The organism is Aporhodopirellula aestuarii (assembly GCF_023701485.1).
GTDB classification, from domain to species: domain Bacteria; phylum Planctomycetota; class Planctomycetia; order Pirellulales; family Pirellulaceae; genus Rhodopirellula; species Rhodopirellula aestuarii.
In genome coordinates, this window is sequence record NZ_JAMQBK010000017.1 from 1 (window position 1) to 57,671 (window position 57,671).

At 54.6% G+C, this 57,671-nt stretch carries 38 protein-coding genes, 1 tRNA gene and 1 pseudogene; 19 read left to right on the forward strand and 21 right to left on the reverse strand.

The features are described 5' to 3' along the window. Positions 1-190: 190 nt before the first annotated feature. The 10 genes from NB063_RS05700 to NB063_RS05745 form a co-directional block, all read right to left on the reverse strand. Positions 191-3,010: a right-handed parallel beta-helix repeat-containing protein gene (locus tag NB063_RS05700; RefSeq protein ID WP_250927791.1), complete on the reverse strand. Its 2,820-nt coding sequence runs from the start codon at positions 3,008-3,010 to the stop codon at positions 191-193. Between the two features lie 231 nt (positions 3,011-3,241). Beyond that, entirely contained in the window at positions 3,242-4,699 is a 1,458-nt protein-coding gene (locus NB063_RS05705) for a sulfatase family protein (protein ID WP_250927792.1), read from the reverse strand. Between the two features lie 63 nt (positions 4,700-4,762). Continuing rightward, positions 4,763-6,304, reverse strand: a complete 1,542-nt coding sequence (locus tag NB063_RS05710; RefSeq protein WP_250927793.1) for a right-handed parallel beta-helix repeat-containing protein — start codon at positions 6,302-6,304, stop codon at positions 4,763-4,765. Positions 6,305-6,413: 109 nt separating this feature from the next. Next, positions 6,414-7,268, reverse strand: coding sequence for a sialate O-acetylesterase (locus tag NB063_RS05715; RefSeq protein ID WP_250927794.1), 855 nt, complete (start codon positions 7,266-7,268; stop codon positions 6,414-6,416). Between the two features lie 46 nt (positions 7,269-7,314). Further along, positions 7,315-7,509 (reverse strand): hypothetical protein, encoded by a 195-nt coding sequence (locus tag NB063_RS05720; protein ID WP_250927795.1) that lies wholly within the window; start codon positions 7,507-7,509, stop codon positions 7,315-7,317. A gap of 83 nt (positions 7,510-7,592) precedes the next feature. After that, complete coding sequence (locus tag NB063_RS05725; protein WP_250927796.1) at positions 7,593-8,840, reverse strand: DUF1559 domain-containing protein; 1,248 nt, start codon at positions 8,838-8,840, stop codon at positions 7,593-7,595. Positions 8,841-9,446: 606 nt separating this feature from the next. Next, positions 9,447-11,519 carry a Sip1-related alpha-galactosidase gene (locus NB063_RS05730; RefSeq protein ID WP_250927797.1) on the reverse strand — a complete coding sequence of 691 codons (2,073 nt, stop codon included), beginning with the start codon at positions 11,517-11,519 and terminating at the stop codon, positions 9,447-9,449. A 334-nt stretch (positions 11,520-11,853) separates the two neighbouring features. Beyond that, positions 11,854-12,708, reverse strand: a complete 855-nt coding sequence (locus NB063_RS05735) for an SGNH/GDSL hydrolase family protein (RefSeq protein WP_250927798.1) — start codon at positions 12,706-12,708, stop codon at positions 11,854-11,856. Between the two features lie 63 nt (positions 12,709-12,771). Continuing rightward, positions 12,772-14,133 (reverse strand): alpha-L-fucosidase, encoded by a 1,362-nt coding sequence (locus NB063_RS05740; protein WP_250927799.1) that lies wholly within the window; start codon positions 14,131-14,133, stop codon positions 12,772-12,774. Positions 14,134-14,305: 172 nt separating this feature from the next. Continuing rightward, the gene (locus tag NB063_RS05745; RefSeq protein WP_250927800.1) at positions 14,306-14,521 is read right to left on the reverse strand and encodes a hypothetical protein; all 216 of its coding nucleotides are present in this window, start codon (positions 14,519-14,521) and stop codon (positions 14,306-14,308) included. A 295-nt stretch (positions 14,522-14,816) separates the two neighbouring features. On the opposite strand from NB063_RS05745, the gene NB063_RS05750 reads away from it, so the two are divergent. The 4 genes from NB063_RS05750 (at position 14,817) to NB063_RS05765 (ending at position 19,768) form a co-directional block, all read left to right on the forward strand. Then, positions 14,817-15,497 (forward strand): 3-keto-disaccharide hydrolase, encoded by a 681-nt coding sequence (locus tag NB063_RS05750; protein WP_250927801.1) that lies wholly within the window; start codon positions 14,817-14,819, stop codon positions 15,495-15,497. A 592-nt stretch (positions 15,498-16,089) separates the two neighbouring features. After that, entirely contained in the window at positions 16,090-17,850 is a 1,761-nt protein-coding gene (locus NB063_RS05755; protein ID WP_250927802.1) for a DUF1592 domain-containing protein, read from the forward strand. Then, positions 17,736-18,161 carry a DUF1585 domain-containing protein gene (locus tag NB063_RS32535; RefSeq protein WP_407652551.1) on the forward strand — a complete coding sequence of 142 codons (426 nt, stop codon included), beginning with the start codon at positions 17,736-17,738 and terminating at the stop codon, positions 18,159-18,161. The genes NB063_RS05755 and NB063_RS32535 overlap by 115 nt, the downstream gene beginning before the upstream one ends. A gap of 335 nt (positions 18,162-18,496) precedes the next feature. Further along, positions 18,497-19,768, forward strand: a complete 1,272-nt coding sequence (locus NB063_RS05765; protein ID WP_250927804.1) for a DUF1552 domain-containing protein — start codon at positions 18,497-18,499, stop codon at positions 19,766-19,768. A 505-nt stretch (positions 19,769-20,273) separates the two neighbouring features. On the opposite strand, the gene NB063_RS05770 is transcribed toward NB063_RS05765, so the two are convergent. Together NB063_RS05770 and NB063_RS05775 are read right to left on the reverse strand one after the other, a co-directional pair. Continuing rightward, positions 20,274-20,459 carry a hypothetical protein gene (locus tag NB063_RS05770; RefSeq protein WP_250927805.1) on the reverse strand — a complete coding sequence of 62 codons (186 nt, stop codon included), beginning with the start codon at positions 20,457-20,459 and terminating at the stop codon, positions 20,274-20,276. 318 nt (positions 20,460-20,777) lie between these two features. Next, entirely contained in the window at positions 20,778-21,998 is a 1,221-nt protein-coding gene (locus tag NB063_RS05775; protein WP_250927806.1) for a DUF1559 domain-containing protein, read from the reverse strand. 754 nt (positions 21,999-22,752) lie between these two features. On the opposite strand from NB063_RS05775, the gene NB063_RS05780 reads away from it, so the two are divergent. From NB063_RS05780 to NB063_RS05795, 4 genes are all read left to right on the forward strand, one after another. Further along, on the forward strand, positions 22,753-24,600 hold the full coding sequence (locus tag NB063_RS05780; protein ID WP_250927807.1) for an ATP-binding protein: 1,848 nt from the start codon (positions 22,753-22,755) through the stop codon (positions 24,598-24,600). Then, a complete protein-coding gene (locus NB063_RS05785) occupies positions 24,597-27,203 on the forward strand; it encodes a tetratricopeptide repeat protein (RefSeq protein ID WP_250927808.1) in 2,607 nt (868 codons plus the stop codon). The genes NB063_RS05780 and NB063_RS05785 overlap by 4 nt, the downstream gene beginning before the upstream one ends. A gap of 422 nt (positions 27,204-27,625) precedes the next feature. Then, complete coding sequence (locus tag NB063_RS05790) at positions 27,626-28,915, forward strand: DUF1559 domain-containing protein (RefSeq protein ID WP_250927809.1); 1,290 nt, start codon at positions 27,626-27,628, stop codon at positions 28,913-28,915. Positions 28,916-29,002: 87 nt separating this feature from the next. Then, on the forward strand, positions 29,003-29,182 hold the full coding sequence (locus NB063_RS05795) for a hypothetical protein (protein ID WP_250927810.1): 180 nt from the start codon (positions 29,003-29,005) through the stop codon (positions 29,180-29,182). Positions 29,183-29,380: 198 nt separating this feature from the next. On the opposite strand, the gene NB063_RS05800 is transcribed toward NB063_RS05795, so the two are convergent. After that, positions 29,381-32,890: a Calx-beta domain-containing protein gene (locus NB063_RS05800; RefSeq protein ID WP_250927811.1), complete on the reverse strand. Its 3,510-nt coding sequence runs from the start codon at positions 32,888-32,890 to the stop codon at positions 29,381-29,383. Positions 32,891-33,374: 484 nt separating this feature from the next. Here NB063_RS05800 and NB063_RS05805 point away from each other — a divergent pair, with 484 nt between their 5' ends. The 3 genes from NB063_RS05805 (at position 33,375) to NB063_RS05815 (ending at position 36,369) form a co-directional block, all read left to right on the forward strand. Then, the gene (locus NB063_RS05805) at positions 33,375-33,530 is read left to right on the forward strand and encodes a hypothetical protein (RefSeq protein ID WP_250927812.1); all 156 of its coding nucleotides are present in this window, start codon (positions 33,375-33,377) and stop codon (positions 33,528-33,530) included. 56 nt (positions 33,531-33,586) lie between these two features. After that, the gene (locus tag NB063_RS05810; protein WP_250927813.1) at positions 33,587-34,255 is read left to right on the forward strand and encodes a hypothetical protein; all 669 of its coding nucleotides are present in this window, start codon (positions 33,587-33,589) and stop codon (positions 34,253-34,255) included. A gap of 428 nt (positions 34,256-34,683) precedes the next feature. Beyond that, entirely contained in the window at positions 34,684-36,369 is a 1,686-nt protein-coding gene (locus tag NB063_RS05815) for a Na/Pi cotransporter family protein (protein WP_250927814.1), read from the forward strand. Positions 36,370-36,842: 473 nt separating this feature from the next. On the opposite strand, the gene NB063_RS05820 is transcribed toward NB063_RS05815, so the two are convergent. The 3 genes from NB063_RS05820 to NB063_RS05830 all read right to left on the reverse strand — a co-directional run bounded on the left by NB063_RS05820 (position 36,843) and on the right by NB063_RS05830 (position 40,698). Then, entirely contained in the window at positions 36,843-38,489 is a 1,647-nt protein-coding gene (locus NB063_RS05820) for an alkaline phosphatase (protein WP_250927815.1), read from the reverse strand. A gap of 242 nt (positions 38,490-38,731) precedes the next feature. Further along, complete coding sequence (locus NB063_RS05825; protein ID WP_250927816.1) at positions 38,732-39,046, reverse strand: hypothetical protein; 315 nt, start codon at positions 39,044-39,046, stop codon at positions 38,732-38,734. Between the two features lie 518 nt (positions 39,047-39,564). Then, positions 39,565-40,698, reverse strand: a complete 1,134-nt coding sequence (locus NB063_RS05830) for an aspartyl/asparaginyl beta-hydroxylase domain-containing protein (protein WP_250927817.1) — start codon at positions 40,696-40,698, stop codon at positions 39,565-39,567. Between the two features lie 1,303 nt (positions 40,699-42,001). Here NB063_RS05830 and NB063_RS05835 point away from each other — a divergent pair. After that, complete coding sequence (locus NB063_RS05835) at positions 42,002-43,534, forward strand: methyltransferase regulatory domain-containing protein (RefSeq protein WP_250927818.1); 1,533 nt, start codon at positions 42,002-42,004, stop codon at positions 43,532-43,534. Between the two features lie 126 nt (positions 43,535-43,660). On the opposite strand, the gene NB063_RS05840 is transcribed toward NB063_RS05835, so the two are convergent. Together NB063_RS05840 and NB063_RS32420 are read right to left on the reverse strand one after the other, a co-directional pair. Further along, the gene (locus NB063_RS05840) at positions 43,661-45,094 is read right to left on the reverse strand and encodes a hypothetical protein (protein ID WP_250927819.1); all 1,434 of its coding nucleotides are present in this window, start codon (positions 45,092-45,094) and stop codon (positions 43,661-43,663) included. A 1,358-nt stretch (positions 45,095-46,452) separates the two neighbouring features. After that, positions 46,453-49,707, reverse strand: a complete 3,255-nt coding sequence (locus NB063_RS32420) for a calcium-binding protein (RefSeq protein ID WP_322975072.1) — start codon at positions 49,705-49,707, stop codon at positions 46,453-46,455. A gap of 113 nt (positions 49,708-49,820) precedes the next feature. Here NB063_RS32420 and NB063_RS05850 point away from each other — a divergent pair, with 113 nt between their 5' ends. The 3 genes and pseudogenes from NB063_RS05850 to NB063_RS32545 all read left to right on the forward strand — a co-directional run bounded on the left by NB063_RS05850 (position 49,821) and on the right by NB063_RS32545 (position 51,189). Continuing rightward, the gene (locus NB063_RS05850; RefSeq protein WP_250927820.1) at positions 49,821-50,822 is read left to right on the forward strand and encodes a DUF1593 domain-containing protein; all 1,002 of its coding nucleotides are present in this window, start codon (positions 49,821-49,823) and stop codon (positions 50,820-50,822) included. 12 nt (positions 50,823-50,834) lie between these two features. After that, positions 50,835-51,059: pseudogene (locus tag NB063_RS32540) on the forward strand (hypothetical protein); the annotation flags it as partial. 16 nt (positions 51,060-51,075) lie between these two features. Beyond that, positions 51,076-51,189 (forward strand): hypothetical protein, encoded by a 114-nt coding sequence (locus NB063_RS32545; protein WP_407652553.1) that lies wholly within the window; start codon positions 51,076-51,078, stop codon positions 51,187-51,189. Between the two features lie 58 nt (positions 51,190-51,247). Here NB063_RS32545 and NB063_RS05855 read toward each other — a convergent pair whose 3' ends face one another. Continuing rightward, positions 51,248-51,907, reverse strand: a complete 660-nt coding sequence (locus tag NB063_RS05855) for an ArsR/SmtB family transcription factor (protein WP_250927821.1) — start codon at positions 51,905-51,907, stop codon at positions 51,248-51,250. 289 nt (positions 51,908-52,196) lie between these two features. Between NB063_RS05855 and NB063_RS05860 the strand changes: the two genes are divergently transcribed. The 4 genes from NB063_RS05860 (at position 52,197) to NB063_RS05875 (ending at position 56,783) form a co-directional block, all read left to right on the forward strand. Then, positions 52,197-53,756: an MBL fold metallo-hydrolase gene (locus tag NB063_RS05860; RefSeq protein WP_250927822.1), complete on the forward strand. Its 1,560-nt coding sequence runs from the start codon at positions 52,197-52,199 to the stop codon at positions 53,754-53,756. A gap of 52 nt (positions 53,757-53,808) precedes the next feature. Continuing rightward, on the forward strand, positions 53,809-55,491 hold the full coding sequence (locus NB063_RS05865; protein ID WP_250927823.1) for a bifunctional metallophosphatase/5'-nucleotidase: 1,683 nt from the start codon (positions 53,809-53,811) through the stop codon (positions 55,489-55,491). A gap of 144 nt (positions 55,492-55,635) precedes the next feature. Beyond that, positions 55,636-56,178: a DsrE family protein gene (locus NB063_RS05870; protein WP_250927824.1), complete on the forward strand. Its 543-nt coding sequence runs from the start codon at positions 55,636-55,638 to the stop codon at positions 56,176-56,178. Between the two features lie 53 nt (positions 56,179-56,231). Continuing rightward, positions 56,232-56,783 (forward strand): thioredoxin family protein, encoded by a 552-nt coding sequence (locus tag NB063_RS05875; protein ID WP_250927825.1) that lies wholly within the window; start codon positions 56,232-56,234, stop codon positions 56,781-56,783. 200 nt (positions 56,784-56,983) lie between these two features. Here NB063_RS05875 and NB063_RS05880 read toward each other — a convergent pair whose 3' ends face one another. Continuing rightward, positions 56,984-57,121: a hypothetical protein gene (locus NB063_RS05880; protein WP_250927826.1), complete on the reverse strand. Its 138-nt coding sequence runs from the start codon at positions 57,119-57,121 to the stop codon at positions 56,984-56,986. A 170-nt stretch (positions 57,122-57,291) separates the two neighbouring features. Further along, positions 57,292-57,375 (reverse strand) — tRNA-Leu (locus NB063_RS05885). Positions 57,376-57,671 lie beyond the last annotated feature (296 nt).

A 57,671-nucleotide genomic window follows, 5' to 3' on the forward strand; every position in this document is an offset into this window, starting at 1 on the left:
AATGCGACTAAACCTAAGGGCTAGCGCCGTCGGCTCACTAAAACAACAGCCCGCTTGCGCCGTTCAGCTAAAAAAGGAACAAAAACAATCAACGTCGCATACCAACGGTCGCGGGTTCGCTTATGAGCACCGCGTGTGGAAACCAAACCAGTAAGTTTCCAAGGGTTCAAAGAACCGTTAACGGATTGAGTTAATGGTTCGGTGCAGTTACAGCCACTGATTCAATCCGCGCGGTGTCGCCGGCAATCAATTTTATCTCGATGGGCGTGTGCGCTGAAATGGTTTGGCTCAACGTAAACACGCCGTTCTTCATTTTGTTGAGAGACACATCGATCTCGATATCCTCAGCGCCTTCACGTATCGCAAGTTTGAAGGCATCGTCCTTGTCCATTCCCGCAAGTTTCAGCTCGATAGAGGCAATATTCTTGTCGAAAGTAAAACCCCATGCCTCGCCGACATCGAAATGATTATGATCTCCCTTTCCACTGGCGGATCGGATGCTTACTGCGTGATACGCGGCGTGGATATTGAGTTTACTTCCCTTGGTGACCCCATCGATATCGACGATTTCGATGGTATTCATGGTCAACGCATCAACGGTCATTGACGCGCCTACCGATGCGCCGTCAAAGGGAGTTTTGTTGTTAAAATCAAAAAGAACCCTCTCTGCCGCTGCGCCGCTTGTTTCGTCCAGCCCTTTAAAGTTCGGCTTCGTAAGCGAAGAACCCACGCCACGCAAGTCAATTGGCTGAATGCCGAGCTTTTCGGCCGGCGAGCCGTTTTTGAAGCGGTAGATACCTTGTTTAGCGGCATGGGTGTCGAACATCGGATCTGCATAGATGAGTTTTACAGCATCTTGTCCCAGCGTGACCTGTTCGCCGGTGAACAAGTCGCTGCCCAGTTCGCTCTTAGGAACGTAAGAATCGCTCGTATTCTCCGTGAAATAGATGGAATTCTCCATCTTTGGTAGATTCATAAAGAAGGGCCGGTCCGTTGCACGACTGTCCGTCAAATAAAGCCCATTGCTCGACTTTGAAGAGGCTGGCGGCATAAAGATATTGCCAACCGGCTCGACTTGCTTGGTGCCACCGAGCCATCCCGGTAAGGTTCGCCCACGAAGAAAGGTCTCCGTGAAAACAAAGTTATTTGAGAGATCGGCAGGCCCCTTGAGCCCGAACCCTTGCTCCGATTCTCGGACCACATTGTTTCTGATGATGGTGAAGCTCGGATTATCGTCTAATCGCACCGTACCGGCCGTACCATAATTTTGATGGAGGTAGTTGTTTTCCACCACGTTGTTTTCGCCCATGGCGGAGAAATAAATCGCATTGCCGTCATGCAGCTGCAGGAGCACACGCGAGATATCATTCATGCTGATTCTGTTTTCACGGGCGTGCAGAAGTGGCAGGAAATGTTCGAGGTTGTTGTGATATTGTGCCGCTAACCCCTTCTGAATATACGGTTCGCACTCCTCGAAACGAATGGAAGAAACCCAGGCACGCCGGAACGGGATCCGGTTTACAAGATAAAACTCATGAGGCCGGCAACCGCTCACCACAATCCCATTGTAGGGAACGTCCCGGATCGTGTTGTGGGTGATTTCATTGTGCCCGCTTTGCGCAACAAAGATGGCTGCCGAATGCAGCAAAAGTTCACCGATATCGTGAATGTAATTATCATGCACCACGTTGTTTTTATTGACATCTTTTGTTCCGGGGCCATAGCCGCTGAGCACAACACCTCCGCCGCCGAGATGATGTAGGTGGTTGCGTGTAATGTTTATTCTCTGGCAGTGTAGGTCCAAACGAATGCCTGTCCCGCTGCTTGATCGGATGACACACGATGCAACATCGCAGTCTTCCGCAAAACGGAAACGAACCACGGCATTGCCCTTGTCATACATTTCCCAGTCGTGCTGCAGGCCTTGATCCCCCTCAAGCAAGCTGTCACGCACACCATGGCTAAAGGTTAAACCTTCGAAGTGAAGGTGCTTCACGAAAGGTCCGTCTTCCGTACCTTCAACCCGGATGAATTCTTGAAGGTACGGCGCAACGATGTGCATGTCTTTGATGTCGCCCTCTGGCCAGAAATAGAGCCGACCCTCGGCACTGCTGAACACCCATTCTCCCGGCTCATCCAAGTAGTCAATCGCGTTTTCCACCCAGTAGCGATTGTTCGGATTCATCGCCTGATAAGTCGGATCCACGGCCAAATGAGCAATTCTGTTTTGGGTATCAATGCGCTCAAGAGGAATGATGTTGGCCAACCACGGACGATCCTTCAAAATGAGTTCGATATCAGAGGGGTTAGGCCAATCCTTAATGTCTTCATCCCTGAAGTGGACCGTACGATCAAACGGTGCAACCGGCTCCCCTTCGTACTCCAGCACACTCGTTAGTTTTTTACCCTGCCGGTTAAAGTCGTTTTCCTTTTCGACATCTGCATAGTGAAAGCCATTTGATCTTGCGCGTTTCAGCAATGTTTCGCTGTCGTAAAGGGACTTGATATTCCACTGTTCGTTTAGCGCTCGGGGAATTTCAGCAGCCCACAACTGGCCTTTTGCTTCCGGAGCAACACCTGCAGGATCCTTGGCACACTTTTTCCAGTTGCTGATTTCGATACCGCCCGTAAACACCGGCGTTTCACCAGGAAACGCTTTGTAAATCACCGGAGCGTCTTGGCTCCCCGAATCTTGCGGCCCGAAGACAACCGTTTCTCGTAGTTGATAGGTTCCTCCGCGAATCTGCACTTCAATGGTGTCTGCGGGGTTCGTCGTTTTCAATTGACGCACTTTAAGCCGGGCGGCATCCAATGTGGCCAACGGACCGTCATTCTTTTGGGGCTCAGCCAATCGCCCTGACCATTGGTCGTTCCCAGCTGGAGCTACAAAAAGCGTGGTTGTTCCTGCTTGGACTGGACCTTGGAACAGAACCATGAATGCAAGAAGCGTCAGGAGTATTTGGGTATTGCCCCGCACGTTTTTCATGGTTGAAAACAAGATTACTAACATTGGCTTACTGTGCTCATGGTTCATGCTTCCTGGTCCTTATCTCGTAATGGTTCAGCGGAGCGACTAGCAGGACAGCGCCACTTCAATCGTTCAATAGGCATCTAAAGTGTTGTGGGCGCGTTGTTTGCGAACAATGCATTGGTAACCCGAAGCGTAAGCGAGGGATTCTTCGTAACTCCTTCCCTCGCTTACGCTTCGGGTTACCTTTTGCTCGAAAGTGGCGCTGTCCAGCTAATTTCCGTATGCTCGGACAACCGCTTCCGAATCCGTATAGGTGTCATCCGTACGCTCGATCCAGTCTGCTAGCATCTTGCGATGGGCTTCCAGCACATCAGCGAATTCGGGCTCTTGAGCCAAATTGTTCGTCTCACCACGGTCATTGACCATGTCGAAGAGTTGTTCTCGATTCGATCCGTCACTCCAGCGATGGTACTTGAAATTGGGAGTGCGAACTGACCGACCTTTATACGAAACGTCGTCGTCGACTTCAGCTTCGGTGACGACGTAGCGGTGAGTCGGTGCGGGCGAATGTTCATCGAGTGCAAATGGAAGTGCGCTGAGGCCGAAATAGGGTCCGTCGGGCATGGGCGTGCCGACGATTTCAGAAATCGTTGGCATCAGGTCGATGCCCACTGAAACGAGACGATCGTCGATTTCGTTGACTCTTGACTGACCGGGCCAACGAATGATGAACGGGACGCGGCAAGACTCTTCGTACAGGATTGATTTCTGGTGCCAACGATGGGCACCGCATCCGTCACCGTGGTCACTCGTAAAAATGACGACAGTGTTTTCATCGAGGCCGTTTTCTTTTAGCGCTGCGAGAACCTGGCCGATTTCGTTGTCGACTAATTCGACCAGCCGGTTGTACGCCCAACGATATTGTCGCCATTGATCGCGATCGAATGACATTGCCATTTTCTGAGCGTTGGGACCTTTTTTGTCGACGATATTTCGTCGCCGCATCACCGCTTCGGCTTCGTCCGCATTGATTTCGTAGTTGTCAGGCAACGGTGGGCAATCTTCGAGCGGTGGCGAAATCGAGACATCACCGTTTCGCATGGTGGTCGCCTTCTTTTCTTTGACGCCCGCCTTCTTGCGTCCCCATTCACAAATGTCGTGGGGATTGTAGTACGAGGTGACAAGCAAGAACGGAGTGTCATTGGGTTGGCTAAGGTAGCCAACCGCGTTCTCGGTGATCGTTGCATCGCGACCTGATGTATAAACGTCAAACCCGTGGTGCTTTCGATCCTTCGTCGAGAATGTCTGGTCCTGAATGTGCCATTTGCCAAAGTAAGCGGTTCGATATCCAGCTAGCTTGGCCTGATTGCCCAGCGAAACGATCGGCTTGTTTTTGGCATCCGCCAGTCGTCGGGTGCAAGGCAATCTTCCGGTGTACATCGAATAGCGTTCAGGAAGACAAACAGGATAGTTCACATAGGCGTTGGTAAAACGCACTCCTCTCTTCGCAATTTCGTCCATGGCGGGAGTATTCAGTCCTTCCGATCCGGCACATCCCATTGCATCCGCAAATTGTTGATCTGTTGTGATCAACAAAATATTTGGGCGAGAATCGCCAGGCTCGGCAGCGTCCACGGTATCGGACTGCATGGCCAGCAGAACCAAAGGGATCACCAGGAGTGCAACCCGCAAACGTGGGCCGGTGAAGGGTTCGGTAATGTTTTTCATGATTGATGGGGCAGAAAGAAAGGTTCTATCCAGTTAATGTAATTGTACGTGATGCCCGGCGTCTTACTCCGCTGCGCCTATATTGACAGAGTAACGGGGGATGGGACTGCCGAAGAAGTTAGTGGCCTGTAAGCCAGACTCAACTGGGACACCGCGGTCAATCGCTGGCGAACCCGCAATCAGACGATATCCCAACAACGATTTCCTCGTCCGCAGATCGATCCCCGTTCCGGTTATCCCGGGTTTGAGAAATCGTGGATCACGCAAGATCGCACTGGCATCCGTTTCTCGCGGCGGGACGTGAAAGTAAAGATTGTTGTGGAAGGTGGTGTTGATGGCTTTTCCACTATTTCCCCACCGCCCCTTGCCTTCAAAGTAGAAAATGTTGTTCGAAAAGTGCGTGTTCAGAGGCGTTCGGTTTTCGGGGAAAACAACCGCTTGCAAGCCTTTTCGTGTGTAGTGGGTGTTGTTGTAGATTTGAATGTTTTCTGCATCCAGACTGCTGTCAAAACCATAGAAATACAACCCGCTTTGCTCATTCTGGCTGATGTTGTATCGGATCGTTACGTTCCGATTTGGCTTTTTCATGATGCCGCAGAACCACATGTTGTCGTGGCTGTAGTTGTATTGAATGAACGTATTGACGCAGTTGTAGTCGGCGTCGAAGCCGCCACGATCATGGTGGTCGTCACCAATGTTTCCATAGGCTTCGTTGTGTTGGATTCGGATCCCGTCGGTGTTGAAGCAAAAGATGCTGTGTCCGGTATCGAATCGACTGCTGTTTGCCAACGTATTGAATTCGTAAACCGCATCTTTGCTGCACCGGGCGATCACATTGTTTCGTCCTGTTTGATCGACGTGGTTGCCGGCCACATAAACGTTGGTCCACAAGTTCTCAGTGACCTCTCGACCAGGGCGGAGCACCACCCGCCCGCACGAGGAATCGTTGCCGATTCCAACGCCGCCCACGCGACGAATGCGATTGTTGGTGATTCGCAAATCATCGAACCGTGTCGCTCTGCAATTCATTATGTGAACATGAATTCCACCTCGTTTCTTTCCCGCGACTAGGCCATTGACATCGTGGATGTCGCAGTCATCGATGTAGATATGCCGAACAATGCCGTCGTTGGTTGCTTTCGAGTCGCCGGTGACCACAACGTAAATCCCAAACAGCGTGCCTTGATCTTGGTCGGTGCCATCGATGTTGGTGATTTCCAGACCGTTGACTTCCCAAAAGGTTGAGTCCTGCAGGAGGAAGCCCGCAGGGTGTTTGCCTCCGGCGTCGATTCGTGGCCGTTTCCCATGTCCGTAAGACTTCACGACGATCGGGTTACCGTCCGTGCCGGAACCGGCGGGCGCGAACATGCCTTTGAACCGTGAACCACGATGAAACAGAATCACATCACCAGGCCGGAAAGTAGACGTCCGAAGATGGTCGAACGTTTCCTGAGAGTCGATGCGGAATTCTGCCGCCCAGCAAGGACACAGCCCGACGGTCAGCAATGCAACGACTGCCCAAATATGGGAAATCCGAAACCTTGTCGAAAACGATCGCAGTGGATCACGCGAGACCCGTGCGAAGATGCCCAAACGCTGAATCATTTTGGTGCCTTTTTTGAAAGGTGAATCATCGGTGTGCGATTGAGACGCGGGAGTTTGGCGAAGAACGTCGTCGAATTTGCAAGCCCGTTTTGAATTTGCTAGCCGCCGACTAGTCAACAAGACGCAGCATTGCTTGCGCAAAACGTTGGCCCAACAACCACTGGCTCTTGGCGTCGAAATGTGTTCCGTCATCCCAGGTTGTCGTCCCGTTGCTGGAAACTAAGCCCAGGTTGGGGCCGCTAGTACCGACGGTTTTGATGGCCGCACGCACGCTATCTCGTTTGCCGTTATCAAAGACTTCACCAACCACAACAGGAAGATCGGCAACGCCAGTGTCTTCACGAATCCGCGAGATCAGAGACTCGAGTCGCTCGCGATACGTTTTTTCGCTCGACTTGCTGTCTGATTCACCTTGATGCCAAAGCATTCCTCGCAGTTGATAGGTGTGTCCCTCATCGGTCAGTTGGGATGTTGCCTGTTGGATCGTCTCTAAAAAATCGCGATAGCGCGGTCCCTGTGTTTCGGGTTTTCCTTTCTCGCCAGGCGCCCAGTCTTTCCGCAGGCTGGTCCCACCCTTGGAACCTTTGATCAATGCGATTTGGCGATCTGGATGTGCCTCGGACATCGCTGATGCGAAACCAATTTCAGGCCCGAACTTGGATGATGGAAGTTCGCCCTTGAATTTTGGTGGCACACTGTAACCAGGTTCCAATCGTTTCCAGCCATCCGAAGAGTATGGCGGGTTGCGGTAGAAGATGATTGCTGTATCTGAAGTTGCACTCTGCTGGGCAGTCAATTCTGAAGCCGCTCCGCGTCCGTCCATGTTGGATTGGCCAGCCAGCAGGTAAACATCGTACTGATCAGCGTGGACCGAGCAGGATGCAAGGCAAAGTACAAGAAACAACGCGGGCCGAATCAAAAAGCAGCGTGACGACAGAACACTTGGCGGTGAAATGTTCTTCACCTGAGATGTCCTTGAGCGATGCAGCAAAGTATGCGTCATCACCACCCTACTTTGCCTCTTCCGCGTTTGCTTTCGCTTGCGCTTCTGCAAGCTTCTTCTCATAATCAGCGATTTCGTCCATCGTTACTTCAGGAACGTCATTCGCTGAATTACCACAACCAGTGCTCATTCCGAGAGAGAACAGCGAACAACCGAGCAGAATGGACAACAGACTAGAGCGACTAACGAGATTCACGATCATGGAATTTGTTTTCAGAAAATGAGGCAAATGAACTGGCGTCCAGGGTGATTGAATTCACCGCGGACGATGAAACTACTGAAGACTTAAATCTGCTCTTTAATGACTTCCTTAGACGCACGCGTGCCCAAGGCTCCCCAAAGTCCGTAGGGACTTATTGAACCAGACGCGTAAGTACCGCTACCACCTTCGGTCACCATTCGAGCTCGTCGATCACCCGCTTCGATCGAGTCAGTAATAAACTTAACGGCACCATCGCCCATCAAAACATGAGCACCACCTTGGTGCCTACTGGACGTTGAGCCTAAGGTAGTGGACGTGGCACTGCGTCCACAGGTTTCCGAATTAGGTGGCAGCATTGTGTAGAAGCAACCGAAGTTTGGCAGATAGTCTGCCCATCGGTAACCGCGTCCCTCAATCTCTGCAAAAAGCTGGGTGCCGTAGGTAGATCCAGTCACCCAGAATTGCGGACGCGCCGGATCGATAAAGCTCTGGTCCAAGCAATGCGATGGGTTGTTTCGGAGTGAGTTTTCGGTTCCGGGGTGAGCATACCCGATCGTCCGAATGTCCCTGTCCCCCAAGTCCGTCGCGATTTCACCTGCCGCGATCGTGTTGGAAAGGCCGTCGAGCACATCTCGAAACCGCGTCACATTATGTGGTTGAAACATTCCGCGGTTTTTGGCGCGGGACGCTGTCGCGAAAGCCTGCGTTTCGCTGTACGGATACGTTCCACCCGACGACGCCTTGCGAACGAAAAGGGCTCCGTCGCGACCGTCGTAACATGAGTCGCCAAAGCAGGCCACATAATTCGTGCGTCCCAACGCGGGCAAACCCACGCCAGGATCGCTCGGGCAACGCAAGGCAACAATATTGGTGAACCAGGGAATGTAATTGATTTCTTCGGGGGTTGGCCCCATCGCAGGCCATGGGTTCCCTACGACACCTCGAACCGCAGACAGATTTCCATCGGTGCGACCGATGCTGGGATTGGAAATCTGCTCCCAGAGTGCCTGTTGCTCCATGAATGGCATGAGGCCTACAAGGAAACTCAGGCGGCGGTTCGACGAATCGTTCCGAGCCGCCCAGATATCTTGCGGCCCGGTTTGCGTACCGGCCCCGTGGATTGGAATTTGATCATAGGCGGAGTGATAGTTATGGATTGCCAAGCCAATCTGTTTGAAGTTGTTGCTGCAGCTCATTCGCCGAGCGGCTTCGCGGGCGGCCTGAACAGCCGGCAATAGCAGCCCGACTAAAACCCCGATGATTGCGATCACCACTAGCAGCTCGACTAGGGTGAACCCATAGGTTCCACGGACTTGTTTGCGAGTATGCATGTAAAACTGCTCCACGTGAGAAAATGATGAACGATTGAACGCCAACCCACTTGCATTGAATTGAAGGGGACTTCTTGCCTTGTTAAACACAATTTTGCGGTAAGCGGACCGGTGAAAACGACGTTCTTGCATTTCAGGGCCGTTGTTAATCCGGTTTGGACAAAAATTTTTAATATCCGTCACGAAAGTCCAATCAGGCTGTCCGCTGCGACAATCGTGTTAGGAAAAATGTCCAAACGCTAACTGGCTGTACACTTGCGGCGGACGAATCGTCGGTCACAAAAATCCGTATTGACGACGGCGCATTTCCGCACTGCTTTTTAGACGGACGTCCTTGGGCTCCGAACACACTCACGTCGCTAGATTGATAGCCCTCCCGCCCCCGCATCATGCGGGAAAGCGGAAGTGGCAACGTTCTTCAAGAGCAGGGTGTGGTCTGGGATACGTTGCACGCATCCGTCGAAGACCTCAGCCGAATAACGATTGGCCGAGAAGTCGGTGCTACCTCAAGAACCATCAAGCTCGTATTCGACTGCGGTGTCGAGGCATTCGTGCTTGCCCCCTGCCAACTTCCGTTGCAAGAAACCCGAGCAAGTAAACGACTGTTCAACGGTTGATCGTTAACGTGTTGACGCCTTCGTCCGGTCGCTCGAACTGCCAGAAACCGTTGCCCAGATCCTTACTCTTGATGCCGTCGGCTTTCGGCATTCCGTCAGCGGACCAGATCACAAGCGGGCCGTTCTCGACCATTTCTACGGTCAAGTTTTCGGGACTTGTCTCCACTGATTGAACGGCTGCCGGTGACAGGTATTTGTCACGTGCACCGATGACGGCCCAACCGTGCTGGATGGGAGCGAGCAGCAAGAGTCGGTCTGAGAAACCGGTCAGTTCAAAGGGGTACGCCGTGTCGAGTTTTTGGCCGGTTCCGTTTCGCCAATCAAAAAGGACCAAGCCCTCGTTGGGAAGCTCCCATGGACCAGCGTAGGGTTGGATCATGCCAGACGCATGGGCATAGTCCGCGGCGGATACTTGGGTGGTGATCGTTTCATCGCCCGGGTGAAAGAGGTTGTACGTAACGATCGCAGCACAATGGTTGGCAAGTGGTGCGATCACCCGAAACGCCTTGCGGTTCTTGTAGACATCCATCATCACGGAGTCCGGCAGTGGGAATCCTGGGGCGAGGGGACGCAGCAACTCTCCGTCGCGATACGTAAGTGGGCGGATATACTGCTCGGCAAAGTCCGTCGGATTATCTGAAAGGTACACCGGGGCACCGGACATCGCCTTGGAAATGGCCATCAGCTCGCCGGCATCCGGGTCGGAGGAGTGAAACATGTCATGATCGGGCCAGACGGTTTGTCCCTGGAACAGAGTGTTGACATACGACTGCTCGATGTGTGCCTTGGCTTTGGCGAGATCTTTCAGCTTGTAATCGATGCTAACGCGTGACACCGCTGAGTATCGCGTACCCAGCACCTGAGGCGTGCCTTGGCTCATGCAGTTGATCATTCCCTGTGGCATTCTCGCTTTGACGGCATGCTCGAGCGATTCGGACATCCAGCGATTGATTTGCACGCTGCTGTCGACGTTTTTCTGCATGGCGTTGTACAGCGACTGATTGTCAATCTTCACGAAATCGAACCCGTAGTCCGCCACCGAGCCGATAAACGCATCGTAGAATCGTTGGGTGCCCGCTTTGGATTTGCCTGGTCCGAGATTCTTGCCGAAGGGGATCAAGTCTCGATTAAGGACACCGAAATCGTTTTGCTTGTGGATCCCTTTCCAAAGCCCCATGTAGGAGTGCCAGAGGCCAAACCACTTGATCTTGTCTTCGCTGCGCATCGCCAACAGCGGTTCCCAGCCATTGGGAAACGTCTTGGGGTTGGGGGCGAAGCTTTTCAGCGCAAGTCCTTGCTGGATCTGGAAGCCATCATCGACCAGCACCCATCGAATCGGCACCCCGCTGTCTTCGATCGTCTTAGCGGCCTGAACGAGCTTGTCACTGTTGATGTTTTTCTTGAAATGCTCCCATGAGCACCATCCCAGGTATTTGAACGCATCTGGATAGCTCTTGTTGATCCGCCAGTCGGTGGAACCCTCCAGCGTTTCGATTGCGAGTGCCCACGCATGATGCAGCGATCGATACAGATCCTGATCTTTCGCCCATGCCAGCAGCGGAGTCGTTCCGCTCTCGGCACCGTTGCCGAAGTTGCCAAGCACCAGATTGACCTCGCCGCTTTTCGACGTATCCAACCAACTCATCGTTGAACCGGTGCAAAGCGGGAGCAGCGTCAGATACTCGCCCGATCCCAACTGGTAGAGGGCAAACATGCCCTGTGACTGTGCCCCCTGGCCGATGGTCTTGCAGGGATTTTTTGCGAAGGGTTCCGCGAACAGGGTGGACATGTCGTTGTTGCTGACAAACCACGGCGTCAACTGATTGGCCAATCGCGGCCACTTGAAATTGGATCCCAATCCCCCTGCGAAGTACGCGCCCCTCTCGAACTCGGGAAGCGCCAGTTCGCGAGTAAGCACCACGCCGTTACGATTCGATTTTGCCGAATCGACTTTTCCGAAAATCACACCGGTAGTTTCACCGACGAAATCGTTCGGTTCCGCCCGGCCGGCAGAGTAGGTGAACGCCAGTGCTAAAAACAAAGAGGTTTGGAGCCATTTCATGTCATGAATCTTTCAGTGTAACAAACGTTTCGCGTCGCACCTTGCGGGGGAAGCCCCTGCACTGGCCCTTGCGAGACGCGATGATTACCGGAGCAACGTCACCCTTACTCGCAGAGAACGTTCTCGATCTGATTGAGGTCGTGGCGGGCTGTGGCGACAAGTACTGCTTGGCCTGGCTGGTCGCTTGTTGGATCGTCGGCCTGACGTGTTCGTAATTGGGACGCCGCCACGGCGTCTGGTAGCCGCTGGCGGTTTTGGGGTTGCTGGAATCAGTGCTTTTTTTGTCCGATCGATCGAACAAGGGCATTGCCTACGAGACATCGCACGCGGGATTTCATTGGGTTCTTTGCTTACCAGTGTTGTGTGCCGCCAGCGCGGATGAAATTTCGCTGACGACCTTCTCCGCCAAGTGCTTGTATCCCTCTTCGGTGAAATGGACATCGCCATCGCGGATTTGAATGCCGGGGAGTTTCGCGATTGCATGGGAGTGCAGATCGTTTACCAAGACTCCGTTTGCATCCATGATCGTTTTTGCGACCTGGTTGTATTTGAGGTCATCGTCCAACTTGCGGCCCGCCTCGTGTTCTGGAACCGGCGTTGTTTCGCACCAGATCAGTGTCGCTCCCGTCTGCTTCAAACGGGCTACGATCTTCTCCATGTTCGCTTGATACTGCTCAAGGGTGGTCGTCAGCGTCCCGTTTACCTTGTCGCGGTGCCCTTGGGTTTTCGATGTTGGGTTGCGGTAACAGAGGTCCCATAATCCCCAATTGAAGTGAATGACATCCCACTTCGCGGGTTTTTGATTGAGCCACTTATCGAGATTCTCGAGTCCGTACGTCGAGTGCTTGGCATTAGTTGGAATACGAAACACATCAGCTCGCTCTTTCAGGCGGTTTCGAACATACGGCGTGTAGCCGATCGAAATGGAATCCCCGATCAGAAGGACGTTGGGAAGAGCGGGATTGTCTTTGGGATTGGCGAACGCTTTGCCTCGCCCGTCGTAGAGTTCATCCACGCTGGCCAATTCATCGCCGCAACATGCATTGCATCCAATGCATCCGAGGAAAATAGCGAGTATCAAAATTGGGTGGAGTCGTTGCATGTTGAGCGATACCTTCGTCTGAATCCATTGGTAAACCGGTGCGTCCGGTCCTGCCACGCCGGCCGGTTGGCGTGGCTGGTGCGTCACATCTTACCATGCCATCATCAGAACGAAGCCGACGATTGAACAGGAAGCTGCCTGGCGTTGGAGCTATTCCTTGGCAAACTCGACATTTTCCAGTCGCAACACCACCGCGTTTGGCCAGCGGCGGTTGTTGTAAAGTCGCTGGGCACGGACGACGGAGACTTCCAGTCCGTCGTCGGTCTGACGGTGGCGGGTTCCGATATCGTGCCGCGACGTGAATTTTTCCACGCGATCCTCCTGACCGAGTACCGAAATTTTGGTGTCGGGGGTCGCTTTTAGATCTTTGAGCAACACCTCTTTTCGGCTGGACCGTCCCCACTGGGTACCGCCCTTTGGATCGTTGTCCGTGAACTGGGTGAGAACAGCGTAGACGTACTTCCCGTCCTTGGACCGCGTGTAGTAGCCATCTTCCTTGCTGCCGGCGATGACACAGGGACGAGTGTCGTGGATGGCCTCGTCGTTGACGAACATCCAGAGTGCCAACTCACGAAAACGTTCCTCCTGCTCGAGCGGCACGATTCCTGATGGCATCGGCCCCATATTGATCAGCAGGTTGCCGCCCTTGGCGCGGGTTTCGACCAGCATATTGATGAGCTGCGTTCCCGATTTGTAGTCTTCGTTGGTCGGTTTGTACTGCCATTGGTTTCCCAAGGTAAAGCAGGTTTCCCACGGACCGGGGATCGGATCTTTGGGAAGCTTCTGTTCCGGGGTCACCATCTCGCCACGGGTGACGATGCAGCGTGGGGCGATCTGATGAACGTACTGCGTCAATTCTTCTTTGTGGCCGCCGTCCAGGAAAATCACGTCAATCTCGCCATAGTTGGATAACAGTTCATCGAGGTGCCGCTTGGTGTAGGCGACTAATTCTTCGTGATATTTGCCGGCGTCTTTGCCGCCACGGGCGGGAACGTCACGTTCGTAATGAAACGCAAAATCCTCGGGGGAGTAGTAAAAGCCGACTTTGATGCCGTGGCGTCGGCAGGCATCGACATAGCTGGCGACGATATCCTTGCCATACGGCGTGTTCATGATGTTGAAGTCAGTCGTCTTGGTGTCCCACATGCAGAAGCCGCTGTGATGCTTCGTCGTGAAAACCATGTACTTCATACCCGCGAGCTTGGCGATTTCCATCCATTTGTCAGGGTCGTACTGTGTCGGATTGAACGTCTTGGGCAGTTCATTGACATAGCGGTCGAGGTACTTGCGTGAGGCATAGTCCATCGAATGGCTGATCACGCTTCCAAGCTGTGAATCGAGTGACCAGTGCACGAACATGCCCAGGCCCCAGTCGATGAATTCCTGCTCCCGGGCTGGATCGTTTTTTAGATCGCCCGCCAGATTCGGTTTGCTGGTTCCTTGCGCGTTGCAAAGTGCTGCCGGACCGATCGTCAGCATGGCGATGAACAGGGTGAGTTTTGGAAAGGTCATGTGGTTACGCCTTGGTTGATGTTTACTCGTTCGGACGACTGATAACGGTGATGGAATAGGACTATTTGCCTCGTGCTTTCGATTGCTCTCATTTCCTTGTCAGCTCGCTCGCTTGCTCGGGATACGGAGCCAGCAAATCATCGGATTCGGTAGGTTTCTTCAGCGTTCGGACTTAGGCCCGAGCACCCTGTTGGGGCATCGCGCCGAGCATCGGTCCGCCCAACTGATTCAGTTCAGTGTTCTCGCAGCGGGTTCGGAGATTTGGCTGTTCGCCCCACAAGTTCAGAATCCCGATTGCGGAATCCAAATCTCCTGGTTTCAGTTCTGCGTGAAGCGACGGGGCGGTCGAGGCGTGGACGCTAGCAAGCGGTGAAAGCGAGACGGTCATTCCCGCGATCCAAACAGCGTCAATTCCTAGGTTTCTCCGGGCCAAACCCGATTCCTTTCTGTGGGGACAATGAGGATTCGGGGATATCATACACGGGGAAATAGTTGTCCTCTATCGTGTATTTATAGGGGGCGGATCCTGAATTGCCTGGGTGCGATATTTCGTTTCTGCCCCAAAACTCCGGTTGCTGGCCGGTGTTGAGAACCGCAACCAAAGCGGCTGACTATCGAAGGCACGAGAAAAAGCTTCGTGTGTTGGCCAATGTCACTACCACAAATTTCATGTGAGCAAGATCATGTGTACGATTCGAAAGATCCAATTCGTTCTCGCCTGCGTGGGGCTGAGCCTTTTGCCGGGTTCATTGGTTCTCGCGGAAGGATCCAACACGGAATTCTTCAACGGGCAAGATTTCACCGGATGGGTGACCGAGAAAGGCATGCCGGTTGAGCAGGGGTGGGAAGTCGTCGACGGAATGGTCCACCTCAAGCGGGCGAAGGGAGAGCGGCGGGTCGGCCATATCCTGACAACGAGCCAGCACGAAAATTTCGAACTTGAGTTCGAATGGAAACTTACCGAGGGGACCAACAGCGGCATCAAGTACCGTGTGCGCAACTACGAGGGCAAGATCCTAGGGTGCGAATATCAGATCAATGACGAAACGAAAACGCGATTTGATGAACACAGTACCGCTGCTCTGTATGCGTTGTATCCTCCCAACGATCAAAAGGTCTTGAAGCCAACCGGTGAGTTCAAACACGGAAAAATCGTCGTCCAGGGAAATCGGATTCAGCATTGGCTCAACGGAAAGCTGGTCGTCGATGTGGAAGTTGGCAGTGAAGATTGGAAAGAGCGAGTTGCCAACAGCAAGTTCGATAACCGGGCGGGATTCGGAGAGAATCCAGAGGGCCAGATCATGTTGACTGATCATGGCGGTGAAATCTGGTATCGCAATTTGACGTACCGAAAGCTGGATTGATTGCGGCCCTTTTACTCTCGGACGGGAAACTCCCACCTCATTCCCATCTTACCGCGCCCCCTTTGCTTTGTTCCCCTTCGTCACGGTAAGGTTTGCTTCGGTTTGTTTCCCCAGGCCACGGATTCCTGCCATGGCGAATGCATGTCGTCACTTGTGACTAACCATTTGCGGAACACGGGCTCCAACTATCGTGGGTGGCGACGTGGCCACGCGGTCTGAGCAATGCGGCTTCAAGAAGGGTTTAGCGGCGGTTCGCGCCGGTTGGAATCGTTCTCTTGCATCGGTGTCATGTTTGCGGCACTCTGGAAGGCATGTTGACGCTCATCACGGTCCGCAGAATTCACTGCAGATTCCAATTCAATTTTGAACCGACGCTGCCCAAAAGCGTCATGGATGTGTGATCGTTTCGGGTTAATGGTGTAAACTCAAGTCAATGAGCCGCTCACGAACACTTTTCCAGTTGATCACGTTATTGCTGCTACTCTCTCCAGGGAATGTGCGCGCAGCCGATCGCGATTTCGTCCAGAAAGTCCAGCCGTTTCTCAGCACACATTGTGTTCGTTGTCATGGCCCGGATCGAGAGGAGGGGGACGTGCGGGTTGATCGACTCAGTTGGGATTTAGATGATCTTGGCAGCGTCGATGATCTCCAAAATATCCTTGACGAAATTGTTATCGATTCGATGCCGCCAGCGGGTGAGCCCCGCCCTGGCTCGCTAGCGTTGAAAGAGATCACTCAATTGCTGGGCAAACACATCGCTGATGCCAAAGCGAGTCACAGTTCGGGTGGCGGTAAGCCCGTCCGGCGGCTGACAAGAACTGAGTACGTGAACACGCTCTACGATTTATTGGGTGTGCGAGTTGATCCTGAAGAGCTTCCCGAAGATGGCAGCGTTGGAAGCTTTGACACCGACGCGACCGAACTCTATACCACGGACATGCACATCGAGCGATGTCTTGAGGTGGCCCGAGAAGCGGCCAGACGCTTTATTGCCAGCCGCCATCGCGAGCCGGGGCGCACGCAACTCAAAACCGAACGCTCGCCGTCGGCTAAGAAAGGTGCGTTCTCGGTTACGGCATCGGATGTTCCGCCTGCTGGTTTCCAGATCGCACGCTTGGTTTGTTGGCAAAAAGACCCCAAGCCCTCCAATCAAGTCTTTTTTGGGCCATCCCGCCAAGCGATCTTCGAGGTCACTGGCACACCCGATGCGCCGCAGTACATCGACAGAATCTTCTACGAGCCCGCGACGGAAGCTTGGGCTGCCAATCCGGACGTGGTGGTGGGAGAGATTCAAAACATTCAGGTCATTCATCCGCAGCCGTTCCTGTTTTTCGAAAAGGTTCGAAAGCGTTATGGAGACCAAGTTCCAGACGCCGCAGCGCGGGAGTTGATTCTGGATTATGTCACACTGATCAACCGTGGACGTCGAGTCGACAGGAAGTTAGTCGGTGATCTGTTTGACAATTTCGTGCTAGGGCGACGGCAGGGCGAGACGTTTTGGGCGGCGATGGTGGAGCCGATGGCGCTCGCCATGTGCACGATGGAATCGATGTTTCATTTTGAAACACGAGGAACAGCCAAAGAGTCTCGCTACGTTTCCCCGGTCGAGATGGTCAACCGGGTTTCGTACTTTTTGTGGCGATCGGCTCCCGATGACGAACTGATTCGTTTGGCTCAGTCCGGCAAATGGTATGACGTGGCGGTTCGGAACCAGCAATATCGCCGGATGGTAGAGGACGAAAAGTTCGAGCGGTTTCTGAGTGACTTTACAACTCAGTGGCTCGAACTTGACAGACAGGATGAAATCGCTGTCGACGATCGGCTGTTCCCCGATTTTAACGACAACGCAAAAGAGTCAATGAAGGAGGAAACGATTCAGTTCGTGTCCCATGTGATTCGCGAGAATTTGCCGCTTCGCAATCTGATCGATTCCGACTTCATGTTGGTCAATAACTTTATGGCCGAGCATTACGGCTTAGAGCGAGTGCGAGGCAACGAGTTTCAGGTTGTGCCGGTTCCTGAGGGCTCAAAACGGGGAGGGATTCTCACTCATGCCGGGATTTTGATGCAGACGGGAACGGGCGATCGAACCTCGATCGTTGAACGCGGCGCGTTTGTGCTCCGAAAGCTGTTGAATGACCCGCCGGGCATTCCACCGCCGTTAGTCGATGACCTGCCGAGCACAGGCCCAGCGGTCGCGAGGATGACGGGAGCCCAGCTTGTCGCCATGCACCGACAATGCCGCAGTGTGCATCGTGCCACGACAAGATCGATTCCATCGGGACAGGCCTCGAGGAGCTCGATGCGGTTGGGCTTTTCCGCACCGTGGACACGCGAATCAATCCGAACCTGAGCAAACTCAACAAGCGGCAACGCCGGAATCTGAATAATTTGACCATTCGACTTTCATTGGAAAGCGAAGGCCGGGTCCATGGACGACGTTTTAGCGGTGTGGAAGGGCTTCAAAAAGCTCTTCTTTCGAAGGACGTGTTGCTGGCCGAAGCGTACATCGAAGCATTGCTATCGATGGCCAACGGCAGGCAATCCGGAGTCGCGGACAAGACAATTGTCCAGGATATTATCAAAAGAGCGAATACGGCGGATCTGCCCGCGCTTTCCATCCTGGTAGCCGTCTTGAGATCAGATGCGTTCAGGACACATTAGTGGTAGCTGGACAGCGCAACTTTTCACGTAGCTCGGTCTCTGGGGACATCGATTTAATTACTGCAGGATTTCAAAAGTAGCGGAACGGCGCGAGCCGTCCGGTAACTCGGGACCGGACGGCTTGCGCCGTTCCGCTAAAAAAAGCACTAATACAATCAACGTCCCCCGCGACCGAGAATGGCGGGCGTTACCCGCCTCCGGAGCTCGGAGTAACTCAGCTTCTTGAGAGACGAAACTTCAATACGTCTGCGAGAGCGTGGATTTCCGCCGAATGGGAATGGTGGCTAGATTAGAATCGAGATTGGGAACGAAACCCTCAAAATCAAGGAACACAGATGAACGCAGTCAGTCGAAGAAGAATGTTGATTTCAGGATCAACTGCCCTGATGCTGCCCAACCTGGAATCGAATCTGCATGCTGCGCGGGGCTCTTCGGCCGGTATCCCAAAGCGACTGGTGTTCCTGACGATGGGTTATGGGGTCAACTCGGAAAACTGGTTTCCCTCAACTGATCAAGTGGGAACGGAGTATGATCTGCCGCCGTTGCTGGAGTCCTTCGGGGACCTAAAGTCCGATTTCTCGATCATCCAAAACTTGACCAATCAACGGTTGGCCGGTCCGCACGCCGGTTCACAGAACTTCCTCAGTTGTGCCAGCTTGGGAAAGAAAGGTGATGGGAACTCCGTCTCTTGCGACCAACTGGCCGCCCAAGTACTGGGGCAAGACACCCGCCACAGTTCGCTGGCAATTGCTGGTAGCCGTTGGCGGGTCGACGGACATGGCAGCTACGTTTCTTGGAGCCCTGATGGAAAGCCAGTGGGGACGTATGAAAAGACGTCAGCTGTGTACACCGCGCTGTTTGGAACTGGAGGCAAGGCCGCAGAAGTATTGGCCAAGATTCAACGCCAACAGAGCAGTCTGGATGCGATCCTCGGAAATGCTCGGCGTCTCAACGGCGAAATCAGTACCGCAGATCGTCACCGCGTCGATGAGTATTTTACTTCAATTCGCAATATCGAATCGCGGCTGAGCAAAGCGCAAGATTGGGTTGAGAGGCCGTACCCCACAGCACCATTTCCGCAGCCACCGGGCCGTATTGGTGGTAAGGAGGAAATCGAATTGATGTTGGACATGATGGTGGTCGCGATGCAGTCCGATTCGACTCGGGTGCTCAGCTACATGATACCCACATTGCGAGTGCTCCAATCGTTGCAGACGCGAGTGAATCCTCACCAAATGAGTCACAAGGCGTCCGGCGATCTTGACCCGCAATCAGTCCACCAACGTCGCGATCGAATGTTGGCCGAATTGGTCTCAGGGTTCATTCGCAAACTCAAAAACACGAAAGAGGCCGACGGAAGTTCGCTGTTGGATCATTCGCTGGTCGCGTACGGATCCTCACTTCGCCAAGGACACGGCACGAGCAATGTGCCTTTACTGCTCGCCGGACACGGTGGTGGTGGACTGATGCAGGGCCAGAATATTGTTTGCAAGCCAAAGGTCACCCCGCTGGCCAACCTGTGGTTGTCCATGCTCCGCCATGTTGGAGTGCAAACGAATCAATTCGCCAACAGCGATCGCGTGTTAACCGAGGTTGGGTTTGCGTAGGCAGTTGGTCGCGAGCAATGCCTAGCTTGATCGCTGATTTTCTCGCGTCGTGGAATTCGTCGATCCATCCCAACGCCGCAAGCGCAGAAACTCTCGCCAAGCCTAATGACTCGACACTTCGTGCCAGACGTTTAAACGACGAAGCGTTCGGGCTCCCTTTGTATCCGGCGTTGGCGTGTCTTTAGAGCATTTCCATTATTGTTGTAGCCACCGTCGCCCGACGGTGGACCACGTTCTGGCGAACGTAGCTACCTTTGAAAACCTACGTCATTTATAGAAACGCTCGAGAACATCTTTCGTGTAGTGGCGTGTTCCCGCCGCCAATGGACGATCGATGGCGGCTGGAAGCCACCACTACTGGTTCGCATCGACTCAGAGAGGGCTGTGTCGATTGAGATCGCGGTTGCAAACTCCGGAAGTGGAAAGCCGCAATCCAAAAATGACGGAACGATCGGCGCGATGTTTCGTTCACGTCATGATGTTCTTGCTTCCGGTAATCGGCGAATTAGCCCGCGTTGGGTTCGAGAACGGTCTTTGCCGCCTCCGCTTCTGCCTGCGATTGCATTTCTTTGTACTTGTCGCGTTCGCTTTGCGACGCTTCCGGCACGCCTGAAACATGTCCACTGCATCCAGCCAACGGTACGATTGTAAAGTTAATGAGTAGCAAGCCGGCGGCGAGTTTTCGATTCATGAGATTCCAATCAAGAGCGAGGGAGGCAGCGCTGCACAACGCAGCGCCGTACAACGCATTGGAGTGAACACCGTGCGTTGAAGTGAGTTCGAGATGAAAAAACAAAGCCGCCAACGCAAACGCTTCAGCGGCTTTGATTACGTGTTAAATGATAGATCTTCTAGCTGGGCATCACCACTCTTCACGTAGCTCGGTCGCTTCGAGACCAAGAATTGCGGGCATTACCCGATTTCGAAGCCTCGGAAAGCCTCAACTACGGCAGAGGCGAAGACTCCAATACGCCTGCCAGAGAGCGACGCTGTCCAGCTCAATCAAGACCTAAAAATCGGAGGAGATGACTTCCTTGTTGGCTCGAGTGCCCAAGGCACCCCACAGGCCATAAGGGCTAGCCGATCCCGCTGCACGGGTTCCCGTTCCGCCATTGTAGACACCGCCCGCCGAGGAGTTACCGGCCTCGATCGAGTCGGTGATGAACTTCACCGCCCCGTCGCTCATCAACACGTGAGCACCACCTTGGTGCCGACTCGCGGCGCTGCCGTAGTTGGTCTCGTTGTGATCCTTGTTAGTGCACATCTCGGAATTGGGTGGCAGAATGGTTCGCATCCCGGTTTGGCATTCACGCGACATGGCCCATTGATAGCCACGACCGTAGATCTCAGCGTGGAAAGGGCGACTCGAATTAGGAACCGCTTTCCAGAATTGGGGACGGTCGGGATCGACGTTTTGCCGGCAATACAGGGGATTATTGGAAACTGCGGTCTGGCTTTGGTTGTGGTGAATCCCAATGGTTCGTTTGTCTTTATCCCCTAGATCCGTTGCGATTTCTCCCATGATGATCGTGTTGGCAAGACCATCGAGAATGTCACGGAACTGCATTGGTTCGTGAAAGACGAAAACGCCCCGGTTCTGTACTCGCGAATGTTCCGCCGTACTCTGAACAACAAGCCGTAGATTGGTATGTGACCGCGTTCCACAGAGGGTGGCGAGGTTATTGTAGGCCGCGTCGCCGAAGCAGACCGCATAGTTGGTTCGGCCCAGAGCAGGCAACCCGACCCCCGGATCGCTAGGGCATCGCAATCCTGGTATTTCGGTCGACCAAGGGATGTAGTCGCGGTTGTCAGGGCACGGCCCCATGGCGCTCCAAGGCGTGGCGGTGCCAGGTTCTCCCGTCGTTCCTCCGACGCGTCCGAGCATGGGATTGCTGATTTGTTCCCAAAGCGCCTGTTGCTCCATGAACGGGGTTAATCCCACGAGCGCGCTGAGGCAAAGGCTGTTTGAAATTTGCGATGAGCTGTTCCAGTCGTCACCTGCATTGTCGATTGTGCCGCTGCCCTGAATCGGAAGCTGGTTGTACGCGGCATGGTAGTTGTGAACGGCCAAGCCGATCTGTTTGAAATTGTTGCTGCAACTCATCCGACGCGCTGCTTCACGTGCAGCCTGGACGGCGGGCAACAGGAGTCCAACGAGCACTCCAATGATTGCGATTACGACAAGCAGTTCCACCAAGGTGAAACCCCTGACTCTTTTTGAATGGACCATTTGGTACCTTATTTTTCTAAAATCTGATTTGAAGACCTTGAACCGTACAATTGACGAAAGGTTCAAGACGGAAGGAATTGGCAGAGAGTCCGCCTTCCTAAGTAAACCAAGGGTGCCGAGATCGGTTCTGCTAAAAATAATCTTTTCTATAGAAACAATATCCAGCCCAGCATTCTTGGCAAAGGTGAACGAATAGTTGCTGCGTCAAACGGACACACTTAGGCACTTGAAGACGGCAAGGAGCCAGGTCTTTGTCAGTGCTTGCAGATGTTCACTGGATCTGGACGTCGACGGGGGAGTAGCGTCACGCCTGCCATGCTCACCAAGCCTTCGATGTTTTTCGATGTTGCTGCGAACGGGCGTGGTTTGAGCTTTGCTTCGAAGCCCGACATGGTGTTCGTCCGCAATTTCACATGGATCTCTGTTTTCGTTTTTGGCGATCCACAGAACACCGAGTTGGGACCACCCACGCTCGCCCAAAACCCGAATCTGAATGCCCGAACCGAAGTCGCCAAAACAGCTGCGGACGATCGTAAATCGCATCGGCCTATAACCTGCCGCACTCCAAAATGTGACAGCTATCCACTTGCTTGCTGGTCGGGATTGCGGTTGGCGAGACCGGGTGAAGGTTGGTGCTTCGCTGACAAATGTCGGCTGCGCGATCGATCGACTCGTCAGGGTGCTCGGAATCGTCGCGGGCAAAGTCTATGATGTGGGTCGGTTTTTCACCTTGGTCTCACATTGAGGTTGTGTAATGGGCGATTGGACACGCCGGATTCCGTTCAAGGTCGATATCTCGGGCATCATTCAAATTATGGGATCGGCGTTGTACAGCCGCCCAGACGCCGCCGTCCGTGAGCTTGTGCAGAACAGTCATGACGCGGTCATGCGTCGGCGTCAGACGGAACTCGGGTACCAAGGTCGAATCGATATTCAACAGTTTCCCGACGAAGGGATCATCGAATTTCGCGATGATGGATACGGGCTCAGTGCGGATGATGCCGAGCAGTATCTCGGCACGCTTGGGATCGGTTTGACCGGTTTGCTCAAAGGCGAGCATCCATCGTCGGCGTTGCCCAAGGGGGATCAACAGGACTTGATCGGCATGTTCGGCATCGGGCTGTTCAGCGCCTTCATGCTGGCCGAGCGGATGATTGTGGAAAGCCGCCGAGTTGATTGTGACGAAGCGATCCGCTGGGACGCCGAGGGTGGAACTGACATTGAATTGTCATCATGGAAACGCGAGCATCCCGGGACGACCGTGCGATTGGTGTTGAAGCCACATTTCCGCCGCTTTGCTGAGGTCGACGAATCGATTGAGAACGTGTTGAAAGAGTACACCGATTTTCTCACCATTCCGATTCATTTGAACGGCAGTGCCGCCCGCGTCAACGTGATCCACGCGACTTGGTTTGATCCAACTCCGGAGCCCGAAGCGATCGAATTGGAGCTCGCCAGTTATTTTGATGAAACACCTTTGGATGTGATTCCGGTGCAGATCAACCGCCCCGCGATCAGCGGTGCGTTGTACGTTTCGCCGCAGCGGACGCCTGGATTTGCTGATGAAGCCGTGGTGACCGCGACGCTGCGGCGGATGGTCATCTCGCGTCGTTTACGGGGTCTGTTGCCTGACTGGGCATCGTTCCTGCGGGGTGTGTTGGAACTCAAGGAGTGTTCGCCGACTGCCAGTCGCGAGGATCTGGTTCGTGACGAGAACTTTGCGGCCGCTGCGTTGGCACTCGAATCGCATCTATTTGACCATCTGGAGCAGATCGCCGAACAAGAGCCTGCGAGGTTGCAGGCGATCCTTTCGTGGCATCGTTACACCTTCGCCGGTTCGGCATTGACCGAAACGCGATTACGATCGCTGTTGCGTCGTGCCTATCAATTTCCAACGTCGCAGGGACTTTTGACGTTCGATCAGATTCTCGAACGCAGTGACGCGAATCCGATTTTCGAATTGGAAGCCGATCAAGTGGTGTGGTACAACAGCGATCGCCGCCAAGAGGGATGGATCAATTCCTTATTCGCTGATCACGAGGCACCTTGCGTTCACGCGTTGCGTAGTTTCGAGGAGTCGTTGTTAGCGAGCATGGTGGCCGATAGTGGTGAGCGTGCCGAGTTGCGATTCGCTAGCCCCGGTTCGCCAGGGTTCGCTGCGGAAATCCTTCATCTGGACGATATGCAGGACGCGTCACCGGAATGGGCGGACTTCTTTGGCGATACCGAGGCGATTGTGCGTGTGGCTGCGTTTGATGAGAACCAACCGGTGATGGCTTTCTTAAACGAACGTCATGAACTGATGAAGACGTTTGAAGAGCTGAAGAAGGGTGGCGTTGTGCCGGCCGGTTTTCAACGTTTGATCGATCGTCACTTCGAACAAGGTGAGCAGGCCAGCAATGAGGTATTGCTCAACCGAAATCACCGCCTCGTCGCGCGTGCGATGGAACAGAAGACAAACTCGCCGCTGGCCAGCGTTCTGCGGTTACTCGTCGTGAATGCGTTACGAACTGCCGGTGCGTCGTTGCCATCGACCGCCCTGACACAACAACAAGGTGACCTGGACTGGATCGCCGATTGCCTTTGGGGACAAAAATCATGAGTGACCAACCCGAACTGGATATTGACGAACAACTCAAAGAATTGGATGCCAAGGAAACGGAGTTCACCCGACTCTGTTTATTGGAATCGGCTAATCGAGTGGCGAGCGAAATTCGTCGGTTGGCAAAAGCCGAGCGGCGATTTGTTCCTTATCTCCAAGCGACGTTTACGTTGATGAACAACGCCGCGGATCGACTCGATCCGCAATCTGGTCGTGATGCGTCCATCGAAATCATCGGACTGCTCGAAAGCAATGAGTTGGCGCGAGCGATCCAGCCTAACTTGTCCGAGCACGAGTACGATTGGGCGGTTCATTGGTATTCGGCGTGCGGTTATGACAACCTCGCCAAGGCAACGGCGGAGCTCGGTGGGCACAATTCTGAGGGGATTCACGCATGCATCAGCGAAGGGATCGAAGTCTGTCGCCGCACCGGCAAGACCCAGTGCATCACCTGTTTTCGAGAGTACGCTACCGACGTCTATCGATCGGCGGATGATCCCGACATGGCGCTGCATTACGCACGCATGGGAATCGCGGCGGTCGATCAGGGGCCGCATGATCGACGTTGGGCTGGCGCACGCGACTTGGTCGAAATCCTGCTCGCTCGCGGTGAGCTTGCCGCGGCGGCGGAGAACGTGGATGCGGTGATCGAATTCGCCGACATTTGGCATACGCCGATCCGCGCCCGCTTGATTACGAAAACACGCATCACCGAGATCGCCCATTTGATCGGCGAACCGCAGCGGTGGGCGGATCAGTGTTGCGAGGACGCACCACCGGCAGGAGAGTTCTTGGCGTATGAATTACATACGGATCATACGCAAGCGACAATCGAGTGTATGGCCGGTGACTTCGAGCCGGCGATCAAACGATTGACGCATTGGGATCAATTCCTGACGCGGCGGCAGTGTTTCGTGCAATGGACTCTAACGCGATTGCGGTTGTTAGCGGCGCATCGCATGGCGGGCAACCAACGTGTGTTTGAGAAACTCGCTGATCATTTGCAGAAGAAGGCGCAAGCGGCGCGTGACTGGCATGCGCTGCGATGCTTGAAACATTTGCGTGATGAATCGGCAACCACGGTACCCGTGCCAGTAACGTGCAACCTCGACGCGGGGCCTTTGGCAGGGACGACCCAAACCGAGGTTCCCGCGGCGTCGGTTGCGCCGGTCGCCTCGGTGGAGATGCCGAGCGAGGTGGAGGCGGCCGCTGCGAAGGACAAGCAGGAGGGTCGGGAACTTCCCGACGCGATCGCGGCGATTCACTCACGACTGGCCGCGTTATCTGAGGAAGAGTGGGAGAACGGCGGAGACAGTGATTCGCTTGACCAAATCATTAGCGACTTACTCGCGATTGATCCGTCTAACGTCGGTTCCGATGAGGAGCAACAGACGTTCCGACATTGGGCGTTGCACACGATTTCGTTTCTGCTGCGAGATGCCGAACGAGCAACTGAAATTTGGGATTGGGCGGGGCGTTGTCTCGCGGCGCAACGTCAAGACGCGGTGACGTTAAGTCTGTATGCACGGCTCGGCTGTCGATTGCGGTACAACTGCGCCGAACAAATGTCGGATCGGATTGACGAATCGCAATTGGAAAGCTGGTTCCGCGAGTCGCTGGATCTGGATCCGGAAAAGGCCAGTAACTTTGGTCGCGCGGGTGACTTCTTTTTGTTTTTGGAGAATCTCGGCGAAGCGGAACGTTGTTACGCACGCGGATTCCGTCTCGATCGTAGCCATGCCGAATTGGCCTCCAAACTGGCGCGTGTCTATCGTCGGACTGAGCGAGAACGTGACGCCTTGGCTGTTTTGGACATGGCGATTCGTGCTGGCGCGGACGAGCCGGATCTATTTTGGGAAGCTGCCCTGTCGGCACAGAATCTGGATCAGCATGAAGCGACTCTCACGTATCTTGACGGGTTCGAGAAACGGACGCCCAACCAAGCTTGGGTCAACTACTATCGAACCGTCGCGTTGCTTGAGCTGCAGCGGTTCCCCGAGGCGCTCGCCGCAGCCGAGCGAGAGTCGGAACTGAATCCCGAATGTCCGTTTCCCGTACTCGTTCACCGGGCCGCCGTCGCGGCGGGGACCGGTGAACTCGATGAGCTGCGACGGTTGTTGGGCGAGGTTCTCGCGATTCCATTGGCATCGATCGATTATCTCAGCATCAGCGGTATCGAGAAAGTATTGGTGAGGTTATGGGCATCGACCGAGGCACTTGGTGAAGACGACGAACTGCGAACGCAAGTTAGCAATCGTTTGCTGGCATCGAGTTTGGCGCCCGATCGATTATTCGAGGTACAGCGTGAGAAACGTGAACCGGTCGAGCAGGTGAACTTCTATCGTTGCGTGATCAAGCAGCCACTCGATGAGCGTTGGTTGACATGGCCCGGTCGTCTAGCCGGTGAAGAAGAACTGCAGTGTTATCAGGCAACCTGGGGCGTGCTCGCGAGATCCGATGAGGAAGCGGCGGAACTCGCCTCGCAGTGGCAGTCTCATTGCTATCCGCTGGACGGCGAAGTCGTTGGCGTTGAACTCGTCGGCGAAGGCTATACCGAGCGAACCGGCGTCGTCTGGCAACGTTTTCGTGAAGCGGCCAATTAGCCGTCGCGGTTTGGAAACGAGAGTCATTTCATCTTTTGACAAATGGGGCAAGAAATCGAGCGGAAGGGTACTGTCCGATTCGCGAGGGCGGACTCCAAAACTTTCTTGCCTCGATAACTTCTGGCCATCTCGTCGTCGTCGTTTCATCCCCGGTCGCTTTTGACTGGACATGCATACCCCTCTGCGGAAGCTTGAGGCCGCATTTGCGGGTTTTTTGAGGGAGCTTGGCACGCGTCGTCGCGTCTCTAGGCCAAGCCATCATCTAGGGTCGCCTGATCTTGTGAGCGTGCTGGTGCTCCAGTCTCGGAACGATTTTCCAAAAAGACTTGCTAGATACAGTATGATTGTTAACATAGTCTGCGTTGCCGTTGCGGTCTCGTTGCGGTGTTTTGTTTTCCTTTGTGTTTAAGTGGGGTATGTAAATGTCAAGATTCTCTGAGGGACGAAAGCTTGGTTTCACCTTGGTGGAACTCCTCGTCGTTATCGCGATTATTGGCGTCTTGGTAGGTCTGCTGCTTCCCGCCGTACAAGCGGCTCGGGAGGCCGCACGGCGAATGAGTTGCAGTAACAACTTCAAACAGATTGGGTTGGGGCTGCACAACTATCACTCCGCCTACAAACAACTGCCGCGTCACATGGGAGGCAGCCGATCACCAACCAATAAACAGTGGTACTCCGGCGGCGATGGCGCGCAAGCCGCGAATGCGAGTTCGTTGAGTATCTTTGTCGGTTTGCTTCCGTTCATCGAGCAGCAGGCATTGTGGGAGCAGATTGCCAATCCGAACGATTCCTACTGGAACGGGTCGAGGGTTGTCAGCCCGATGCCCGTCAGTCCGTGGAACTCCATGGGACCTTCACCACACGAGTCACGCTATGTGCCTTGGCGAACTCAGGTTCCTGCGTTCCGATGTCCGAGTGATCCGGGGACGGGTGAACCTTCTTACGGGCGGACGAATTATGCCGCCTGTCTGGGCGATGGCATCAGCTACACCTCGACTGGTGTGGGCGCCTACAATTCCGCAGGATGGCTGGATGAAGTATCGGTCGGGAGCAATTTGTGGCAAACGCCGGAAGGCCGAGCCCAGTACACACGTGCGGGTTGTCGTGGTGTGTTCGTGCCTCGGCACGATAGCAGGTTCCGTGACATTCTCGATGGCCTCGCCAATACGATTATGGGCGGCGAAATCGCAACCGACCTAGGCGATATGGATAAACGCACCATTCCGATGCGCACGGGTAGTCACAACAGTGCGACGACTGGACCGTTGCGAGAGCCCGATGCGTGTTCGGACTTGGGATACATCGATCCGAATCGACCCCAGTTCTGGGTTTCGAGTGCGGCGTATTCAGGTTCGGGCGCTCCGAGCAATGGGATGGTGGAACGTCCCCAATTCGGACGTGGCTATCGCTGGGCCGTCGGCTCACCGACGATGACGGGGATGATGACGATCCTGCCGCCTAACCGTGAACTTTGCAACGCTTACAACCACGATGGCGAATCAACCGCAACGGCGAGCAGTCGTCACCAAGGTGGCTGCCACGTCCTGATGGCTGATGGAGCGGTGAAGTTTGTGACTGATTCGATTGAAGCGGGTAATTCGAGTGCAGATGGCATCTTCCTCAACAACCAACCAGGCGGTAAGAGCCCATATGGACTCTGGGGTGCGTTGGGATCGCGGGCTGCGAAAGAAGTCATCGACGAAAGCTTCTAGCTCCGATAGGTTCGTTACACTGTTACCGGAGGTCTTGCGAGGCGTCCGGTATTTCATCTCTCTCACTTCAATCTACATGGATTCCAAATGGTTCTAGTCCGCTTTGTGCTGTTGGCGTTGCTGACGCTGCCACTTTTTAGCACCGTCGGTTGTGGCGGTAGCAGCGAACCGCAGCTTATTGAAGGCGCCGTCATGGATAACGGCGGTATGTCGGAAGCTGAACTCAATAACGAAGTCCCGCCCGAAGAGACGTCAGGCGCCTACTGAGAACTCTGAAGAAGGTTCGACAACTAATGACCACGTCAATCGATGCCTGCAAGCGTTTTGCAGGCATCGATTGTTTTTGCCGGACTGAGGATGATTGGGCCGCTTCCTACCGGCCACTTTGATAGCATCCGGTGGGAACCGGACCTACGTGTTTGACGGAGAAGGTCTCGCGTCGCAATTGATCGGGCATCTGCGATCTTATCCGTGGTGTTGCAACAGGTCGATCGTGGAATCGCTCTGCCGTAATAGTTCATCTAGCGCGAGGTCGTATTCGTCTGCCTGTGGTACTTCCGAGGGGAAGATCACTGCGTCCGCGATCTCAGCTACCGCAGGACCCGGCATCTGAACGAATTTGCTTGCTGCCAGTAACTCGTCTACCACCCACTCTTCTTGGAACGTCTTGGTTGGTTGAGCGGTGGAAGCAAAATTCGCCAGAGGAGCGACCGGTTCGGGCTCTGCGGTCGGTTGAGTCGCCATTGCGTCATCTCTGTTGAGACGATTGATGACGATTAACGCGTCAAGTTCAGTAACCAATCCACTGGCGTTGACGTCGAGGTAATAGAACCTCGGCCCGGAATTACTCGGTGTCCCACCACTCGATAGCAAGTTCAATCGATTGATGATCACGAGGGCGTCCAAGGCGGTTACAAATCCGTCAGCGGTCGTGTCGGTTGGCAGGAAAATGTTCGTGGATGCATTGATCGACAACGCGGCTGATCCCGCCGACGAAGTGACGGAATAAGTCCGCTGAGTGGTTTGGGAGGGCAGCACGATCGCGTACGTTTGACCGCTGATCAGGCTCGCCGTCACCGTCGCCCCGTTCTGGCTTCCGATCGGATTGGTGGTGGAATCAACGATCTGCATGGAGTCGGCTGGTGGCGTGAAATTTATCGGCGAAACCGAGAGTGTTGTATTGCTAACCGCTCGAAAGATAATCGCCGTCGGGTTCGTCGACGCGGGAATGGTTTGTGTCTGAGCCACTGACGTCGGTTGAACGATGTTGACGCGGTATTCGCTAACGTCATCGTTGCGTATCACACCTGTTGCATTCCCATTCTGGATGACGGTATTGCTGCTGGCGTTGGAGAGGGTAACGACGAAACTCTCGTCGGGTTCCTTCAGCGAATCCCCGACGACTGGAATCGAGATCGATTTGGTTGTTTCTCCGCTCAAGAAATTCACCGTGCCACTGGGGAACACACCGCCAGCAAAGTCGGCCGCGTTGGCTGGGCTCGTGCCTGTGCCTGTTACGGCATACGAAACCGATGCTGCACCCGAAGTGTTGCCCGCTCGGGTGACGGTGAACGTGTAATTGGTCACTCCGCTGTTGCCTTCATTGCGATCGGCATTGGTCGCTGCGATCGAAAGCGTGGACGATGGCGTATTGTCGTCATCGCGGATGATGCCCTTCGCGGACGCGTTGGCGATTGTCGCGCCATTGGTCGGGTTGCTCAGCGTGACCGTGAATTCTTCGTCATTTTCGACTGTGAAGTCACCGGTTACCTGGATCGTAATCGTTTTGGATGTCTGGCCGCTGAAGAAGATTACCTGGCCGCCGGGAAACGTGTTGCCGTTGAAATCACTCGCCGTTGCGGGGGCACTTCCGCTGCCGATGACAGTGAAATCCACCGACACAGAACTGCTCGTATCGCCGGTGCGAGTGACGGTAAACGTGAATGGAGTTGTGCCTGTGTTACCTTCACTGCGGTCGGCATTGGATGCGGCGATGGACAGGATAGGAACCGGGGGAGTGTCATCATCGCGGATTATGCCCGTTGCCGTGGCATTCGAGATCACGGCACCGCCAGTTGGATTACTGAGCGTGACCAGGAATGACTCATCGGCTTCCACGGTGACGTCGCCGCGAACCGGAATCTGAACAGTCTTTGATGTTTCGCCGTCGTTAAATTGCACGCTTCCACTTGGGAACACGCCACCAACGAAATCGGATGCGTTGGCTTGATTCGATCCTGTCCCCGAGACGGTATAGTTCACGATGACAATCCCAGACGTGACGCCGCCACGCGTGACGTTGAATGTGAAGAAAGTGGTGCCGGTATTGCCTTCGGCTTGATCCGCTGCCGCCGGGGCGATCGAGAGACTAGGTACCGGGGCGGCGTCATCGTTGCGGATGGTGCCGGTCGCCGATGCGGTCGAAATCGTCGCACCGCCGGTAGGATTCGAAAGCACCACGAGGAATGTTTCGTCTTGCTCCTGGATCACGTCACCGCTCACCGGAATGGAGATCGTCCGCGTGGTCTCGCCGGCAGCAAACACGACGGAGGCCGAAGGAAGTGATCCACCGACGAAGTCGCTGGCGCTAGCAGGGTTGGTTCCCGAACCAACGACGGTGTAGGTGGCGGACACGGCACCCGCGGTACTTCCGCTACGGGTGACGGTGAAGGTGAAGTTGGTCGTGCCGCTGTTTCCTTCGTTGCGGTCGGCGTTCGTCGCGGAAATTGCCAAAGTTGGCGGGGCAATCTGGTCGTCATTTCGGATCATTCCGGTTGCCGACCCGGTCGCAATTGTGGCTCCACCGGATGGGTTACTGAGCGTGACGGTGAACGTTTCATCGCTTTCAACGCTTACGTCCCCAGCCACGTTGATTGTAATGGTCTTGGATGTCTGGCCAGCGAAAAAAGTTACCTGCCCAGTTGGCAGAATACCGCCATTGAAGTCACTGGCGGACGCCGGATTGGATCCACTTCCCGAAACGACGTAGTCAACCGTGGTGCCGCCCGAGGTGTCGCCGCTGCGAGTGACCGTGAAGGTGAACGGGGTGACGCCACTGTTGCCTTCATCGCGATCCGCATTCGTTGCAACAATCGCGAGTGACGGAGTGGGAGGTGTGTCGTCGTCGCGAATCGTTCCGGTTGCCGAAGCGGTTTCGATGACGGCTTGGCCTGATGGATTGCTCAGCGTGACGGTAAATGTTTCGTTATCTTCGATGTTGAAGTCACCCGAAACATTAATGGTGATCGTTTTCGACGTCTGACCACTAAAGAACGTTACTTGCCCGGAGGGCAGCACGTTTCCGTTGAAGTCGTCCACGTTTGCCGGGGAAGAGCCACTGCCGGTGACGGTGTAGTCGACCGTCGTCGCACCCGACGTATCCCCGCTACGAACAACGGTGAACGTGAACGGGGTCGAGCCACTGTTGCCCTCCTCTCGATCTGCGTTCGTCGCCGCAATCGCCAGAGTCGTCGGTGGGGGAGCGTCATCGTCCCGAATCGTGCCTCCGGCCGTACCGTTGCCGATCGAAGAACCGCTCGACGGGTTGGTTAGGTTAACGGTGAAAGTCTCGTCGCTCTCGACGATGCGGTCACCGGTGACGTTGATGGTAATCGTCTTCGAAGTCTGCCCGGCAAAGAAGAGCACCTGACCGCTTGGCAGCGTGTTGCCGTTGAAATCATCGACGTTCGCGGGGTTGGCACCGCTGCCGGTCACAAAATAGTCCACTGTGGCCGATCCACTCGTATCTCCGACACGGCTGACTTCGAAGGTAAACGAAGTCGAGCCGGTATTCCCTTCTGGTCGGTCGGCATTTGCTGCCGCGATTGTCATGACGGCTAACGGACGGCGGTCCTCCAAACACTCGCCGAGAAGCCGATGAAAACGAGAACGGTTTCGACGAGATCGTTTGCTCAACGCCCGTCGTTCGCCGATCGCCCAATGAGCGATGTGATTGATTTGACGCCTGCCAAACACGCTATTTTCTCCAAAGAAAAAAGTACGCTGGTGCCTAACGAGAACGATCGAATTCACTAACTGCCGATTTCCGGCTGATTCCTATTATTACATCAAATGCTTTTCGATCCTCGAATTTTTTCGTCGAGTGTCACCAACTGACGACTCAAAGATTGGCATTTCGTGTGCCGAACGACGCTGTCTGGTTGTTTTTGCCGGTGCCATGAACCACAGACACCCAACTGTCGCGGGCCGGTATTCTGCCGTCATGACGCCAGCGATCTCTCGGCGGCGGTTTCGAAATCGCTGAACCGTCAAACCGCTTTCTTGATCCACGAATCAGCGGGTCGATTGAGGCGAGGGGCAAACGCCAGCATCTGCATCACCTGAACTGGATGATGTGACAAGCCGGGCGGTATGGAGGCGGTTGAGTCAATTGAGAAAGTTGCGTTTGTTGCCGTTGCTCTGAGCCTGGACGACAAGACCGCGAGTCTGGACGACGAGAATGCCCGGTTGCCAAGCCCGCGTCGGCTGTGAATCGCATCGCCAGTATTTATTGGGATATCTGCCCGCCCAGCCTGCTTATGGCCGCCTACCGCTGCCACTATGCAGCGTTGTCGATTGCGGATACGAAACGCTGAGCACATCCGATACGAAGTGAACGAATTCTTCGCCATTCCCGCAGGAGACGCTCGCCTCTGATCCAAAGCGATTCAAATGATGATTAAAAACAGTCCGCTAAAACTCAATGTCTCCTATCGCGGCTATCCATACCGTTTGGTGAGCTTTGGCATCTTCAGCGTTATTGTGTACCAATTCACTTACTGGGGAGTGACGTCTTGGGGGGTGGAGGCGATGGGCCGCGAGAACGGCCTCATCGAAAATACTCAAGTTGTGTTGGCGACTGTCACGGCGTTGTGCCTATTTTATGCCGCTTTGATCGCAAAGATTGGTCAAGCCGGATTGGTCGCATGCGCGTCAATGACTGGCTACGCGGCGGCGCGCGAAGCGGACACATTCTTCGAGATGTTTTTCTTTGATGACGCCTACAAGTGGTTGGTCGGGTTGCCACTGCTACTGGTCACCCTGGTCACCATTTTCCGGTTGCGACGGACGTTCATCAAAGAGTCGTTATGGTTCATGCAACAACCGGCTGCGACGCTTTTTGTGATCGGAGGCGTCTTTCTGTGTGGGTTTTGTCAGATCCTGGATCGACCCGATATGTGGGCCAGTGCTGGTCGTCCCGAACAGATGCAGCCGACCAAGGAGCTGATGGAAGAACTCGCCGAGCTCTTTGCCTATCTGTTGCTGGCGTACTCGGGGGTAGAGACGATCATCGTGGCACGTTCGACTCACGTAGGTCGGTCTCTCGGGACGTCGGTTTAATCACCGCGGGATATTAAATGTAGTGCAACGGCGAGAGCCATCGGGAAATGCGGGGCAGGCCGGCTCGCGCGGGAATCGTTCATCACCGCATACTGCGAACGAACGTCCACCACTACCAACCACCCGAAAAGCCCGTTGCGGTGGAACACGCGGACCCATGCTCGTGAGCCTGCTGCGCGGTCCAAAGCTCCTCCCTGTGTAGGTGAATCGCTCACCTTCGCTGGCGGGGTGGGCTTGCGGGGGTTACGGTTCCGCAGCGATTCACACCGTGATTTTCACTGAAAACAATCAGGGAAACCGTTTTCGCGGGTCGCAAACTCAACCAACCGCTCGTTTTATGGTTCGTTGCCAAAACCGTTCGACAGATTTACACTCTCCAATCTTCAGCGATTTTTAACAAAAGCTCCCCAGTATTGAACGGCGGTATAGTGGCCTTTTCCTCATTGATCGAACTGGTTTTCACGCTCGCTGGTGGGTTAGGGATTTTTCTGTTGGGCATGAAAAACATGTCTGACGGGATGCAAGCCGTCGCCGGAAATAGCTTGCGGCGGCTGATCGGTGCCGTCACGAACAACCGATTTCTAGCGTCCATTGTTGGCGTGATCGTCACCTGCATCGTCCAATCAAGTTCGATCACCACGGTGATGGTGGTGGGCTTCGTCAACAGCGGGGTCATGGGATTGGCTCAGGGGATCGGCGTGATCATGGGGGCCAACATCGGTACCACGATCACTGGATGGATTTTGGTGCTCAAAGTCGGCAAGTATGGGTTGCCGATCCTGGGATTTTCGGCGTTCGCCTATCTCTTTTCCAAAGGTGATCGTTGGCGATACTGGGCGATGTTCTTGATGGGCATCGGGATGGTCTTTTTTGGGCTGGAACTCATGAAGGAGGCCTGCTCGGCGATTAAAGACGTGCCGGACTTCGAGGCTTGGTTCGCCAAGTTCAATGCAGACAGCTACGTGGGAGTGCTCAAGTGCGCGGCCGTCGGTTGCATCCTCACAACGCTCGTCCAGTCTTCATCGGCAACGTTGGGAATCACGATCTCGCTGGCGACCCAGGGGGTCATCTCCTATCCGACCGCTGCCGCCTTGGTGCTTGGCGAAAACATTGGTACCACCATCACCGCTTTTCTCGCGTCGTTGGGCACGACTACGCATGCTCGGCGGGCCGCGTATTTCCATGTGATCTTCAATCTCTTTGGCGTGTTTTGGATCACGCTAATTTTCCAGTGGTACATTCGCCTGATCCAGTCGATTGTTGGGGTAGATGTTGGCCAGTCCGTGATGGTGGACGGGAGTGCAACCTATCCAAATGTTGTGGCGGCGATCGCGGCGACGCATAGCGTTTTTAATGTTGCCAACACGCTTTTGTTTCTGCCTTTTTTGCAACCGATGGTTCGCTTCCTTGAATGGGCGGTGCCTGCGCGAGCCTACAAGGAAAAGCCTCGGTTGACGGATCTCGATGTGCTGATCCTGGAAACGCCTTTGTTGGCGATCGAACAATCCCGTAAGGAAATCCTCAAAATGGGCGACGGTTGCCTCAAAATGATGGATTGGTTGTTGGAACTGATGAACGCAGACGAACCCGACAAAGTGCTCGCCGATCGCTTGAAGCAACGTGAACGCGTGCTGGATACCGTTCAAGACGAAGTCGCCGAGTTCATCACCGGACTTCTCTCCTCGGGTAATGTTTCTCATGCGACAGCGGAAGAAGCGCGGCGTCAGTTGCGGCTTGCCGACGAGTATGAGTCGATCAGTGACTACATCGCGAACCTGGACAAGTTCGACCGCAAACTCCGGCGAGATGGTTTCCGTTTTAGCGAGTCACAGCGTGCCGATTTGGCGCAGCTCAATCGCCACATCACCGAATACGTTGCCGCTGTCCATGAAGGGCTGGCGAACGGCAATCGGAATATCGCGGCGGCCACGGGGCCTGCTGTCACGCGGATCCGTAGCGAAATCAAATCGCTGCGTCGTAAGCACTTGGAAGAGCTATCCACGGGACCGATGGCACCCGTGATCAGCGTCGCGTTTTTGGCGGCGCTCAACGCGTATAACCGCGTCCGCGATCACTCACGCAATATCGCGGAAACGATTTCTCAAGATAAATAGCAGGCTGACGAGAGTCTTTTGGTAGATCTGTCGCTTGATGCTGAGTACGGTTTCCACTTTCAAGCCAGGCTATCGCTGGAGCGGCAAAGATTCGTCGCGGACAAGACGCGTCGCTCTCCCCTCTGCGTTTAGTCGGATCCAGTGTTGCGTGGACGGTCAGTCACGATAGTGACGATATGCAATAGCCACGGACGTGAGTCCGTGTTTTGGAAAAACGAAACAAAGCCAAGCGAGTCACAGAGACGTTAATCGTTTTGGTGCTTGTTTTAGCGGAACGGCGCGAGCCGTCCGGTCCCGAGTCATCGGACGGCTCGCGCCGTTCCGCTACATGGGAAATCTCGCAGTAGTTAAATCAATGTCCCGTGCGACGACACAGAGAATGTGCGCGGGCAAAAATGATCCACCGTCAGCGGGATCTGTCAACTCGGATTGAAAACTTCCCCTGCCCCAATCCGTGACAGGTCGGTCTGCTTTTACGGTTCGGTCGTGGTTGGCACGAAGGCTTCGGGGCGATCGAGAGTGAAGTAATGGCCGTGATCGGCAGTGAGAATTAACGCGGTCTCGTCCCAGCCACCGTTCCGCTCGATCCACTCCACGATAGTTGCAAACGCTTCGTCGCCACTGAGGACGGCACCGATCGAGTTGTCGATGTTGTTGGAATGGTTTGCCCAGTCGACGTCGCCGCTCTCGATCATCAACCACCAGCGATCAGAACGTGAATCAAGAACTTCGATCGCTGCCAAGGCCGCGTCTTTCAGTTTAACGTTCTCGTGTAAGTCGGCTTTGCTATAAACCTCTGCCTTCACCGGCTTTTGATTGCCGTAGCTGACCACCGGATCGTAGTTGCCGTCAGCCGTTTGAAATGGCAGGTGGCCGGCTTGCGCGCCGAAGAAGCCGAACAATCGTTTGTGGTTTTGTTTTGCCTTCTGAACCGCTTCGGTCAGCACGTCCGGGCCGGCAACACCGCTCGTTCGCAGAGCCACGACGTACTCGCCACCGTTGTTGACGTCGATCGCGGCTAAGTCGTCAGCGGCGATGTACTTGTTGCCCGGCACATAGTTCTTGCCTTGGGCGGCGTCTTTGTCTTTGTCGATTCCCCAGCCACCGCCGATGAGCACATCAACACCTGGCAATCCACCGGGATGAAAGATCGACGGACGGCCGATCAAGTCACGCGTCAGATCTTGGTAGTCATTGCGATGCACGTTGTTGGCATACGCGCATCCCGGCGTCGCGTGGCTGATTGGCACACTCGTTACCACGCCGATCGCAAAGTCTTCGTTCTGCAATGTTCGAGCGATGGGGAGTACTTCGCGACCCATGAAGTCGACATTCATGGCGTCGTTATAGGTCTTGATCCCGCAAGTCATGGAAGTCGCGGTGGCAGATGATTCAGCGAAGGCATGTACGGTCTGCTTGCTCTTTCCGATCGGGTACTCGGCATCCGTGATTGGCCGCCAAGGTGCATCGCCCCCGAGTGCAGCGTGATAACCACCGGGTACCTTTCCTTCTGGATTCACGACGGTCTGATCGTCGACGTTTACCCTCGTGCCCTCAGTTCGTGGGCTGGTGACGCAATACCCAAAGTCCGTCATCGCACCCCGGTAGTCCAGAAAGTGCAGTCCTTCGCCCCGCCCCTCGTCGTAGATCTTTCCTGACTTTGCGATCGCGGCCACGCGAGTGGTATCCCAATCCATGCCGTCAAACACGAACAAGATCACACGCTTCTTGCCCGACTCGATCGCCGACTTTTGTAGGCGGTAAACGTCGGTTTGATCAAAATACTCGGCTTCGGGATTGAGCGTCTCGTCAGGAAGAAAGCCGTATAGTGCTTCGATCGCAGTTGCATCGCGATACAGACTGTTTTGACCACAGACCGATCGAAGGTCGATCCCAAATGTGTAGACAGGAATCAAGCGGTTGCTGTGTGTTTTCCAGCTCGAGTAAGTCTTTGGGTTGGGACCCCAGTGTCCCCAGTCGGCTCGCCGGGTCGCGACCGCATCAGCCTGCATCTTGGCGATCGGATCGGAGCCTTGCGCGAACACAGGCTGCCAGAACTCGACAATCAGCAGGAGGGCGAGACAAGATACACAAAACCTGATACCGGAGTTTGGGTGCATCGTTTGGGCTTCGATTCGTAGGTGGGGAGTGTGGGTGGGGAAGCTTTGAAGGAGAGGCTTGAGCATCCATAATAGCCGAACGCGCTTCAAAAGACAGCGCGGCGACGCCGTTTCCATCCTCAATGGCGGTCCGTCTAAGATCACTCGGTCGATCGAGGTCTGTCATGCCCAAGAACGCCTCCCCGAGTTAACTGGATAAATGTGCCCATCGCGTTGTTCGAATCGTTAACCATCGATAAGGATTATCGATCGAAGCTGGATCCAGCATCCGGCGAGACGTCGTACATCAGTGCATCGGGGTGGAACCAAAGCACGAGCAAAAGGAACATCAAGGGAATGATCGACAGTAGCAAAAACGGAATAAGCATCTTGAGGAGATACGCCGCTTCGTCGTCGTTATCGCTTTTCCAGTCCACGCGCTTCGGCGTTTGATAAGCTTCATCGACAAAACGTTGCGTCTCCGCTGATTGGCGTCGATCTTGCGCCCGGTCGTTCGCTATCGTGGTCGTTAGCTCGGGCGAATCGAGACGAGGCTGAACGATCAGTAGCGTAACCATACATAGCTCCTTTGCAGGAAGTTGATGGCGAACGCTGAAACTGAGGAACTCGTCCGCTGCGAACCGCGATCGCCGACTCGTGGAGATGGCTATTGAAGAATGCACGCGACATGCCGTTGGGGTCTCGACGCAACGACGACCTGGCAAACCCATGGAAACGCAGTGTTTTTGCACGGTTTATGAGGCGTGAACGGAAACCAGACGCCGTCGAGCGTCAACTCGAGTTTCCGCCTGCAAACCCGAGTTGACTGCTCGTGAAGATCTGATGCCGCTGGTGATTAAGACCCGCGTCGACAGAATCTGAAGATGGATTCAAACGCATTCAGGATCAAAACGACGCAAGGCACTTTCTTGCGAAGCTAGGTCTATACGAAGCATTTTCGCCGTAGCTACCGTCGCCAGACGGTGGACATTTTCGCTGTAGCTACCGTCGCCAGACGGTGGGCCACGTTCTGGCGAACGTAGCTACTTGTCGGGAGTGGACCACGTTCTGGCGAACGTAGCTACCTGTCGGGAGATTAACCGGCGGAGGGCACGACGGTTGAAGTGCGAGCTTCTTCGTTTCGGTGGAGCCAATTGCGGCCCGCCGGCGTCTGGTTGTAGGCTCGTCTGACGTTGGCCAAAGCTTGTCGCTCGGGGAGCGATAAGGCTGGATGCCACGCATTGAAGAACAGCACGATGCGTACTTGGTCACTCTGATTCCAGACTTCGTGCACGAATGAATCATCAAACACCAGGACCTTCCCTTCTGTCCAAGTGATCTCCTCGCCACCGACTCGCAGTCCGCAGTTATCGGGGACCAACAGCGGTAAATGGCAACGCAAAATTCCGTTGATCGGTCCCACGTGCGGCGGGATGTAAGACCTTGGGTTGAGCGACGAAAGCATCGTCAGCTCACCCTCTTCATATGCGATCATCGCGTCGGCGACGTCGGCTAGCCGTGGGGCACGCTCGCAACTCTTGGCTTGCCGTCGTCCGTTGGCATAAAAGATGAACGTGTTCCAGCCGTCGACGGTTCCGTCGATTTCTGTTCGAAAGATTCCGAATTGATCGCAATGATCGGATAGCAGTTGCAGAACTTCTTCATGTGCTTGCGGGAAACTCTGTTCAACAAAATCTTTCCATTCAAACTCGTCGGGATCATACCAGCGACTCGAAGGAATGCCGGCAACAAAGTACTGAGGTTGCTGCAGCGGATGCGTGGTCTCGGTGATCTCCCACGGCCCCTGGGCGAAGAACGGGTCTAAGAAGGATCCGCGGTAAAACGTAGCGTCGAGTGAGTTGCGAAAATTCAATTCCGCACATCCGTTACGAAACGTCGGGTGTTGATCTAGCTCGGCAAAAGCTTTCCCCAAACGAAGACCATCGCGGAGCGTGAACTGCCAAGCAAGTTCGGACCAGACCTTGGCAAGTGGATTGGAATGTCGGCGCCCGATGAAACCCCACGTGCGATGCAGCACCCATAAAACGAAGGCAAAGATGCGATAGTCAAGCGATGCAAACCGGGACACCCATCGGCGAACAATCGCGGGAAAGACAAACGGAGATCCCTTGATGTCGTAATCCTCGTACGAGGTTCGCATCAACTCGTCCAGCGTCATCGCGTCAGCGTCGCTGCTTGAACGCGTATCGGATTGTTTCGATTCGATCATTTGCATTCACAGCGATGCGAGGGAAAGCGGGCGGATGACGAGTATAGTTTCTCCCGTTCGAATTCTCTCAAGAGACGGCACGAGTTTTCTGCCAGATCGGCTATTTTTTATGCGGCGCAACGGGAAAACGGCACGCAAGAAATTATCGGACGGTGGGCGTTCATCACTCGCCGAGCGGACGCTCAGGGTGCTGGTTCGGACGCAATATTGATGTCCACGTAGGTGAAGCTGCCCTGCGTCCGATCCATACGTCTTTTGGCGTCAACGCCGTCGCTCGCGAGTCAATCGGAGTGCGTCGTCTATCCGGAAATGATGAGTGGCTCGAATAGGAGGGTTCGCGGGATACCCCAAAAAAGCCTAGCAGAACGGCGCGAGCCGTCCGGTCTCACCCCATTTCGAATGTTGATAATGCACTTGGCTTACCCGGCAGAAAGCCGTCCATCTCCCGATCGAAAGCCGCCTCGAACCCGCACTGGTAATGCTCTGACTCAATTTCGAATCTGTGCGGAGGAGCCAGGAAAGCCATTCGGAGAAAACGTTGCGGCAAGGTCGTTCCATGTATTTGCCCGCCTCCGACGTCTGGTCGCGCAAACAAAAAAGCCGCTGACCAAGCTTCTGCGTTCTCTGTCCAGGCTGTCCTGGTCGTTTTTGTGTTCTCCTGCCCAATAAATGATTCGCGCCGTCGCCGGACCTGCACGCCCAGGATCTGGTAAGTCCGGTGCGAAACGAATCATTCTCGAAAACGTAATGTGTTTGGCGGCATCGGTCGGTGGAACCGGAGCGTTCAAAACAAAGAACATGTCGCACCGGTGTCGGCCGCCGTAGCGCGGTCTGCCTCGCACCAGAATAGACAAGAAAGAGTTCGCGTACCTTCTCTTTTCGCGTAGCTTTTCTTCCCCGACTGGGTTTTCTGCTGCGCAGGAGCGATCCCTCCCCTTGCTTTTGCTCTGAAGAACCCGCGATTCGGTCATCTTGAGGGTCCCATACTCTCTCACGTCACACTCGCGATTCGCTGTGATTACTCAGGAATATGGGTGGCCCTAAATTCTCGCTAAATGCGGACCCTATTTGCGCCGTTTGCACTCCCTATTCGCCCCATGGGGCCGAGGTGACGATTCTGTCTCGTTGACTTCCGAGAGTCACAGCAGCAAACGACCGGGGTAGATTCGGTATGTTCGTTACGAACGGACTGGGCTGGCGGCGGTGCATAGTAAATTCTGCAGCCCCAAACCTGCGTGCGAACTCTCTGAGGGACACTTAGAGAACAAGTATCTACCAGCGACGCTTCACTTAGAGAGTCAGCATGCCATCGGTCGCCGAAAGCTATGACGAGATGCCGTACGAAAACGGCACACTTCCTTGGTCCCACCCGGAACGCATGGCGACGATCGGTACGCTGTTTGGTCTCAATCCTGCGGACATCAGGCGGGCTCGGATCCTGGAACTCGGCTGCGCACATGGCGGAAACCTGTTGCCGTTGGCCGCTTCAATGCCGCAAAGTGAATTCATTGGAATTGATCTTTCTGGGCGGCAAATTGAAATGGGACAGCAACTTGTCGCCGAAGCGGGGCTGACGAACGTTCGACTTCTGCAATTGGACCTGATGGAGTTGGATGCCACCTTTGAGCCGTTCGACTACATCATCTGCCACGGCCTCTTTTCCTGGGTGCCCGCTGTCGTGCGAACTGGCATTCTCAATCTGTGCACCCAGCTCCTGCGGCCTCAAGGTATGGCGTTTGTCAGTTACAATACCTTTCCTGGCTGGCATATGCGCAGTGTGCTGGGAAAGATGATGCGGTATCACACACGCGACATCGCCGACCCGGTCGCTGCAGTCACGGAATCTCGTGAATTCGCACGCTTCCTGAGCGACGCGGCACCCAGCGGAAACGCGGCCTACCAAGCCACATTGCAAAAAGAATACGAGTTGATTCGCGACGTTCCGAGTTGGTACCTGCATCACGACCATTTGGCTGGTGAGAACCAACCGCTGTTCTTTCATGAATTTGCCGAGTCGCTGACCGAACACAAATTGCAGTATGTGGGGGAGGCCCGCTTCCAAACCATGTTCGCCGAAAACATGGACGACGACGTTGCAGCGCAATTGCAACGGTATGCCAACGATCCGATTGAATACGAACAGTATCTCGACTATCTCTCCAACCGTTCGTTTCGGGAATCATTGATCTGCCACAGTGACCTGCTTGTCGATCGCAATGTATCGACTAATCGCCTCGAGCATTTGCATGCGGCGACGTCTTTGAAGCGAGAGCAAACCACAGGTGATACGGCTGAATTTGTTCACAGTGATGGGCGCCGTTTGAAATGTTCGTCCGATGCCACATCCCAACTGCTCGGACGATTGGCCGATGCTTGGCCCGGCACCGTATCCGTACAATCTCTACTCGAAGCGGAAGGTTTACCGTCAGAGTTGAGTGGGCAGGATGAGGGTCGACTGGCCGACTTCTTGTTACGAGGGTTCGCAACGGGAATGATCGAATTGCGAACGACGCCCATCCGTCTTCCCGATCAGCAACAAGAAAGACCTCAAACCAACGCAATGAATCGAGTTTTGGCGAAATCGATGGGACAGGTAGTCAGTGCGCGGCATACGACCATCTCCCTAAACGACTTGAACCGCAGGATCGTCCCACTACTTGACGGATCCAGAGATCGAGCCGAGCTCGCACGCGAGTTGTGCACGCAATTGGAAGGCATTGACATGACGATCGGCGATCCGAGCGCCAAACCGGTCCCAGCAACACCCGCACTCGTTAAATCACTTGTCGACAAACAACTGAATTCGCTGGCCTTGCAAGGTGTTTTGCAGGCCTGACTCGACCATTGGACTGTGCCTAGTCGTTTCCTCTACCAAATTGGCGTGGCGGTTTTTCGAATCTAGAATCTGGAGTAAGCGATCCTCGTCTGTCTCTACCTTGCGGATCAGATTAACCGGATCGAATCAAGACACGGTTCTGGGCAACGTGCCGGGTGAGTCAATTCCGGAACCCGCCGCATGATCGGTGCCCGCGATGTCACCGAGCTTGATGTAGGCGGCGTCGTTGCTGGCGACTTCAATCTTCATGAACTCATCGGCGGCAGCAATGTCACCCAACTTGATGTAGGCGGCGTCGTTGCTGGCGATTTCAATCTTCATGGATTCATCCGCGGCGGCAATGTCACCAAGCTTGATGTAGGCGGCGTCATTGCTGGCGACTTCAATCTTCATGAACTCATCGGCGGCAGCAATGTCACCCAACTTGATGTAGGCAGCGTCGTTGCTGGCGATTTCAATCTTCATGAACTCGTCCGCGGCGGCAATGTCACCGAGCTTGATGTAGGCGGCGTCATTGCTGGCGACTTCAATCTTCATGAACTCATCGGCGGCAGCGATGTCGCCCAGCTTGATGTAGCCCGCATCGTTGCGGAGCCCGTCGAGTTTCAGGAATTCGTCCGCAGCGGCAATGTCACCGAGCTTGATGTAGGCGGCGTCATTGCTGGCGACTTCAATCTTCATGAACTCATCCGCGGCAGCGATGTCACCCAACTTGATGTAGGCGGCGTCGTTGCTGGCGACTTCAATCTTCATGAACTCATCCGCGGCGGCAATGTCACCCAGCTTGATGTAGGCGGCGTCGTTGCTGGCGATTTCAATCTTCATGAATTCATCCGCGGCGGCAATGTCACCCAGCTTGATGTAGGCGGCGTCATTGCTGGCGACTTCAATCTTCATGAACTCATCGGCGGCAGCGATGTCACCCAACTTGATGTAGGCGGCGTCGTTGCTGGCGATTTCAATCTTCATGAACTCGTCCGCGGCGGCAATGTCCCCCAGCTTGATGTAGGCAGCGTCGTTGCTGGCGATTTCAATCTTCATGAACTCATCGGCGGCGGCGATGTCGCCCAGCTTGATGTAGCCCGCATCGTTGCGGAGCCCGTCGAGTTTCAGGAATTCGTCTGCAGCAGCAATATCACCGAGCTTAATGTAGGCGGCGTCGTTGCTGGCGATTTCAATCTTCATGAACTCGTCCGCGGCAGCAATGTCACCGAGCTTGATGTAGGCGGCGTCGTTGCTGGCGATTTCAATCTTCATGAACTCATCGGCGGCAGCGATGTCACCCAGCTTGATATATTCCGCATCGTTGCGGAGCCCGTCGAGTTTCAAGAATTCGTCTGCAGCAGCGATGTCACCGAGCTTGATGTAGGCGGCGTCGTTGCTGTTGGTGTAGTTTTTGAAGAACTCATCGGTGGCATCCGGACTGATGTCATGGACTGGTCGATCGGGATCGCCTTCCAGAAATCCTTCATGCAATCTGAGGTCGTGAGGGGACTCCACAATGGCTGGCCCATGCGACTCCACTGGCGCCAAATCCCGGGTGTGAAGGTCAGTCGGCATGACCCATCCGACGGACGTCAATAGGTTTCGATTTTCGAGTGACTCGAATTGCATCGAGCGACGTACTTGCGAAGAAGTCGATTCGCGTTGAGAACTGGATTCTCTGATGAATCCTAGGAGTCGTTTGAACATGGAAGCCTCTTGACGAATAGCACCAGCGGCAGGGCATTTGGGAATGCCGTAGCGCGGATGGTCAACCGACTGAATAATGGATGAGATAAGCGAAATGGGCGGATAGAGGTGGTACAGGCATTGCGATGCAGTATCCGCCAATGAAACCGTAGGTCACGTAACAGCGTTTGGCAAATAAAACGACAATATTCTGATCCACCGACAAAGAGGTCGTTGTTACTACAATCCATTTGTCGAATTAATTGACCGTAGCGAAGAAGGTCAGCAAGTAAGGATTCTCCGAGCCATTCGAGTCTGCGTCTCTATTTGCATCTGGTGAGGAATCATGGATTGAATCGACGGCACACCGCGTGGACTTGGAATCAACCTTGTGGCTTCGCGGACACCTAAGAAAACGCCCGCTACCAAACAATGGCTTCTGACATGAGTGGCACTGGCATAAGCCTAAGCTGCTGGGGCGTAACGGCTTTGCCTCGGGTTGCGCGGACAAGTCATGAGCCGGTAGTTCTTCGGGCGACGCTTGAGTTCTCTTTTTTCTTGTCGGCCGGGCCGGTTACCTACTATCAACTCGGAAATGATTTCCAGCAGACTGTTCCACAGTTGATCTCGACGATCTGCCCCAACTCGAAGTGACGAGGAGAATTCTTCAAGGCCACGCCAGTATTGCTTCCATTCCAAGTCGCGATAGCGACGGCAGGCGAAAGCCCCGGACGCGAGTCCGGGGGCGACGTCGCCTCCACACATCCCAAGTCGCGAAGCGTTGACAGATGCCGCTCCCGGCGATTCATTCGTGCGCACGCAGGGGTTTTGTGTCGTCGCGTTGCGACTTGCTTCGCTTTGTTTTCCCAAACCACGGACTCACGTCCGTGGCTTTTGGATCTCGTCACGACCGTGACTAACCAGTCGTGAAACTCTGGATCCAGCTAAACGAAAAAGGCATAGCGACGCGTTTTGTCCCTAACGAATTTTGGCAGTTAAGCGATAGCTTTGGTTGGACGTAGGAACCACGGTTAGCAACAAATGACAGATAGACCGAACGTCTCCAGCCTACGTGTTTGGCAGTCATTTCTTGAGGAAAAATCGAGTGCTTCCCATTCGTTTGCTCTGGGGTTAATCGACTCACGCCGGCAGACCGCGTTCCTGCCTGAATTCTGAATGACGAACCGGCGGAGTCGATTGACATGGCAATGCAATGATTGGCTGGAAATGCTCGCTTGTTTGAATCCCTATTTCCGCGTTTGGAACATTTCCATAATCAGATCTTCTCTCGAAAAGAAATCATCGTGTTCGTCTCGCTTGGAGCTCTCGTCCTCTTGCTGCCAAACCACGAAGGTATCACGTCCGGAACCTCCCCGTAAATCATCGCGAGACGAATCTTTTCCGCCATCGAGGAAGTCATTTCCAGCACCACCGATGATTTTGTCACAGTTTGTTCCGCCGAATAGCTCATCATCTCCATCACCACCCTCGATCACCGACGCGAGTGTTGTTTCGTTGCGGATCACATCATTCCCAGCACCCCCGATCACATGGATTGATTGGACTTTTGAGAACGTCTGCTTGTCCAAGAGGTTGCCTTTGGCGTCCATTTGAAGCAGATAGATCGCCTTGGCGTCCTGCGTGAAACCAACGGATTGTCCCCCATCATTGAGTCGAACATTTAGAACGCCATCGACGACCGCTGCGCGTACTTTTGACTCCTGGTCCACCGCTGCCGCGTCGGTCTCGGATTCGTCTGCGTGTGTGTCGTGGTTGCCTTCTAACGTTGTCGTCATGGAGATCAGGACATCGCCGGGGCCGCCAAAGGGATTGTCTCGATTTTCACGCCAGAGTTGATAAGGGTTCTCGCCATCTTGATACAGTTGGTTGACAGCTTCGTCGAGTTCACTCTCATCCTGCAGTTCGCCGAGACCGGAAGCGTAGTCCAGGCCTGAGCCGCCGGTTGCACTAGCCGAAGCATTCAAATACATCCAATCATCGCCTTCGCCACCGTGTAATTCTACCGCCCCATGTCGAGCGTACAGCTCATCATGGCCCTCACCTCCCTGTAGCAAATCATTGACGGTCTGGGGTCCATCGGCCAAGCCCGAATCAAGATGATCATTTCCCTCATCTCCGTGAAGTTCATCCGAGCCACTGCCGCCATCTAAGAAGTCATCTCCGCCACGACCTTCCAGGATGTCGTCACCCGCGTCACCGTAGAGGTGGTCTGAGAGCGAACCGCCATAAATCCAATCGTCGCCCGCGCCCCCGTGAGCTTCGTTCTGATACGTCACTCCATCGTTGACTGAACTCGTCCCCGAGGGAATCAACGAGTCGACAAAGATCACGTCGGCGTCGGCGTCACCGAACAGATGGTCCCTGCCTTCACATCCGGCAATCAAGTCCGATCCACTTCCGCCATAGAGTCGATCATTACCGGAGCCGCCCTCAATGCGTTCCATCAGTGTCAACATTTCATCGAGTTCCAGCGGCGCGGAGGGATCATAGACGAACGGGTTTTCGCCGCCATGGATTTCGTCGTCGCCATCGTCGCCAAAGAGCACATCCGTGCTGCCTCGACCGTAGATCAAATCGTCGCCATCACCGCCTTCAATGTGATCGGCCGCATCCCCGCCAATCAGGAAGTCCCGTCCGTTGCCGCCGAAGAGTTGCGAGGGGATGTTCGTCTGGTTCAAGAACCAGTCCGCCCCGGCGCCGCCGTCGAAGATGATCTCATTCACGTTCGCGAACGTCACTTCATGGAACACACCGCTCCAGGTCTGATCGCTAATGACTCCGACAGGAGACGTGAAGCCTGAGTAAATGCTCTGTCGAAGGACAACGTTACCAAAATCATCTGGTGTGACGAAGACGGCGTCCCCAATCGCGGATCCATGGATGGTGAGCACGCCATTCTCGTACTCAGTATGGACGATCGCGTGAACCCAATCGGCGTTATCTGTTTCATCCGACATGGCGGTGCCATCCATCCAAACGTCTTGTTCGATCAAGAACCGGCCTTCGCTCTCGCTAAACGCTGGCATCCCATCCAAGTGATCGCTACCTTCGCCAGAGTAGTACGTGTCAGCTCCCAGCCCACCACTCAGGTCATCATCCAAGTGGCTGCCAATCAGAAGATCATTTCCGGTGTTGCCGAATAGTGAGACCGAACTGTGGTTGAGCGCAAACGGTCCCAGGATGTCGTCGCCTGCTCCGCCATCAACGAGATCTTTCCAGTCTCCAGCCATGATCACATCTTGTCCCGATCCACCCGCCAAGTAGTCTCGGTCACCATCGTCGGCTGCGACCAACACGTCGGCTCCTTCTTGCGAGCCAGCGAACTGCAAGAGAGCATAAGGGCTGGTAGGAAGATCGACGTTGCTGACCATTTCGGGGTTGTCACCCCCGAACAAATAGTCGATGCCATCACCGGCAATCAACACGTCGGCACCCTGATCGCCGGTTAGGTAATCATTGCCACTGCCGCCATCCAGGTGATCATCGCCAGAGCCACCTTGAAGGACGTCCTCGATGCGGATTCCCACGGCCTGAGCAAAGAAGCTGGGCATGTTGTCGATGAACGCGGCGTCTTCAAATCCGTGAACGGCTACATAATCCTGTATCGATTGTTCGGTGTACTCAGGAAACTCTTCACGAAGCCATTCTAAGTCTTCCTCATCGATACCCGCGACTTCGTCAAGGAAGTCGTTATCGAGAACGTGGATGGCGTACTCACCATTGTCATCCCCGTAACCGTTGGCTCCGTGCAGGAAAGAGCCCGATGTGCTTGCCATCAGATTGTCGACGATCTCGTTCTCTTCGGCGTCGTCACCATACAAGGCATCGTTTCCTTGGTTGCCTGCGAGCGCGTCGGGCCCGTTTCCTCCGACCAAGATGTCATTGCCCGTGCCGCCGATCACTTCGTCAGCATCTCCCTGTCCCAGCAGATAGTCCGCATCAGCGCCGCCCAAGAGTTGATCTCGTCCGTCGCCACCGAACATGACCTGAGTGCCATCATCGCCAACCAATTGGTCGTCTCCGCCTCCACCGAAAAGAATATCCCCCGGCAGATCCATCGTCGCGATGGTTGAAATCTGATTCAGATCATTCATCGCGATCAGCGTCGCATCGGCAATGGCGGGATCCGCAAAGGTCGTCACGGTGGAACTGGATCCCGATTCGATGACGTCGTTTCCAGACCCACCGATGATCACATCGTCACCGTCACCACCTGACGCAATAACTGGAATCGAAGTCCGATTCGCAAAGACGTCGTCACCATCCTTGAGGTCGACCTCAATGGAGGTGACTTGATCGAAGCTGTGGGACTGGATTGGATTATCGAAAGCGTCATATTCCGTCACGACCGTTTGCCCATTTTCAGTCGCCACGACGACATAGTCTGGATCGTTTGTCCCGTCGATCTCCAGTTCACCGGTGGTGTTGTCGAACAGGACCGCAGTCAACATCGCACGACGCTCAAGCGATTGAATTTTCAACTGTCCCCGTTTTTGCGATTTGGTCCGATTTCTTTTTTTTGCAGGGATTTTCGCGAATATTTGGCGCAACATGTTGTGGCCCCCTTCTAAAAGGTGGTGTTCGACATCCGTTCATGCGGATGGAAACATTCTTGCTCGATCTAAAGGAGCAAGCGGAAGCCACGCGATGGTGTTACATTTCATTGAGCAGGAAGGTCCTTCCCAATTTGCGTTTGCACGCGGATAGGTATTTCGATGCTGGGGCTCTGCGGGGCGTCGCATACTCGGGCGTAGATGGGTGTGGGATGGAAGCCGCAGCGAAGCATCTCGACAGTTCTGTCGTTAACCACATCGTTTCGATCATTGACCGCGATGACGATCGGCCAGTCTGGTTTTGCACTTGGGGCGGCGGCAACACACTCGCGGCGGCTGTGGTGAAGGTCAAGAAGGAACGGACAGCCGCAGAGGCGAATGCTCTCGTAGCGACGATTCGTGGATACGAAATTGGTATTCAAGACGAGGGCTTCGCGTATATCGCTCACGAGTTTCCCGACGCGAAGCTGATTTCGGCAAAGCTGCTGTGGCGTGGAATTTCATGTACGACGCCAAAGTTCAACAAGTGGCCGGAGACCAGGGGAGGTAACGATGAAATGTTTGATGCCGAGTGGGTACAGCGGAACGTGCAAGCGGGGCACGGACCTCTCGGCGAACAGTATTTGCCCGCAGAGTATTTGCACGAAGGCGATACGCCGTCGTTCTCGTACCTGATTCCAAACGGGCTGCACTTTCCTGAACACGTTGACTTCGGTGGCTGGGGAGGTCGCTTCGCACCGAAACGACAGTTGAATGTTCGCACCGGAACAGGGAACGAGACTGTTGATCCGCTGCTGGACCAACAACGAGACTACGCGGTGTTTTCAGACACGAAAGATTCGTGGACGTACAACGGAAAGACGTATGGCAACGAGTTCTGCACGATCTTTCGTTGGCGGGAAGCATTTCAGAACGATTTCGCCGCTCGCATGGACTGGTGCGTCAAGCCGTACGACCAAGCCAACCACAATCCGGTCGCGATCGTCAACGGTGACAAAACTCGCGGACTCATCGAAGTGAAAGCGTCCGCGGGAACGGAATAGGAACTCGATGCGTCATCGTCGAGAGATCCGGATGGCGACAGGCTCAACTATTCCTGGTGGGTGTACGACGAATCGGGGGCATACGAAGGTACCGTCAAGATTATAAATTCAGCAGCGTCCAAGTCGCTTGTTCAGATTCCGAGTGATGCTGCGGGCAAGGACTTTCATGTCATCGGGACGTCGATTGTATTACTGAAGGATTTCAAATGTAGCGGAACGGCGCGAGCCGTCCGGTGACTCGGGACCGGACGGCTTGCGCCGTTCCACAAAAAAAGGCACTAAAACAATCAACGTCATCCTGACATTGACCGATGATGGCAGGCCACAACTGACGAGCTATCGCCGAATGCTGGGGCGTGTTGACTAGCGAATTGCGATTGCTTCGTTGGCATCCAAGACCGTAGCAAGAATTCTGACGAACTCCACTAGACTTCAACGTCAAACCCCGCCGCTCTCCACTCAGGCACGCTGAATCTCAGCCGTTGAGATTTGAAACGGTGGTCCCGTAACCAATGGGTGCCTGCCATCGCGGCGGCACAGTAGGGACCACGACAATAAACAAACATCGGCGAGGATTTTGGCAACTGATTTGCTTGTTCCGTGAGTACAGCAAAGGGGACGCTGCGTGCTTTGGGTAGATGCCCCTCCGCGAATTCATTGGTTGGCCGCAAATCGACCAGCGTGAACCGTCCGCGATCCAATTTCTGGTGAAATTCCTCGATTGTCAGTGGCGACAGGGCATCGTCGGCATCAAATTCTTCTCGAACGACTTCGCGAATCTCTGGCACGATGGTTTCTCCCAAGTCGCGAAACCTGAGCCACAGTTCGGCAACTATCGGATCTGCTAACGAACAGAAAACGCTGCGTCCCCGTTTGTCCGTCTTCACTAGATGTGAGTTTCGCAAAACCTTGACGTTGGCGCTGGCCGCCGCGAGCGACTGGTCTGTCAATCGTGCCAGCTCGTCGATCGACTTCTCGCCCTGCGTCAGGCTGCCCACCATTTTCAGGCGATGCGGATTGGATAATGCTCCACCGATTTCAGCGAGTTGCTGAAAGATCGCAGCCTGCCTTGTTTTGTCGAGCACGGTCGTCACCAGGATCGGGAAATAAAAGTCTCAGTAAAAATACTAGCTGAATGACGACAGATAGTCAATGAATGTCTTGAACGTTTGAGTTTTCGGTTTTCCGTTTGGCGGATGAATGACTGCGATGCTCATAGACTCAAAGAAGTCATTGAATGTTGGCGAGGGAGCCTGCAATTGGCCCTGAATTTGCAATCACTGACCGGAGCGGGTTCGCCGGAACAGTTCGCCCACGAAGAATTTCTAGCGAAGCCCACAAATCCGCCCTTTCCCTTTCACGGAGACCCTATTGATGGCTACGTTCAACCGCCGCGAAGTCTTGCAGCACTCTGGAGCCCTGGGGCTGGGTGCGGCTTTCCTTCCCGCTATTGCGTCAGTCGCAACGGCTGCGGAGAAATCCACTGCAGCGAAACCGCCTAGCAACGTCATTTTGGAAACGATCAAGTCGGGCGGGTTGTCGCACTACTCTTATTTCATCGGTGACAAAGACGCCGGGGTGGCGGTCGTCATCGACCCTCGCCGTGACGTGCAAGCCTATTTGGATCTCGCCAAGAAGCATGGCCTGAAGATCACACATGCCATCGAAACCCACGTCCATGCAGATTTTGTTTCGGGGGCACGCCAATTGGCAAAGCAATCCGGAACCGCGCGAATCGCAGCCAGTGTCGAAGGGGAGCCAGGGTACGGATTCAAGGTTGATCGACCGCTTCGTGACGGTGACGAAATCAAGGTTGGCAGCATCCGCCTGCGTGGCATTCACACGCCGGGACACACTCCCGAGCACATGTCGTATCTGGCGTCGTCGGGCGACAAGAGTTGGGGGATCTTCACGGGCGACTTCTTGTTCATCGGTAGCGTCGGACGTCCCGACTTGATGGGCGTCGAGAACACGGACTCGCTCGCCAAAGCTCTATATCGCAGCGTGCAGAATGCGTTCACCCAATTACCGGGGGAACTGATGATTTATCCGGCCCACGGCCCCGGTTCACCTTGCGGTGCTGGAATTAAGGCTCCCGAAGGCGATCCGACACTGGCCCAAGAGCGAAAGGGGAATCCCTACTGGCGAATGAACGATGAAGACATGTTCATTGAAGCGTTGTTGGAGGCTCAACCGCCGGTGCCCTACTACTGGCCGCGGATGAAGAAGGAGAACGCGGCAGGTCCAGAATTATTGTCGACTGATCGGCAGCCCGAGCTGGTCAGTCCCGACAAATTTGAAAAACTGATTCAGTCAGGCGACATTCAATTGCTCGACACGCGGTCGATGCACGCTTTCGCGGGCGGTCATGTCAGCGGTGCGATGAACATTGGCTACAACGAAGTGATTTCCATGTGGGGTGGCTGGATGCTGGACCCTGACAAGCCGATCGCGATGATGAAACCAGCGGAAGGGAACTACCGTGATCCCGTCGATTGGTTGGCTCGCGTCGGTTTGACAAACGTCACGACCGGATTGAAGGGCGACATGAAAGCGTGGGTCAACTCAGGACGTTCGTTCGACTCGTATGCGACCATGACTGTCCAGGAAGTTCACGAGCGTTTCCCGAGTGATCAGATGACGTTGTTGGATGTGCGGCAGCCCTCGGAATGGGACATGGGACATCTGCCGGGAGCTCAGTATTTGTTTTTGCCAGAGATTCCCAAGAAGCTCGATCAAGTCGACAAAAGCAAACCTGTCGTCGTGTACTGCGGAAACGGCTACCGAGCGAGCATAGGGACGAGTGTGTTACGCGCCAATGGATTCGATGCCCGTAGCGTACCGGGATCGTGGGACGCATGGGTGGCGGCCGGATACGACGGCGTGAAACCGGATCATCCCGGCAAGGCCAGCGATACGTCGAGGACGGCGTAGCTTTTCCGAAGCTGATCCCACTACGAGTATCACTCACACAAGGAATCCAAACATGAATATCACCTTCGGCGTTGCTGCCGTTCTGATCGGATGCTTCACCATGATCGGTGTGGTATCCGCTACGGAACCAAACTCAAACGAAGAAAAGGCAGACGGGCGTGTGAAAAAGTTTTCGATCGCGTTCGTCAACGACATTCACGCTCAGCTTGAACCTCATCCAGAACTTTACTGGAACGAAGACGAGGCACAACGTGAATTACGAGCCGGCGGATTGAGTCGCATTAAAACCGCATTCGACCAACTCGCCGCTGACCGCCCCGACGGAATGTTAAAGATCGACGGAGGCGACACGTTTCAAGGTAGTGGCCCCGGCGCATGGACCGAAGGCGAAGTCATGATCCGTCCGCTCAATGCCTTGGGACTCGATATGGCGATCCCCGGCAACTGGTCGGTGGTCTACGGTGCCGAGCGTCTGCGCGCGATTCGCGACGAAGTGAATTATCCGATCATTGCGGCGAACATCTACGATGAAAGCTCGGGTGAACGAACATTCAAGCCAACGATGGTCAAAGAAATTGGCGGCGTGAAGGTTGGGCTGGTCGGATTCACCGATCCCGATGTGCCTTCACGCCAACCCCCGTTCATGAGTGAGGGGTTGAAGTTCAAAGCCGATGAAGTGTTGCAACCACTGATCGACGATCTGCGTCAGAACCAAAAGGTCGACATCGTCGTGCTGGTCAGCCACATCGGATTGCACAAAGCGGTACCGCTTTCCGCGAAGCTCAATGGTGTCGATATTCATCTGTCGGCGGACACGCACGAGCGGACCTACGAACCGATCGTGGTCGGTGACACGTGGGTCGTCGAAGCGGGGGCATTCGGATCGTTGGTTGGTGTGATGGATGTCCAGGTTCGCGACGGCAAGGTCGTCGACCGCAAGTGGGAACTGGTCGAGTTGCGGGAAGACAAGTTCCCAGAAGACAAGCAAGTCAAACAGATCGTCGATGACGCTCTCTCACCGCACCGCGAGCGGATGAATCGCGAGATCGGGCACACGGACATCTGGCTCGAACGCTACAACGTGATGACATCGTCGATGGACCGCTTGATCGCCAATGCAGTGAAAGAGGCAGCCGATGTCGATGTCGGGCTGAGCAACGGATACCGCTTCTCACCTCCCACGGCTCCCGGCCCAATCACCGAAGCGGATTTGTGGAATTGGTTGCCGATCAAGCTAGACCTGAAAACAGGCGTCGTCAAAGGGCAGCAGTTCATCGACTACTGGGAGAGCGAATTTGAAAACGTGTTCTCGTCCGACCCTGACCGGCTTTACGGTGGTTGGTTGGCGCGGCCGTCGACGAACATGCAGGTACGTTTCGATTCGACCGCAGAATCGGGAGATCGCCTGCGAAGTTTGACGATTGACGGCGACGACGTTGATCCTAAGCAGGACTACACGATTGCCGCAGGTGCGAGGAAGGGCCAGCCCGAGAATCAAATCCATCGTATGCAAGAATGTCGCACGACGAAAACGTTGAAGAAAACGACACATGATGCGGTTCGCGATCATCTCGCCAAACCGCACGACTCGGACCACGACTCCGAACCACCGGTGAAGTGCGTGGTGCGAGGCGATCAATTGCGATCGCAATACCAGACGTTCATCAAGGAGCGTCAGAAGGCGCGCAAGCAAGACAAGTTAGAGGGTGAGTCGGTGCTGCCCCCGAAAAAATAGACTCGCTTTCCGTATGCACGCTCAACGTATTGGGCTTCGCCAGAAGTCCCTGTTGCTGCCGGAACCTGCTTGGACCGTTGTAAATCGACTTCACTAGGGAACTCTGACGAGTCCCACCACTCACGTAACTCTAGGAAAACTACCATGACCAAGAAAATACTCACATCGTTGACGCATGTTTTTATCATCGCCGTCACCTTCTTCACCGCACCGACCTTCGCCGCACCTCCGGCACCATCGCTCGAGTCAGATACCGACGATCGCCCTGTCATCCAGCTCGAACACAAAGGGCCAGTGAAAGTGGTCTATCAGGTGAGCGAAGACAAATGGAAAGACGGCGTTGGCAAGGCGTTTCTCTATTTGAAGAACCTTCGCGGCTATTACGCAAAACAGGGCATCGAAGGTGACCAATTAGACATTCATGCCGTCGTTCACGGCGACGCAGCGACGCACGTTTTGACCGACGAAGCTTACAACCGCGTCAAGGGAGTCGACACAGGCAACCCGAATACGAAGTTGCTTTCAGAGCTGAAGGAGATGGGGATCCAGGTTGAACTGTGTGATGTACGTCGGCAACGCGAAGGCTGGTCAAAGTCGGACATCCACGGCGACGTTCAGTTGGCCGCTGCGGCGTACGCCAGAATCATTGACTTGCAGCTCCAGGGCTACGCGTACATCAAGTTTTAGGCCGATCTTGTGTCTTGCGAATCCCACTACGAAGAGACGAAAGCAGGAATGCTGTGAACGAAGAACGAAGAGTCGCGTTGGCAACGATCAAGGAAGTCCAACGCGGAGTTGATTTGGCCAATCGCGTCCCCCGCTTTCGAGCGATCACCGTACTCGCAATGGTCGCCGTGAGTAGTGGTGTGTTTTGCATCGGTACTTCTCACTGTGCCGAAACAAAACCGCTCCTGTCGACCTCCGGTGTTTCAGCTGACGCAGACACTAGCGAGGTCAAATGGCTCACCGACTTTGAGCAAGCGATCGTCAAAGCGAAACGACTTGAACGTCCGCTACTGATCGACTTCGCCGCCTCCTGGTGTGTGCCGTGTCGAATCATGGACAAGAAGGTATGGCCCGACGCATCGGTTCAAAAAGCTCTCGAAAATGAAGTCGTCCCGTTGCGGGTCGACATGGACGGGAAACACGCCCCGCCGCTGATCGAGAAATTCAAGGTCGAATTCGTGCCAACGATTCTGATCGTGGACCAAAACGAGAACGAACTTGCCAGAGAGGGATTCGTCAATGCAGAGGAGTTCCTGGAGATGACTAGAAAGCTACGCAAAGAATAGCATTTGCCAACAGGTTCATCCCGTTAATCGTGTTTGCTTCTAGGCTGCCTTCCGGGATTGAATCGAAATACCGCTGGAACAAGCCACTCAACCGCATCTGATCTTGCCGCAGTGGGCGCTGGTTGAGCTTTCCATCCGACAGCAGGAACACAGGCGGGTCGGCCGCTTCCGGAACTTCCAGTCGCCCGCTCGCGACGAGTTCAATGTTCCTGCAACCGACGCAGCTTAGTTTCGGCCCGACCAAGCACTTTCGTCTTGAGCGATCGCTTGTACCTGTGGCCGCCGTAGCGGAAGCACACGTGATAGTTGCCGGACGGATCAGTCTGTAGTGAAGCCATGTTTGCTCTCCCTTGGATTGGGACGTGAGCGTAGGCAGGGCGACGTTGCCCAGACCAGCGACGCAGATGCAATGCAGGTGCAAGGTTGCCACTGATTTGTCACTGATCTTTCTGAGCGACCAAAAAAAAGGACTCAGGCCAATCGACCTAAGTCCTTAACTCGTAAAGAGTACCGAAGGAGGGACTCGAACCCTCACTGGATTGCTCCAACTGGATTTTGAATCCAGCGCGTCTGCCAATTCCGCCACTTCGGCTTGTGAGTGGGGATTATTGTGGACGGGGCGGGTTCTTGCAAGAGCCGTTAGAGACATCCTTTTGGCTTCCAAAAAGGACGTTTTGACCGCGGTCTTTCAATCGGCAAGATCGTCAAATTCGCCCGGTTTTCGACCGTCTGTGCCCTTTTTCGATCGGGGGCAACCGGTCGCTTGATCGCAAAGACGCGTGTTTCGTCCAACCTGAACTTGAGGGTTGCTGGAACCGGAGGGCTCGCGCCCTGCCGCTAAAAAGCTTAGCGGAACGGCGCGAGCCGTCCGGTGTCACCCTGAGTCTT

What these genes read in the sequence shown, in the direction of transcription:
- NB063_RS05835 (WP_250927818.1), top strand. Translation starts at nt 42,002, where the DNA reads ATGCCATCGGTCGCCGAAAGCTATGACGAGATGCCGTACGAAAACGGC.
- NB063_RS05880 (WP_250927826.1), bottom strand. Translation starts at nt 57,121, where the DNA reads ATGGCTTCACTACAGACTGATCCGTCCGGCAACTATCACGTGTGCTTC.
- NB063_RS05765 (WP_250927804.1), top strand. Translation starts at nt 18,497, where the DNA reads ATGAACGCAGTCAGTCGAAGAAGAATGTTGATTTCAGGATCAACTGCC.
- NB063_RS05720 (WP_250927795.1), bottom strand. Translation starts at nt 7,509, where the DNA reads ATGATCGTGAATCTCGTTAGTCGCTCTAGTCTGTTGTCCATTCTGCTC.
- NB063_RS32535 (WP_407652551.1), top strand. Translation starts at nt 17,736, where the DNA reads ATGCCGCAGTGTGCATCGTGCCACGACAAGATCGATTCCATCGGGACA.
- NB063_RS05705 (WP_250927792.1), bottom strand. Translation starts at nt 4,699, where the DNA reads ATGAAAAACATTACCGAACCCTTCACCGGCCCACGTTTGCGGGTTGCA.
- NB063_RS05790 (WP_250927809.1), top strand. Translation starts at nt 27,626, where the DNA reads ATGTCAAGATTCTCTGAGGGACGAAAGCTTGGTTTCACCTTGGTGGAA.
- NB063_RS05865 (WP_250927823.1), top strand. Translation starts at nt 53,809, where the DNA reads ATGAATATCACCTTCGGCGTTGCTGCCGTTCTGATCGGATGCTTCACC.
- NB063_RS05775 (WP_250927806.1), bottom strand. Translation starts at nt 21,998, where the DNA reads ATGGTCCATTCAAAAAGAGTCAGGGGTTTCACCTTGGTGGAACTGCTT.
- NB063_RS05830 (WP_250927817.1), bottom strand. Translation starts at nt 40,698, where the DNA reads ATGATCGAATCGAAACAATCCGATACGCGTTCAAGCAGCGACGCTGAC.
- NB063_RS05825 (WP_250927816.1), bottom strand. Translation starts at nt 39,046, where the DNA reads ATGGTTACGCTACTGATCGTTCAGCCTCGTCTCGATTCGCCCGAGCTA.
- NB063_RS05810 (WP_250927813.1), top strand. Translation starts at nt 33,587, where the DNA reads ATGATGATTAAAAACAGTCCGCTAAAACTCAATGTCTCCTATCGCGGC.
- NB063_RS05725 (WP_250927796.1), bottom strand. Translation starts at nt 8,840, where the DNA reads ATGCATACTCGCAAACAAGTCCGTGGAACCTATGGGTTCACCCTAGTC.
- NB063_RS05710 (WP_250927793.1), bottom strand. Translation starts at nt 6,304, where the DNA reads ATGATTCAGCGTTTGGGCATCTTCGCACGGGTCTCGCGTGATCCACTG.
- NB063_RS05780 (WP_250927807.1), top strand. Translation starts at nt 22,753, where the DNA reads ATGGGCGATTGGACACGCCGGATTCCGTTCAAGGTCGATATCTCGGGC.
- NB063_RS05795 (WP_250927810.1), top strand. Translation starts at nt 29,003, where the DNA reads ATGGTTCTAGTCCGCTTTGTGCTGTTGGCGTTGCTGACGCTGCCACTT.
- NB063_RS05805 (WP_250927812.1), top strand. Translation starts at nt 33,375, where the DNA reads ATGCCCGGTTGCCAAGCCCGCGTCGGCTGTGAATCGCATCGCCAGTAT.
- NB063_RS05730 (WP_250927797.1), bottom strand. Translation starts at nt 11,519, where the DNA reads ATGAAATGGCTCCAAACCTCTTTGTTTTTAGCACTGGCGTTCACCTAC.
- NB063_RS05870 (WP_250927824.1), top strand. Translation starts at nt 55,636, where the DNA reads ATGACCAAGAAAATACTCACATCGTTGACGCATGTTTTTATCATCGCC.
- NB063_RS05770 (WP_250927805.1), bottom strand. Translation starts at nt 20,459, where the DNA reads ATGAATCGAAAACTCGCCGCCGGCTTGCTACTCATTAACTTTACAATC.
- NB063_RS05750 (WP_250927801.1), top strand. Translation starts at nt 14,817, where the DNA reads ATGTGTACGATTCGAAAGATCCAATTCGTTCTCGCCTGCGTGGGGCTG.
- NB063_RS05740 (WP_250927799.1), bottom strand. Translation starts at nt 14,133, where the DNA reads ATGACCTTTCCAAAACTCACCCTGTTCATCGCCATGCTGACGATCGGT.
- NB063_RS05820 (WP_250927815.1), bottom strand. Translation starts at nt 38,489, where the DNA reads ATGCACCCAAACTCCGGTATCAGGTTTTGTGTATCTTGTCTCGCCCTC.
- NB063_RS05850 (WP_250927820.1), top strand. Translation starts at nt 49,821, where the DNA reads ATGCGGATGGAAACATTCTTGCTCGATCTAAAGGAGCAAGCGGAAGCC.
- NB063_RS05785 (WP_250927808.1), top strand. Translation starts at nt 24,597, where the DNA reads ATGAGTGACCAACCCGAACTGGATATTGACGAACAACTCAAAGAATTG.
- NB063_RS05745 (WP_250927800.1), bottom strand. Translation starts at nt 14,521, where the DNA reads ATGACCGTCTCGCTTTCACCGCTTGCTAGCGTCCACGCCTCGACCGCC.
- NB063_RS05700 (WP_250927791.1), bottom strand. Translation starts at nt 3,010, where the DNA reads ATGTTAGTAATCTTGTTTTCAACCATGAAAAACGTGCGGGGCAATACC.
- NB063_RS05840 (WP_250927819.1), bottom strand. Translation starts at nt 45,094, where the DNA reads ATGCCGACTGACCTTCACACCCGGGATTTGGCGCCAGTGGAGTCGCAT.
- NB063_RS05860 (WP_250927822.1), top strand. Translation starts at nt 52,197, where the DNA reads ATGGCTACGTTCAACCGCCGCGAAGTCTTGCAGCACTCTGGAGCCCTG.